The 53057-nt window shown below is 68.4% G+C and carries 58 protein-coding genes, 1 tRNA gene and 2 pseudogenes (1 of these 61 running past the window's edge); 33 read left to right on the top strand and 28 right to left on the bottom strand.

Features of this window, described 5'->3' with window-relative positions:
• Window positions 1-988, bottom strand: partial view of a TraB/GumN family protein gene (locus tag AQY21_RS14715; RefSeq protein ID WP_058098377.1) — the 5' portion only. It extends 56 nt beyond the left edge of the window; only the first 988 of its 1044 coding nucleotides appear in the window; it begins with the start codon at window positions 986-988; its stop codon lies off the left edge, out of view.
• Window positions 989-1049: 61 nt separating this feature from the next.
• Window positions 1050-2351, bottom strand: a complete 1302-nt coding sequence (locus AQY21_RS14710) for a glycosyltransferase family 4 protein (protein ID WP_058098376.1) — start codon at window positions 2349-2351, stop codon at window positions 1050-1052.
• 197 nt (window positions 2352-2548) lie between these two features.
• On the opposite strand from AQY21_RS14710, the gene groES reads away from it, so the two are divergent.
• Both groES and groL read left to right on the top strand, forming a co-directional pair.
• Complete coding sequence (gene groES / locus AQY21_RS14705) at window positions 2549-2836, top strand: co-chaperone GroES (RefSeq protein WP_019353022.1); 288 nt, start codon at window positions 2549-2551, stop codon at window positions 2834-2836.
• Window positions 2837-2874: 38 nt separating this feature from the next.
• On the top strand, window positions 2875-4512 hold the full coding sequence (gene groL, locus AQY21_RS14700) for a chaperonin GroEL (protein ID WP_058098375.1): 1638 nt from the start codon (window positions 2875-2877) through the stop codon (window positions 4510-4512).
• A gap of 573 nt (window positions 4513-5085) precedes the next feature.
• Here groL and AQY21_RS29050 read toward each other — a convergent pair.
• The 5 genes from AQY21_RS29050 to AQY21_RS14680 all read right to left on the bottom strand — a co-directional run bounded on the left by AQY21_RS29050 (window position 5086) and on the right by AQY21_RS14680 (window position 8958).
• Window positions 5086-5235: a hypothetical protein gene (locus AQY21_RS29050; protein WP_161906024.1), complete on the bottom strand. Its 150-nt coding sequence runs from the start codon at window positions 5233-5235 to the stop codon at window positions 5086-5088.
• A 159-nt stretch (window positions 5236-5394) separates the two neighbouring features.
• Window positions 5395-5604: a hypothetical protein gene (locus AQY21_RS14695; RefSeq protein WP_058098374.1), complete on the bottom strand. Its 210-nt coding sequence runs from the start codon at window positions 5602-5604 to the stop codon at window positions 5395-5397.
• Window positions 5605-5661: 57 nt separating this feature from the next.
• Window positions 5662-5868, bottom strand: a complete 207-nt coding sequence (locus AQY21_RS14690) for a cold-shock protein (RefSeq protein WP_058098373.1) — start codon at window positions 5866-5868, stop codon at window positions 5662-5664.
• 190 nt (window positions 5869-6058) lie between these two features.
• The gene (locus AQY21_RS14685; protein WP_058098372.1) at window positions 6059-7870 is read right to left on the bottom strand and encodes an ABC-F family ATP-binding cassette domain-containing protein; all 1812 of its coding nucleotides are present in this window, start codon (window positions 7868-7870) and stop codon (window positions 6059-6061) included.
• 125 nt (window positions 7871-7995) lie between these two features.
• The gene (locus tag AQY21_RS14680; protein ID WP_058098371.1) at window positions 7996-8958 is read right to left on the bottom strand and encodes a serine hydrolase; all 963 of its coding nucleotides are present in this window, start codon (window positions 8956-8958) and stop codon (window positions 7996-7998) included.
• Between the two features lie 108 nt (window positions 8959-9066).
• Between AQY21_RS14680 and AQY21_RS14675 the strand changes: the two genes are divergently transcribed.
• The 4 genes from AQY21_RS14675 to recR are packed head-to-tail and all read left to right on the top strand — an operon-like array spanning window position 9067 to window position 12149.
• Window positions 9067-9363, top strand: coding sequence for a DUF2218 domain-containing protein (locus AQY21_RS14675; protein WP_058098370.1), 297 nt, complete (start codon window positions 9067-9069; stop codon window positions 9361-9363).
• A 59-nt stretch (window positions 9364-9422) separates the two neighbouring features.
• Window positions 9423-11195 (top strand): DNA polymerase III subunit gamma/tau, encoded by a 1773-nt coding sequence (locus tag AQY21_RS14670; protein ID WP_058098369.1) that lies wholly within the window; start codon window positions 9423-9425, stop codon window positions 11193-11195.
• A gap of 3 nt (window positions 11196-11198) precedes the next feature.
• Entirely contained in the window at window positions 11199-11543 is a 345-nt protein-coding gene (locus AQY21_RS14665; protein ID WP_058098368.1) for a YbaB/EbfC family nucleoid-associated protein, read from the top strand.
• Window positions 11544-11546: 3 nt separating this feature from the next.
• Window positions 11547-12149 (top strand): recombination mediator RecR, encoded by a 603-nt coding sequence (recR, locus tag AQY21_RS14660; protein WP_058098367.1) that lies wholly within the window; start codon window positions 11547-11549, stop codon window positions 12147-12149.
• A gap of 94 nt (window positions 12150-12243) precedes the next feature.
• On the opposite strand, the gene AQY21_RS14655 is transcribed toward recR, so the two are convergent.
• On the bottom strand, window positions 12244-12690 hold the full coding sequence (locus AQY21_RS14655; RefSeq protein WP_058098366.1) for an Hsp20 family protein: 447 nt from the start codon (window positions 12688-12690) through the stop codon (window positions 12244-12246).
• A gap of 242 nt (window positions 12691-12932) precedes the next feature.
• Window positions 12933-13175, bottom strand: coding sequence for a YdcH family protein (locus AQY21_RS14650; RefSeq protein WP_058098365.1), 243 nt, complete (start codon window positions 13173-13175; stop codon window positions 12933-12935).
• A 98-nt stretch (window positions 13176-13273) separates the two neighbouring features.
• Here AQY21_RS14650 and AQY21_RS14645 point away from each other — a divergent pair, with 98 nt between their 5' ends.
• Window positions 13274-14026 (top strand): DUF599 domain-containing protein, encoded by a 753-nt coding sequence (locus AQY21_RS14645; protein WP_369807781.1) that lies wholly within the window; start codon window positions 13274-13276, stop codon window positions 14024-14026.
• On the opposite strand, the gene AQY21_RS14640 is transcribed toward AQY21_RS14645, so the two are convergent.
• The 7 genes from AQY21_RS14640 to AQY21_RS14610 all read right to left on the bottom strand — a co-directional run bounded on the left by AQY21_RS14640 (window position 13937) and on the right by AQY21_RS14610 (window position 21815).
• A complete protein-coding gene (locus tag AQY21_RS14640; protein WP_058098363.1) occupies window positions 13937-15133 on the bottom strand; it encodes an MFS transporter in 1197 nt (398 codons plus the stop codon). The two genes, AQY21_RS14645 and AQY21_RS14640, sit on opposite strands and share 90 nt — an antisense overlap.
• A gap of 281 nt (window positions 15134-15414) precedes the next feature.
• Window positions 15415-16200 (bottom strand): crotonase/enoyl-CoA hydratase family protein, encoded by a 786-nt coding sequence (locus AQY21_RS14635; protein WP_058098362.1) that lies wholly within the window; start codon window positions 16198-16200, stop codon window positions 15415-15417.
• Window positions 16197-17051: a hydroxymethylglutaryl-CoA lyase gene (locus AQY21_RS14630; protein ID WP_058098361.1), complete on the bottom strand. Its 855-nt coding sequence runs from the start codon at window positions 17049-17051 to the stop codon at window positions 16197-16199. Before AQY21_RS14630 ends, AQY21_RS14635 begins: the two co-directional genes overlap by 4 nt.
• A complete protein-coding gene (locus AQY21_RS14625; RefSeq protein ID WP_058098360.1) occupies window positions 17038-17691 on the bottom strand; it encodes a glutathione S-transferase family protein in 654 nt (217 codons plus the stop codon). The genes AQY21_RS14630 and AQY21_RS14625 overlap by 14 nt, the downstream gene beginning before the upstream one ends.
• Window positions 17688-19616, bottom strand: a complete 1929-nt coding sequence (locus AQY21_RS14620; RefSeq protein ID WP_058098359.1) for a biotin carboxylase N-terminal domain-containing protein — start codon at window positions 19614-19616, stop codon at window positions 17688-17690. Before AQY21_RS14620 ends, AQY21_RS14625 begins: the two co-directional genes overlap by 4 nt.
• 79 nt (window positions 19617-19695) lie before the next feature.
• The gene (locus AQY21_RS14615; RefSeq protein ID WP_058098358.1) at window positions 19696-20205 is read right to left on the bottom strand and encodes an O-acetyl-ADP-ribose deacetylase; all 510 of its coding nucleotides are present in this window, start codon (window positions 20203-20205) and stop codon (window positions 19696-19698) included.
• 5 nt (window positions 20206-20210) lie between these two features.
• A complete protein-coding gene (locus tag AQY21_RS14610; RefSeq protein WP_058098357.1) occupies window positions 20211-21815 on the bottom strand; it encodes a carboxyl transferase domain-containing protein in 1605 nt (534 codons plus the stop codon).
• A gap of 143 nt (window positions 21816-21958) precedes the next feature.
• Between AQY21_RS14610 and AQY21_RS14605 the strand changes: the two genes are divergently transcribed.
• Window positions 21959-22570: an OmpW family protein gene (locus AQY21_RS14605; protein WP_152988238.1), complete on the top strand. Its 612-nt coding sequence runs from the start codon at window positions 21959-21961 to the stop codon at window positions 22568-22570.
• A gap of 62 nt (window positions 22571-22632) precedes the next feature.
• On the opposite strand, the gene AQY21_RS14600 is transcribed toward AQY21_RS14605, so the two are convergent.
• Together AQY21_RS14600 and AQY21_RS14595 are read right to left on the bottom strand one after the other, a co-directional pair.
• Window positions 22633-23082, bottom strand: a complete 450-nt coding sequence (locus AQY21_RS14600) for a lysozyme inhibitor LprI family protein (protein WP_058098355.1) — start codon at window positions 23080-23082, stop codon at window positions 22633-22635.
• The gene (locus AQY21_RS14595; protein WP_058098354.1) at window positions 23082-24242 is read right to left on the bottom strand and encodes an isovaleryl-CoA dehydrogenase; all 1161 of its coding nucleotides are present in this window, start codon (window positions 24240-24242) and stop codon (window positions 23082-23084) included. The genes AQY21_RS14600 and AQY21_RS14595 overlap by 1 nt, the downstream gene beginning before the upstream one ends.
• A 183-nt stretch (window positions 24243-24425) precedes the next feature.
• Between AQY21_RS14595 and AQY21_RS14590 the strand changes: the two genes are divergently transcribed.
• Together AQY21_RS14590 and cbiB are read left to right on the top strand one after the other, a co-directional pair.
• The gene (locus AQY21_RS14590) at window positions 24426-24980 is read left to right on the top strand and encodes a histidine phosphatase family protein (RefSeq protein ID WP_058098353.1); all 555 of its coding nucleotides are present in this window, start codon (window positions 24426-24428) and stop codon (window positions 24978-24980) included.
• Window positions 24977-25912, top strand: coding sequence for an adenosylcobinamide-phosphate synthase CbiB (gene cbiB / locus AQY21_RS14585; RefSeq protein ID WP_058098352.1), 936 nt, complete (start codon window positions 24977-24979; stop codon window positions 25910-25912). The genes AQY21_RS14590 and cbiB overlap by 4 nt, the downstream gene beginning before the upstream one ends.
• On the opposite strand, the gene hemC is transcribed toward cbiB, so the two are convergent.
• Complete coding sequence (gene hemC, locus AQY21_RS14580) at window positions 25909-26850, bottom strand: hydroxymethylbilane synthase (protein ID WP_203416513.1); 942 nt, start codon at window positions 26848-26850, stop codon at window positions 25909-25911. The two genes, cbiB and hemC, sit on opposite strands and share 4 nt — an antisense overlap.
• Window positions 26851-26926: 76 nt before the next feature.
• Here hemC and hemE point away from each other — a divergent pair, with 76 nt between their 5' ends.
• The gene (hemE, locus tag AQY21_RS14575; protein WP_058098351.1) at window positions 26927-27955 is read left to right on the top strand and encodes a uroporphyrinogen decarboxylase; all 1029 of its coding nucleotides are present in this window, start codon (window positions 26927-26929) and stop codon (window positions 27953-27955) included.
• A gap of 10 nt (window positions 27956-27965) precedes the next feature.
• The gene (locus AQY21_RS14570; RefSeq protein WP_058098350.1) at window positions 27966-28844 is read left to right on the top strand and encodes an EamA family transporter; all 879 of its coding nucleotides are present in this window, start codon (window positions 27966-27968) and stop codon (window positions 28842-28844) included.
• Here AQY21_RS14570 and AQY21_RS14565 read toward each other — a convergent pair.
• The gene (locus AQY21_RS14565) at window positions 28831-29421 is read right to left on the bottom strand and encodes a LysE family translocator (protein ID WP_058098349.1); all 591 of its coding nucleotides are present in this window, start codon (window positions 29419-29421) and stop codon (window positions 28831-28833) included. The two genes, AQY21_RS14570 and AQY21_RS14565, sit on opposite strands and share 14 nt — an antisense overlap.
• A gap of 67 nt (window positions 29422-29488) precedes the next feature.
• On the opposite strand from AQY21_RS14565, the gene AQY21_RS14560 reads away from it, so the two are divergent.
• On the top strand, window positions 29489-29965 hold the full coding sequence (locus AQY21_RS14560; protein WP_058098348.1) for an Lrp/AsnC family transcriptional regulator: 477 nt from the start codon (window positions 29489-29491) through the stop codon (window positions 29963-29965).
• 141 nt (window positions 29966-30106) lie between these two features.
• The gene (locus AQY21_RS14555) at window positions 30107-31642 is read left to right on the top strand and encodes an ATP-dependent RecD-like DNA helicase (protein ID WP_058098347.1); all 1536 of its coding nucleotides are present in this window, start codon (window positions 30107-30109) and stop codon (window positions 31640-31642) included.
• Window positions 31643-31653: 11 nt separating this feature from the next.
• On the opposite strand, the gene AQY21_RS14550 is transcribed toward AQY21_RS14555, so the two are convergent.
• Complete coding sequence (locus tag AQY21_RS14550) at window positions 31654-32475, bottom strand: EcsC family protein (protein WP_058098346.1); 822 nt, start codon at window positions 32473-32475, stop codon at window positions 31654-31656.
• Window positions 32476-32611: 136 nt separating this feature from the next.
• Between AQY21_RS14550 and AQY21_RS14545 the strand changes: the two genes are divergently transcribed.
• The gene (locus tag AQY21_RS14545; RefSeq protein WP_058098345.1) at window positions 32612-33193 is read left to right on the top strand and encodes an Ivy family c-type lysozyme inhibitor; all 582 of its coding nucleotides are present in this window, start codon (window positions 32612-32614) and stop codon (window positions 33191-33193) included.
• Here the strand turns inward: AQY21_RS14545 and AQY21_RS14540 are convergent.
• The gene (locus tag AQY21_RS14540) at window positions 33181-33741 is read right to left on the bottom strand and encodes a GNAT family N-acetyltransferase (RefSeq protein WP_058098344.1); all 561 of its coding nucleotides are present in this window, start codon (window positions 33739-33741) and stop codon (window positions 33181-33183) included. The genes AQY21_RS14545 and AQY21_RS14540 overlap by 13 nt on opposite strands.
• A gap of 212 nt (window positions 33742-33953) precedes the next feature.
• Here AQY21_RS14540 and AQY21_RS14535 point away from each other — a divergent pair, with 212 nt between their 5' ends.
• The 6 genes from AQY21_RS14535 to AQY21_RS14510 all read left to right on the top strand — a co-directional run bounded on the left by AQY21_RS14535 (window position 33954) and on the right by AQY21_RS14510 (window position 37886).
• A complete protein-coding gene (locus AQY21_RS14535; protein ID WP_058098343.1) occupies window positions 33954-34550 on the top strand; it encodes a flavin reductase family protein in 597 nt (198 codons plus the stop codon).
• Window positions 34550-35113 carry an adenine phosphoribosyltransferase gene (locus tag AQY21_RS14530; protein ID WP_058098342.1) on the top strand — a complete coding sequence of 188 codons (564 nt, stop codon included), beginning with the start codon at window positions 34550-34552 and terminating at the stop codon, window positions 35111-35113. The genes AQY21_RS14535 and AQY21_RS14530 overlap by 1 nt, the downstream gene beginning before the upstream one ends.
• Window positions 35114-35152: 39 nt before the next feature.
• Window positions 35153-36103, top strand: coding sequence for a 4-hydroxy-3-methylbut-2-enyl diphosphate reductase (ispH, locus tag AQY21_RS14525; RefSeq protein WP_058098341.1), 951 nt, complete (start codon window positions 35153-35155; stop codon window positions 36101-36103).
• Between the two features lie 84 nt (window positions 36104-36187).
• Complete coding sequence (locus AQY21_RS14520) at window positions 36188-36793, top strand: glutathione S-transferase family protein (protein ID WP_058098340.1); 606 nt, start codon at window positions 36188-36190, stop codon at window positions 36791-36793.
• Window positions 36790-37257 carry a ribonuclease HI gene (gene rnhA, locus AQY21_RS14515; RefSeq protein WP_058098339.1) on the top strand — a complete coding sequence of 156 codons (468 nt, stop codon included), beginning with the start codon at window positions 36790-36792 and terminating at the stop codon, window positions 37255-37257. The genes AQY21_RS14520 and rnhA overlap by 4 nt, the downstream gene beginning before the upstream one ends.
• Window positions 37254-37886: a trimeric intracellular cation channel family protein gene (locus tag AQY21_RS14510; protein ID WP_082658118.1), complete on the top strand. Its 633-nt coding sequence runs from the start codon at window positions 37254-37256 to the stop codon at window positions 37884-37886. Before rnhA ends, AQY21_RS14510 begins: the two co-directional genes overlap by 4 nt.
• Here the strand turns inward: AQY21_RS14510 and AQY21_RS14505 are convergent.
• From AQY21_RS14505 to AQY21_RS14495, 3 genes are read right to left on the bottom strand one after another with little or no spacing between them, the layout of a single operon-like run.
• Window positions 37883-38206, bottom strand: coding sequence for a VOC family protein (locus tag AQY21_RS14505; protein ID WP_058098338.1), 324 nt, complete (start codon window positions 38204-38206; stop codon window positions 37883-37885). The two genes, AQY21_RS14510 and AQY21_RS14505, sit on opposite strands and share 4 nt — an antisense overlap.
• A gap of 48 nt (window positions 38207-38254) precedes the next feature.
• On the bottom strand, window positions 38255-38656 hold the full coding sequence (locus tag AQY21_RS14500; RefSeq protein ID WP_058098337.1) for a group III truncated hemoglobin: 402 nt from the start codon (window positions 38654-38656) through the stop codon (window positions 38255-38257).
• 40 nt (window positions 38657-38696) lie between these two features.
• On the bottom strand, window positions 38697-39869 hold the full coding sequence (locus AQY21_RS14495; protein ID WP_058098336.1) for an NAD(P)/FAD-dependent oxidoreductase: 1173 nt from the start codon (window positions 39867-39869) through the stop codon (window positions 38697-38699).
• 182 nt (window positions 39870-40051) lie between these two features.
• On the opposite strand from AQY21_RS14495, the gene ileS reads away from it, so the two are divergent.
• Window positions 40052-42988 (top strand): isoleucine--tRNA ligase, encoded by a 2937-nt coding sequence (gene ileS, locus AQY21_RS14490; protein ID WP_058098335.1) that lies wholly within the window; start codon window positions 40052-40054, stop codon window positions 42986-42988.
• Between the two features lie 64 nt (window positions 42989-43052).
• Here the strand turns inward: ileS and AQY21_RS14485 are convergent, their stop codons facing one another.
• Window positions 43053-44228 (bottom strand): hypothetical protein, encoded by a 1176-nt coding sequence (locus tag AQY21_RS14485; RefSeq protein WP_082658120.1) that lies wholly within the window; start codon window positions 44226-44228, stop codon window positions 43053-43055.
• A gap of 859 nt (window positions 44229-45087) precedes the next feature.
• On the opposite strand from AQY21_RS14485, the gene AQY21_RS14480 reads away from it, so the two are divergent.
• The 5 genes from AQY21_RS14480 (at window position 45088) to AQY21_RS14460 (ending at window position 49358) form a co-directional block, all read left to right on the top strand.
• Window positions 45088-45936, top strand: coding sequence for a glycosyltransferase (locus tag AQY21_RS14480; protein WP_058098334.1), 849 nt, complete (start codon window positions 45088-45090; stop codon window positions 45934-45936).
• A gap of 96 nt (window positions 45937-46032) precedes the next feature.
• Window positions 46033-46233, top strand: coding sequence for a CsbD family protein (locus tag AQY21_RS14475; RefSeq protein WP_058098333.1), 201 nt, complete (start codon window positions 46033-46035; stop codon window positions 46231-46233).
• 212 nt (window positions 46234-46445) lie between these two features.
• Window positions 46446-48863, top strand: a complete 2418-nt coding sequence (gene lon / locus AQY21_RS14470) for an endopeptidase La (RefSeq protein WP_058098332.1) — start codon at window positions 46446-46448, stop codon at window positions 48861-48863.
• A gap of 70 nt (window positions 48864-48933) precedes the next feature.
• The gene (locus AQY21_RS14465; protein WP_058098331.1) at window positions 48934-49227 is read left to right on the top strand and encodes an HU family DNA-binding protein; all 294 of its coding nucleotides are present in this window, start codon (window positions 48934-48936) and stop codon (window positions 49225-49227) included.
• A gap of 56 nt (window positions 49228-49283) precedes the next feature.
• Window positions 49284-49358 (top strand) — tRNA-Val (locus AQY21_RS14460).
• Between the two features lie 181 nt (window positions 49359-49539).
• On the opposite strand, the pseudogene AQY21_RS14455 reads toward AQY21_RS14460, so the two are convergent.
• Window positions 49540-50107 (bottom strand): annotated as a pseudogene (locus AQY21_RS14455) (DNA adenine methylase); the annotation flags it as partial.
• A gap of 48 nt (window positions 50108-50155) precedes the next feature.
• On the opposite strand from AQY21_RS14455, the pseudogene AQY21_RS29820 reads away from it, so the two are divergent.
• From AQY21_RS29820 to chrA, 6 genes and pseudogenes are all read left to right on the top strand, one after another.
• Window positions 50156-50317 (top strand): annotated as a pseudogene (locus AQY21_RS29820) (phage tail protein); the annotation flags it as partial.
• A 22-nt stretch (window positions 50318-50339) separates the two neighbouring features.
• Window positions 50340-50552: a tail protein X gene (locus tag AQY21_RS14450; RefSeq protein ID WP_058098401.1), complete on the top strand. Its 213-nt coding sequence runs from the start codon at window positions 50340-50342 to the stop codon at window positions 50550-50552.
• Window positions 50549-50932, top strand: coding sequence for a hypothetical protein (locus AQY21_RS29815; RefSeq protein ID WP_238986793.1), 384 nt, complete (start codon window positions 50549-50551; stop codon window positions 50930-50932). Before AQY21_RS14450 ends, AQY21_RS29815 begins: the two co-directional genes overlap by 4 nt.
• Entirely contained in the window at window positions 50890-51261 is a 372-nt protein-coding gene (locus AQY21_RS29810; protein WP_238986792.1) for a hypothetical protein, read from the top strand. The genes AQY21_RS29815 and AQY21_RS29810 overlap by 43 nt, the downstream gene beginning before the upstream one ends.
• Entirely contained in the window at window positions 51201-51434 is a 234-nt protein-coding gene (locus AQY21_RS29805) for a hypothetical protein (RefSeq protein ID WP_238986789.1), read from the top strand. Before AQY21_RS29810 ends, AQY21_RS29805 begins: the two co-directional genes overlap by 61 nt.
• Before the next feature lie 60 nt (window positions 51435-51494).
• On the top strand, window positions 51495-52712 hold the full coding sequence (gene chrA / locus AQY21_RS14440; protein ID WP_058098329.1) for a chromate efflux transporter: 1218 nt from the start codon (window positions 51495-51497) through the stop codon (window positions 52710-52712).
• 159 nt (window positions 52713-52871) lie between these two features.
• On the opposite strand, the gene AQY21_RS14435 is transcribed toward chrA, so the two are convergent.
• Window positions 52872-53057: TAXI family TRAP transporter solute-binding subunit (locus AQY21_RS14435; protein ID WP_238986788.1), on the bottom strand; the 186-nt coding region annotated here is incomplete at its 5' end.

Here is a 53057-nt window from a genome sequence, read left to right as displayed (position 1 = left end):
TTTCCAGCAGCCGCAGCACGCCATGCTCGCCCGGCAGGTGCAGCGCGCCAAAGCCGATCACCACGCCCTTGCCCTGCCCGGCCGCCTCGGCCGCCGCCTGCTCAATGGGTTCGATCCAGCTTTCGTTCCGCCGGTCCATCAGCTTTTCCTGCGCCAGCCGCATCTGCTCATCGACCTCGGCCCGGGTCAGGCCGGAATTGTCATAGGCGTCGAAGCGGCCGAACTCCCAGATCAGCCAGCTGTCGCCCGAGAAATAGGCGTCCGCCAGCGTCACCGCGTAATCGTCGGCATATTCGGCGGCGGGCATGGCGGCGCGGATCATGTCCTCCTCCTCCTTGGAGGTCATGCCCGCAAACAGGGTGAACACGGTATCCCAGGGCTCCAGCGCGCGGACCGGCACCTCTGCGGCTTCGGCGCGTTCCACCAGCAGGTGATCGAGCCCGCCGGGATCGCCCTTTTCCTCGATCACCCGCATCATGCAGGGCGAGACCCCCAGCATGACCGCCACATACCAGGGCCGCAGCCGGCTGGCGATCACCGCCGGCAGGCCGCGTGCCTCGAGCGCGGCCGAAAGCGACCTCCACTCGACGTCGCTGAAGCGCTCGGGCAGGGTCGGTCCCTCGGGATCGACCAGCAGCGACGGGTCCGAGGCCATGGCTTCGGCCAGCTTCGCCTCCTCCTCGGGGCCGGCCTCGACCATCAGCAGGGCGGCCTCGTCGATCTCGGGGCCGAAATGCTCCATGGTCAGATCGTGGCGCGGATCCGCGAAATGATAGGTGCCCAGCAGAGTGACCCGCTGCTCGCCCTTCTCGGCCTGCCAGAACAGGCCATGGCGATAGGGCACGCCCTCGGCCGCCGCGTGCAGTTCGGTCAGCCGCTCGGGCGGCATGCGCTCGAACAGGTTCTGCCCCACGCAATCCTGTGCCGCGGCCGGCAAGGCCAGGGTCACGGCGGCAAAAAGGGCGGTCAGGATCGGCGTAAGGCGCATGGGGGCGGTTCCTGCATCAGCGTGGCGTGCAGCATGGCACGGGTGCGGGCAACGCGCCAGCCTAGCGCGGCAGCGGCAATTCCTGCGGCAAAGGCGCCCCGGCGATCGCCGCGCGCCAGATGCGCTCGACCTGCGCGGCCTTGGCGGCCCAGGTGAAATCGCGCATGGCGCGGGCCTGCGCCGCCGCCGCCATGGCGGGCAACACCGCCGGATCGGCGGCGATGGCCTCCAGCCGGGCACGCAGCCCCGCCACCAGCGCGGCGCGGCGGCCCATCGGAATGCGGAAGCCGGTCGCCTCATCGACCAACTCCCCCGGCCCGGCGTAATCAGCAACCACCGGCACCACGCCGAGCGCCATCGCCTCCAGCACCACGCCGCCACCGAACTCCCGCACCGAGGGAAAGACCAGCAGTTGGGCCTGCCCGGCAATGCCCTGCACCTGCTCATGCGGCAGCCAGCCGTGGAAGCGCACCGCCCGGGCCACGCCTTCGCGCGCGACCTGGTCGCGCAGCGCCTCGGCCTGCGGGCCGTCGCCGACGATGTCCAGCACCATCTGCCCGGCGCGCAGCAGCGGCAGCGCCGCCTCGATCGCCATGTCGGCGCCCTTGTAGGGCACCAGCCGGCCGATAAAGCAGCCGCGCAGCGGCAATGTGCCCGGCTGCGGCGCGGTCAGGCTGAAGCGGGACGGCTCGATGGCATTCTCGGGCAGCCAGATGGTCTTGGCCCGGTAGCGCGCCGGGATCTCGCCCAGCGTATGCAGCGAGCCGCAGATGATGGCCGAGGCGTGGCGCAGCATCGCGCCGCGGCCCGGCAGCGCCTTGTAGGCGCCGCGGACATAGGACAGCCATTCCCGTTCCCGCCGCCGCTCGCTGTCGAAACCCCTGGGCCAGGGCACGCCGCCATTCAGCGGGCCCAAGACGAAGGGCACCCCGGCGCGAGCGCAAAGCGGCGCGATCCGGCTGTTCGCCGTGGGCGTCAGCGGCGTCACCCGATGCACGACATCGTATTCGCCGGCGCGGATCGCCGGGCCGAAGGCACGCCAGACCAGCCGCTCGAAATAGCCGTAGCCCAGGGTCGAAACCGCCGTCTTCATGGTCCAGCCGACGCCCTTGCCCATGCTGAGCCGCTCGGCCAGCCGCCACATCGGCGCGGCCAGCCTTTCGCTGTCTATGGCGGTAAAGTCGCGCCCCTCGACCAGCCCGGCGCGCAGGATGGCCTCGCGATTGCGGATCTGGGTGACGATATGCACATCGGCCACCTCGCGCAGCGCCTGGGCGAGCGACCAGCCGACCAGCGGCACCGAAACCCATTCCGGGTTCGCCGCCTCGGCGATGACCAGGGCCTTCAGACGCCGTTCCACCATCAGTTCCCGCCCCTGCTACGCTCCTTTCGGCCTAGCCGCGGCGCAGAAAGCCCGTCAAGCAGATTTCATGGCCAATTTCCCGAATGCAGACCGTTGACAGGTCGCACGCACGCGCCTAGATGGGCGTCATTGGCACTCACCCGAACCGAGTGCCAACAGCTGCAACACTGCAACCTGAAACACCGGAGTGTTCTACAATGGCTTTCAAACCGCTGCATGACCGCGTTCTGGTCCGTCGCGTCCAGTCGGACGAAAAGACCAAGGGCGGCCTGATCATCCCCGACAGCGCCAAGGAAAAACCCGCCGAAGGCGAGATCATCGCCGTTGGCGAAGGTGCGCGCAAGGATTCGGGCGAGCTGATCGCGCCCGCGGTCAAGGCCGGCGACCGCGTGCTTTTCGGCAAGTGGTCGGGCACCGAGGTCACGGTGGACGGCGAAGAACTGCTGATCATGAAGGAAAGCGACATCCTGGGCATTATCGCCTGATCGTTACTTCCCCATAACCCATTCAAGGAGCAGAGAAAATGGCTGCGAAAGAAGTCAAGTTCAACAGCGACGCCCGCGACCGGATGCTGAAGGGCGTCAACATCCTTGCCGATGCCGTCAAGGTGACGCTGGGCCCGAAAGGCCGCAACGTGGTGATCGACAAATCCTTCGGCGCGCCGCGCATCACCAAGGACGGCGTCTCGGTCGCCAAGGAAATCGAGCTGGCCGACAAGTTCGAGAACATGGGCGCCCAGATGGTCCGCGAAGTCGCTTCGCGCACCAATGACGAGGCCGGCGACGGCACCACCACCGCGACGGTCCTGGCCCAGGCGATCGTGAAAGAGGGCATGAAGGCGGTCGCCGCCGGCATGAACCCGATGGATCTGAAGCGCGGCATCGACCTCGCGACCGCCAAGGTCGTGGAAGCGATCAAATCCGCCGCCCGCCCGGTCAATGACAGCTCGGAAGTTGCCCAGGTCGGCACCATCTCGGCCAATGGCGAGACTTTCATCGGCCAGCAGATCGCCGAAGCCATGCAGCGCGTCGGCAACGAGGGTGTCATCACCGTCGAAGAAAACAAGGGCATGGAGACCGAGGTCGAAGTCGTCGAAGGCATGCAGTTCGACCGCGGCTACCTCTCGCCCTATTTCGTGACCAATGCCGACAAGATGATCGCGGAACTGGAAGACGCCTACATCCTGCTGCACGAGAAGAAACTGTCGTCGCTGCAACCGATGGTCCCGCTGCTGGAATCGGTGATCCAGTCGCAGAAGCCGTTGCTGATCGTGGCCGAGGACGTCGAAGGCGAGGCCCTGGCCACGCTAGTCGTCAACAAGCTGCGCGGCGGGCTGAAGATCGCCGCCGTGAAAGCTCCGGGCTTCGGCGACCGCCGCAAGGCCATGCTCCAGGACATCGCCATCCTGACCGGCGGCCAGGTGATCTCGGAAGACCTGGGCATGAAGCTCGAGAACGTCACCATCGACATGCTCGGCCGCGCCAAGAAGATCTCGATCAACAAGGACAACACCACCATCGTCGACGGCGCCGGTGAGAAGGCCGAGATCGAGGCCCGCGTGTCGCAGATCCGCCAGCAGATCGAGGAAACCACCTCGGACTACGACCGCGAGAAGCTGCAAGAGCGTGTTGCCAAGCTGGCCGGCGGCGTCGCCGTCATCCGCGTCGGCGGCATGACCGAGATCGAGGTCAAGGAGCGCAAGGACCGCGTCGATGACGCGCTGAACGCGACCCGCGCCGCGGTTCAGGAAGGCATTGTCGTCGGCGGCGGCGTGGCTCTGGTGCAGGGCGCCAAGGCTCTCGAAGGCCTGACCGGCGCGAACTCGGACCAGGAAGCCGGCATCGCGATCATCCGTCGCGCGCTGGAAGCCCCGATGCGCCAGATCGCCGAGAACGCCGGCGTCGACGGCGCCGTGGTGGCCGGCAAGGTGCGCGAGTCGAACGACAAGGCCTTCGGCTTCAACGCCCAGACCGAGGAATATGGCGACATGTTCAAGTTCGGCGTCATCGACCCGGCGAAAGTCGTGCGCACTGCGCTGGAAGACGCCGCTTCGGTTGCTGGCCTGCTGATCACCACCGAAGCCATGATCGCCGAGAAGCCCGAGCCGAAAGCTCCGGCCGGCGGCATGCCCGACATGGGCGGCATGGGCGGCATGATGTAATCAGCCCCGCCTTTGGCGAGAAACGAGGGCCGTCCCGCTTGGGACGGCCTTTTCATTAGGCTTTCCGCCCAGCCGCGCATGATGAGGGGGACAGATCGCCCGCAGCGCTGCTGCCTTGTCGGACTTGCCGATGGCACGGCCGCTATCGGCGCCTGGCAGCAAAAAGGCGGGAACCACCTGCGCGACATCCCGATTCGCCTCCCCGCCCGGAGCGGTGGCGCTGCCGCGCCGCACGAGCGGGTTGTGCGAAGCGGTAAGACGATCTGGCAATCCGTCCCAGCCGCCCGAAGCCTCCTGCCCCTAACGCGACGACAGGAGAGGGAGGCCAATGGGATATCCGCGAGCGAGCTGGGAGCGGAGGTTTATGGCAGCATAGGCACCGCGAAGAAAATCCGGGCGCGCTGCTGGAGAGAAAACCGACAATGGTTATCCTTGAGCCACGCCTACCGCCACAACGGCGAGGTGCGGTTTCAAACGGTTGCGCTCATAGCGAGAAATCGGACGGGACAGGCGGTCTCGCCGGTCAGAGCGTTTCCGCCCCATCCACGACGCCGGTCCAGGCTCCGGCAGCCCTCAGGAGGCGGCCGCCTGCTTCTGATCGCGGTCGGCAATCGCCGCGGCGCTGCTCTGCTTGGTCATGAACATGATCGCCAGCCGACGCTTGTCCTGCTGTCGTTGCGTGATCCTTCTGCGGTTCGCGCGCCTGTTCGGGGTTCTGGCCATTCGTATGCCTTTCTTTTTTGGTTATTGGGCAGTCTCGTCCGGCGTCCGGCCGGATGACCGGACGGAATGCCGACGGAACGAGCCGTGATCGGGTTGTCTGAAAAATGGGCAGGTCCGCGCGGCCCGAAAGCCGGCGCGAGGCCCGTGGCGTCTATGCGCCTATTTCTTGCGCCCTTTGGCCGGGGACTTGCCCTTGCCGGTTTCGGACGCTTCCTTGGCCAGCCGTGCCGCGCGCAGCGTGGCGGTTAGTTCCTGACGGCGCTCGGTCTGCTCGCTGACGATCAGCTTGGCCTCCTGCGTCGTCCGGTCCATCGCGGTCAGCGGTGCGGGCGCGCGGAAAAGTTCCTTCAGCCTGTCCTTGGGTGCCATGCGGCCCTCCGGGAAGGGGGAAGGTCCGACCAGGATCGGTCGGACCTGCTGTCGAAATCAGGCCAGCGCCAGGTCGCGCGCCGATTGGCGGCCATCGCGGCCGGTTTCGATTTCGAAGCTCACGGCCTGGCCGTCAGCGAGGTGGTTGATGTTCGCCCGTTCCAGCGCCGAGATGTGCACGAACACATCCTTGCCGCCATTCGCGGGGGCGATGAAACCGAAACCTTTGGTGGCGTTGAACCATTTCACGGTGCCAGTGGCCATCGTGATATCTCCTTCGTGGTTTGTCGCCCGCGACATTGCGGCGACCCGGCTTAGTCAGATCGAAACACAGTCTGAAGCCGGAAAGGAGACAGGATGCGAAGAAATAACGTAGCCCGCGTAACATGGGCGACATTGGCTTCGATTACAAGGGGCGAGCCGATCTTTCCGGACGCGGCGGGCCGAGAAGCGCTCAGCCCTGGTCCTTTTCCGCCAGTTCCAGCCATTCCTCCTCGGCGGCGGCCAAGGCCTGCTGGCGCTCGGCCAGCCCTTCGCTCGCCTTGGCGAATTTGGCCGGGGCGGTCTGGAACAGGTCGGGCTGGGCGAGGAACTCGGTCAGCTTGCCGATCTCGGCCTCCAGCCGCTCGATGACCGCCGGCAGCGCCTCCAGCCGCTTCTTCTCGGTGAAGCTCAGCCCCGCGCGTTCCGCCGCGGGCTTCGGCGCGGGCCTGGCCGCAGCCACCGCCGGCTTCGGCGCCTCGGGCGCGGCGGCGGTTTCCGGGCGCTGCGCGCGATAATCCGACCAGCCGCCGGGATAGATCACGGCGCGGCCGTCGCCCTCCATCGCCACGGTGGTCGTGGCGACGCGGTCGATGAAGTCGCGGTCGTGGCTGACCAGCAGCACCGTGCCGTCATAATCGCCCAGGATGTCTTGCAGCAGGTCCAGCGTCTCGACGTCCAGATCGTTGGTCGGCTCGTCCAGCACCAGCAGGTTCGAGGGTTTCGCCATGATCCGCGCCAGCAGCAGCCGCGCCTTTTCGCCGCCCGAAAGGCTGCCGACCGGCGCCCGCGCCTGCGCCTCGTCGAACAGGAAGTCCTTGAGATAGGCCACGACATGGCGCGGATTGCCGCGCACCATCACCTGGTCCGACCGGCCCGAGACCCGCATGGACGGATCGCCCGCCAGCGCGTCCCACAGCGTCACCGTTTCGTCGATGGCCGAGCGCGCCTGGTCGAAGACCGCGATCTCCAGATTGGTGCCGTGCTTGACCGTGCCGGTATCGGGCGCGATCTCGCCGGTCAGCATCTTGATCAGCGTGGTCTTGCCGACGCCGTTCGGGCCGACGAAGGCCACCCGGTCGCCGCGCAGCACCCGCAGGTCGAAGGGCTTCAGGATCGCCCGCTCGCCGAAGGACTTGGAAATCCCCTTGGCGTCGATCACCCGCTTGCCGGATTGCGGCCCCGCGTCCAGTTCCATGGCCGCGGTGCCCTGGCGGCGGATCTGGCCGGCGCGCTCCTCGCGCAGCGCCGCCAGGGCGCGGACCCGGCCCTGGTTGCGCTTGCGCCGGGCGCTGATGCCCTCGACCGCCCAGCGGGCCTCGGCCTTGATCTTGCGGTCGAGCTTGTGGCGCGCCTCGTCCTCGGCCGCCCAGACGGTTTCGCGCCAATCCTCGAAATGTTCGAAGCCCCGGTCCTGGCGGCGCACCTCGCCGCGGTCGATCCACAGCGTCGCCCGGGTCAGCGCCCGCAGGAAGGCCCGGTCGTGCGAGATCAGCACGAAACCCGCCCTGGTTGCCGCAAGCTGCTCCTCGAGCCAGCCGATCGCCTCGATGTCGAGATGGTTGGTCGGCTCGTCCAGCAGCATGAGTTCCGGCGCCTCGGCCAGCAACCGGGCCAGCGCCGCCCGCCGCCGCTCGCCGCCCGAGGCGGTGGCGACCGGGCGGTCGGGGTCGAATTTCAGCCCCTCGGCCGCCATCTCGACGCGGTAGCCCTCGGCATCGCCCAGGCCGGCGCGCGCGAAATCGCCCAGGGTGGCGAAAGCCGACAGGTCCGGGTCCTGCTCCATATAGCCGACGCGGGTGCCGGCGGGGGTGATGACCTGGCCGGCATCGGGCTCGACCAGCCCGGCCATGACCTTCATCAGCGTCGACTTGCCCGAGCCGTTGCGGCCGACCAGCGCCAGCCGGTCGCCTTGCTGGACGGTCAGGTCCAGCCCGTCAAAGACGGGATTGCCGCCGAAGGTCAGGGAAATATCGGTGAGTTGCAGAAGCGGAGCGCGTGCCATGAGGGGCAGATATGCCGGGCCAGCCGCCGGGTCAACGGGGGACGGATGTGGGCAGAAAGGGGGCTCTGCCCCCGGCCCTGCGGGCCTCCCCCGGGGTATTTTGAAACAGAGAAGCCGTGCAGGAATCACAGCGCCGCCACCAGCCGGCCGGCCAGCGCGTGCAGGTCGCGGCGATAGCCCGAGCGCGCCGAGGGCTGGTCGGGATCCGAGGTCATGGCGATGGCGGCCGGCACGGTCCCCGGAAAGACATAGATCATCTGCCCGCCATAGCCCCAGCCGTAACGCACCGGCCGGCCGGCGATGCGGCTGATGAACCAGCCATAGCCATATTCCTCGCCGTTGAAGATCGAGCGGGTGCGCGGCTGCCAGCTTTCCGCGATCCAGCCCGGCGGGATCACCCCCTGCCCGCCCGCGGCATAGGCGGCGCCGAAGGAGAGCAGGCTGCGGGTGCTCATCGCCATCTGGTTGCCGCCCAGATGGACGCCCTGCGGGTCGCGGTCCCAGGCGGTGATGGAAAAGCCGGGAATCTCCAGCCAGTCGCGCGCCAGCGCCAGGGTCGAGCGCCCGGAGGCCCGCGCCAGCATGGCCGAGACCAGATGCGTCGAGGCGGTGGAATAGAGCATCCCCTGCCCGGGATCGGCGACGAAGGGCGCGGCCAGCGCCGCGCGCACCCAGTTGCGGCTGCTGACCCAGGCCCCGTAATTCGGCCCCGACTGCCGTTCCAGCCCCGCCTGCATCGACAGAAGATGACCCAGCGTCAGCCGGGCGAGGCGCGGATCGGGATCGGCGGGCAGGTCGGCGCGCAGCAGTTCGGCCACCCTCTGGTCGGTGCCGGAAAACAGCCCGCGCGCGATGGCGATGCCGGCCAGCGCCGAGATGATGGATTTCGAGGCCGACTTGATGTTGGTCGGCCTGTCCGGGGTGAAGCCGCCGAAGCCGCGCGCCGCCACCTCCTCGCCGTCGCGCCAGACGGCGATGGCACGCAGCTGCGGCAGGTCCACCGCCTCCAGCACCGCGGCGGGCGCGCCGCGCACCAGGCGCGGCATCGCCAAAAACGGCAGGGCAAGCAGGATTGAACGTCGCTTCATCCGGGTTATATGGGGGACACCGGGTCCGGGCCGAGCAGGCTCACCCATTCGTGACCCCTTTCATGTCCGCCAGCCGCCGCCAGCCGGACCCGCAAGACAGGAAAGCCCATGTCCCAGACCGTCATCCTCTCGACCTGCCGCGTGGCGACCGCGCATGGCAGCCGCTACCTGCAACAGCTTTGCAAGCATTGGGCGCACAAGTTCGAGGTCGAGTTCGACGCCAGCCACGGCCGCATCGCCATGCCCGAGGACCGCACCGTGACGCTGACGGCCACGCCCGAGGCGCTGGAAATCCGGCTGGAGGCGCCCGAGGAAACCACCACGCATATGCGCCACATCGTGGACAGCCACATCGCCCGCTTCGCCTTCCGCGAGGAGCTGGCCTTCGACTGGCAACCGGCCTGAGGGCGGTTGCCGCCCCTTGGCCGGGCCGCTAATCTGCGCCGGTCACGAAAGGCCGGTGCATGAGCGAAGAACAGACCTATCAAGTGCTGGCGCGGAAATACCGCCCCGAGACCTTCGCCGACCTGGTCGGCCAGGACGCGATGGTCCGCACGCTGAAGAACGCCTTCGCGGCGGATCGCATCGCGCAAGCCTTCGTGATGACCGGCATCCGCGGCACCGGCAAGACCACCACCGCCCGCATCATCGCCAAGGGCCTGAACTGCACCGGTCCCGACGGCCAGGGCGGCCCCACGACCGAGCCCTGCGGGGTCTGCGAGCATTGCGTGGCGATCTCAGAGGGCCGCCATGTCGACGTGCTCGAGATGGACGCCGCATCTCGAACCGGCGTCAATGATATCCGAGAAATCATTGAATCGGTTCACTATCGCGCGGCTTCGGCGCGCTACAAGATCTATATCATCGACGAAGTCCACATGCTGTCCACCAGCGCCTTCAACGCGCTCCTGAAGACGCTGGAGGAACCGCCGCCGCATGTGAAGTTCATCTTCGCCACCACCGAGATCCGCAAGGTGCCGGTGACGGTCCTGTCGCGCTGCCAGCGCTTCGACCTGCGCCGTATCGAGCCCGAGGTAATGATCGCGCTGCTGCGCAAGATCGCCGACCGGGAAGGGGCGCAGATCACCGAGGACGCGCTAGCACTGATCACCCGCGCCGCCGAGGGGTCGGCCCGCGACGCGACCTCACTTCTGGATCAGGCCATCAGCCATGGCGCGGGCGAGACGACGGCGGCGCAGGTCCGCGCCATGCTGGGCCTCGCCGACCGCGGTCGGGTTCTGGACCTGTTCGACATGATCCTGCGCGGCGCCGCGGCCGAGGCGCTGGCCGAGTTGCAGGCGCAATATGCCGACGGCGCCGACCCGATGGCGGTGCTGCGTGACCTGGCCGAGATCACGCATTGGGTCTCGATCGTGAAGATCACCCCCGAGGCGCTGGAGGACCCGACCATCGGCCCGGACGAGCGTGCCCGCGGCCAGCAGATCGCGGAAAAGGTGCCGATGCGGGCGCTGACCCGGCTCTGGCAGATGCTGCTCAAGGCGCTCGAGGAGGTGGGCCAGGCCCCGAACGCGATGATGGCCGCCGAGATGGCGATCATCCGCCTGACCCATGTCGCCGACCTGCCCGACCCCGAGGCGCTGATCCGCAAGGTGCAGGCCAGCGCGGCGGCGGGCGAATTCAGCCGCGCCGCCGCCGCCCCTGCCGCGCGCAGCGAGGCGCCCCGCGCGGCCGCCCCCCGCGCGCCCGTCGCCGTCAGGCAGGACGGCAGCGCCGCGGCGCTTGCGGTCTCGCCCGATGCGCTGGCCGGTTTCCCGGATTTCGAATCGGTGATCGAGCTGATCCGGCGCATGCGCGACATGAAGCTCTTGCTCGATGTCGAGGATCACCTGCGCCTCGTACGCTATTCCCCCGGCCGGATCGAGTTCCAGCCAACCGAACAGGCGCCGCGCGACTTTGCGCAGCGGCTGGCGGAACGGCTGCGCGGCTGGACCGGCGGCCACCGCTGGGCGGTGACCGTGACCTCGGAACCCGGCCGGCCGACGATCAGCGAACAGCGCGCGGCGCGCGAGGCCGAGGCCCGCGCCCGTGCCATGCAGAACCCGACCGTGCAGGCGATCTTCGCCGCCTTCCCCGGCGCGAAAATCACCCGGATCCGGCCCATTTCGACCCCGGTTGCGGTTGAAAAGCCGATGGGCGAGGATACATCCCCGCATGAGCTGACCGAAGGCCCGGTGGCCGAGGTCGAGGAATGGGACCCTTTCGAGGACGAGGATTAAGCGATGTTCAAGGGCCTTGGCGACATGGGCGATCTGTCGAAGATGATGGAAGCCGCCCAGCAGATGCAGACCAAGATGGCCGAGATGCAGGAAGGGTTGAACCGCCTGACCGTCACCGGCGAGGCCGGGGCCGGGCTGGTCAAGGCCACCGCGACGGCCAAGGGCGAGCTGACGGCGCTCGACATCGACCCCTCGATCTTCAAGGCCGAGGACAAGGAGGTGGTCGAGGACCTGATCCTGGCCGCGATCAAGGACGCGCAGCGCCGGGCGCAGGACAAGGCGGCCGAGGAAATGGCCCGCCTGACCCGCGAGCTCGGCCTGCCGGCCGACATGAAGATGCCTTTCTGAGCGATGCCGCCCGCCTCCGGCGACGAGATCGAGACGCTGATCGCCACCATGGCGCGGCTGCCGGGGCTCGGGCCGCGCTCGGCGCGGCGCATCGTGCTGCATCTGATTCGCCGCCGCGCCGGGCAGATGGCGCAGCTGGCGGCGCTGATGGCCAGCGTGGCGGAAAACGCCCGCGAATGCCTGGCCTGCGGCAACATCACCCAGTCCGACATCTGCCCGATCTGCGAGGACCCGGCCCGCGCCACCGGCGAGATCTGCGTGGTGACCGAGGTGGCCGACCTCTGGGCACTGGAACGCGGCCGCGCCTTCCACGGCCGCTACCACGTGCTCGGCGGCAGCCTCTCGGCGCTGGACGAGATCGGCCCCGAGGACCTGCGCATCCCGCAGTTGATCCAGCGCATCGCCGAGGAAAACATCACCGAAGTCATCCTCGCCCTCTCGGCCACGGTCGAAGGCCAGACCACGGCGCATTACATCGCCGAGGCGCTGGTCCCCACTGGCGTCGCCGTCACCGGCCTGGCGCAAGGCGTGCCGATCGGCGGTGAGCTTGACTATCTCGACGACGGTACCATCACCGCGGCGCTGCGCGCGCGCCGCAAGTTCTGAAAAGCCAAAGGGCGCGACCCTGCGGCCACGCCCTGCTTTCTCCGTTTTCCAAATACTCCGGGGTCCGCGGCAGCGCCCCGGTCCGGCCGTGCCGTCAGGCGTCCAGCTTCTCGACCGCCTTGGCGGGTTTCGCGATCTCGATGCGGCGCGGCTTCAGCGCCTCGGGGATCTCGCGCACCAGGTCGATGTTCAGCATGCCGTCCTCGTGGCTGGCGCCCTCGACGCGGACATGATCGGCCAGGGTAAAGCGGCGCTCGAAAGCGCGGGTGGCGATGCCGCGATGCAGATAGGTCCGGCCCTCGTCCTCGGCGGCCTTGCGGCCCGAGACGATGACGGCGCCGTCCTTGACCTCGACGGTCAGATTGTCGGCGGAAAAGCCGGCAACGGCAATCGAGATCCGGTAGGCATTCTCGCCGGTCTTCTCGATGTTATAGGGCGGATAGCTGGCGATATCGGCCGACAGGGCACGGTCCATGACATCCGCCATGCGGTCGAATCCGACCGAGGCACGATAAAGCGGGGTAAGGTCGAAATTGCGCATGTTTCGCATCCTTCTTCAAGCGATACAAAGGCTTGCCCCCCGAACCGGGCGGGCAGTCCGTCGGCGCCACAAGGGCCCTCCGACAGCGTTTGAGGTAGGAATGCGCCTCGGGTCTTTCAAGCCCCGCGATCACGCGCCGGCAGCCCCGCAGGACCGACAAGACAAAGGCGCGCGGACCTGCCGCGCGCCCTTCCTTCATCGCCCCACAGCCGCTGCCGGACGGTCCGCGGACAGGCCTGGCATCAGGCGCTTGCGCCGGCCAGCATGCGGGCGATCTCGTCCTTCAGCGCCGCGCGCTTCTTGCGCAAGGCGGTCTCGGCCTCCTCCGACATCGGCGTGTGGCGGCTTTCGGCCCCCGCGACCTGATCGTTCACCGCGTCATATTCCTCGAGCAGCCGGGCAAAATGCGCGTCCGAGACCTTCAACTCGTGGATGCGCGCGGCGTCGTTCGGGAATTCCTCGTGGATGGCGTGGGGTGCTGCCATTTCATCTACTCCGGTACAAAGATAACCAGAGTGCTGGATAGACGTCGCGACGCAGACTGGCAACATCAAGACCGGAAGGATGGAACCGCACCATGGACATGAACACGGCCCCGCCGCTCTTCGGCCCGCTGTCGCCGGCGGACCTCGCCGCCCTGCTCTGGCTGTTCCTTGCCTGGTTCTGCATCGGCTGGATCACCGAAAACCCGCCGAAAGCCCGGCCTTCGGTCACGGTGCTGATGAAGGCCTATCGCCGCGAATGGATGCGACAATTCATCACACGCAACCCGCGCATCTTCGACAGCGCCATCCTGACCACCCTGCGCGAAGGCACGGCCTTCTTCGCCTCGGCATGCCTGATCGCGGTGGGCGGCGGGCTGGCGCTGATCGGCAATACCGACCAGCTTGCCGGCGTGGCGCGCCAGTTCGACCTGGGCCATGTCCCGACGCTGAAATGGGAAATCAAGATCGTCGTGGTGCTGTTCTTCGTGGCCAACGCGCTTTTGCGCTTCGTCTGGTCGCACCGGCTGTTCGGCTATTGCGCGATCATCATGGCCTCGGTCCCGAACGAGCCCGAGGACCCGCGCGCCCTGCCGCTGGCCATGCAGGCGGCCGACATCAACATCACCGCGGCGAAAAGCTTCAACTCGGGGCTGCGCTGCGTCTATTTCGCGCTGGGGGCGCTTGGCTGGCTGGCGGGGCCATGGGGACTGCTTCTGGCCACCAGCTATGTGCTGTTCATCTCGTGGCGGCGCGAATTCGCCTCACGCTCGCGCCGGGCGCTCCTGCAGCTGGTGCCCGGCGAGACGGGCCTGCTGCCAGGCCAGGCCCAGGGCCAGGATCCCCGCCCCTGACAGCGCCACCGCCACCAGGCCCGAGGAGTGCCAGCCCCAGCCCGCAGCCAGCGCCAGCCCCGCCAGCCAGGGCCCCAGCGCATTGGCGGCGTTGAAGGCGGCGTGGTTCATCGCGGCCGCCATGCTCTGCGCTTCGCCAGCGACATCCATCAGCCGGGTCTGCAAGGGCACGACCATGCCGGAACCCAGACCCAGCAGGAAGGACGAGGCCAGCATCATCCCCCAGTTGCCCACCGCCCAGGCCGCGAAAGCCTGGGTCGCGGCCATGAACAGCATCAGCCGCAAGGCCGCGCCCCAGGTGCCATGGCGGATGGTCAGCCGCGCGGCCAGGATGCTGCCCAGCGTGCCGCCGATGCCAAAGGCCGAAAGCGTGGCCGGAATCGCCCAACCCGGCGGCTGCGTCGTCGCCAGCATCGCGGCCGAAAGATAGGAATAGACTGCGAAAAGCCCGCCGAAGCCGATGGCGCCCACCAGCAGAGTCAGCATGACCGCGGGATTGCGCAGCGCCTTCAGCTCGGCCAGCGGTCGGGCATCCTTCGGCGCCCCGACCCGAGGGGCCAGCCGCAGGATCAGCATGCCGGCGAGCAGCGCCAGCACGCCGGGCAGCGCAAAGCCCCAGCGCCAGCCGAGCCCCTGTCCCAGCATCCCTGCCAGCGGCACCCCGGCGATATTGGCGACGGTCAGGCCCAGCATCACCTGCGTCACGCCCTTGGCGCGCTGCTCGCGGGGCAGGGCATCGGCGGCGAACAGCATGGCCACGCCCAGGAAGCCGCCATGCGGCAGCCCGGCCAGGAAGCGCGTGCCGACCAGCGTACCATAGCCCGGCAACAGTGCCGCCAGCAGGTTCATCACGCCATAGACCGCGATCAGTGCCGCCAGATAGCGCCGCCGCGGCAGCCGCGCGCCCAGGATCGAGGTGATCGGCGCCCCCACCACCACGCCAAGCGCATAGGCGGAAACCACATGGCCCGCCTGCGGTTCGGTGACGCCCAGATCGCTGGCATACCACGGCAACAGCCCCATGGCGGCGAATTCCGAGGTGCCGATGGCGAAGGCGCCAAGGCCCAGGGCAAGGATGGCAAGCTTGAGATTGGGCTGCGGCGGCATGGCGGCACCTTCGAGGCTGGCGGATGTGGGAAAGCAGGCCCGCTAGCGTTAACAGATGCGACCATATGCCGCCAAGCCACACGCCGCGAAGCCCAGACATGCAAAGGACGCAAGGCTGGCACGGCGCGCTTCGGCATGGCTTCTTCGTTGCCCAAATACCCAAGACGCTCCGCCGCCGCCAGGCGCAGCGTCGATCCCTGCCGAACATGCGGGCAGCCCGGTCCCGGGCGCCAGGTCGGCAAGGGGTATTTGGGCAACGAAGAAGATGCCGGGCCGGCGCCTCAACCGGACTGCCAGCGCGGCTGGCGCTTGTCGAAGAAGGCGGCGATGCCCTCGGGCGCCTCGTCGCCTTCCCAGACATCGACGAGGGCCTGGATGCTGGCCTCGATCTCGGCCTCGCCGATGGGCGGCCCGAGGCGCCGGGCCAGGCGCTTGGCCGCCGCCACCGCGCCGGGGGCGCAGGAGAGATAGGGCACGACCTCGGCCTCGACGGCGGCGTCCAGCGTCCCGGCATCGGCAAGTCCAGCCAGCAGGTTCAGACGCAGCGCCTCCTCGGCGCTGAACGGCCTGGCGGACATGAAGACGCGCCGCGCCTTGTCCTCGCCCATGCGGGCCAGCACATAGGGGCCGATGGTGGCGGGGATCAGGCCCAGCCGCGTCTCGGTCAGGCCGAAGCGCGCCTCGGGCACGGCGATGGCCACGTCGCAGACCGAGATCATGCCGATGCCGCCGCCGAAGGCATTGCCCTGCACCCGGCCGATCAGCGGCTTCGGCAGCGTGTTCAGCGCGTTCAGCATCATGGCGAGTTCGCGCGCGCCTTCTCGGCGGGTCTCGGCATCGGCGCGCATCTGCTCCTGCATCCAACCCAGATCGCCGCCGGCGCAGAAGCTGCGCCCCTCGGCGGCCAGCACCACGACGCGCACGGCCGGATCGGCGCCGAGCGCCTGCGCGGCTTCGGTCAGTTCGCGGATCATCTGCGCCGACAGCGCATTGTGCTTGTCGGGACGCGCCAGCCACAGATGCGCCACGCCGCGGGCGTCGGTGTCGATGCGGATCGTCTCCATCATGCTTTTCCTCTCATCGCGCGCGCCATGGCGGCGGCCTCATCGACCACCGCCATGTCGAGCCCGGTGTCATGGCCTTGCGCCGCCAGATGCGCGACGACCTTTTCGGTGGCGACATTGCCGGCGGCGCCCGGCGCATAGGGACAGCCGCCCAGGCCCCCGACCGCGGCGTCGAAGACCCGCAAGCCCCGCGCCAGGCTTGCGTCAATATTCTCCAGCGCCCGGCCGGCCGTGTCGTGGTAATGGCCGGCCAGCTGCCCGGGCGGCAGTTCGTCGAGAACGGCGGCCAGCATGGCGTCGATGGTTTCCGGCCGGCCTTGGCCGATGGTGTCGCCCAGGCTGACCTCGTAGCAGCCCATGTCGCGCAAGGCAGCCGCCACCCGTGCGACGTTCGCAGGCTGCACCGGCCCGTCGAAGGGGCAATCCGTCACCACCGAGACATAGCCGCGCAGCGGGATGCCATCCGTCCGCGCCGCCTCGGCCACCACGGCGAAGCGTTCCAGGCTTTCGGCGATGCTGGCGTTGAGGTTGGCCTTGGAGAAGCCTTCCGAGGCGGCGGCGAAGATCGCCACCTCGTCGGCGCGCGCGGCCTTCGCAGCCTCGTAGCCTTTCAGGTTCGGGGTCAGCACCGCATAGCGGATGCCGGGCCGCCGGGCGATTCCGGCCATGACCTCGGCGGCGTCCGCCATCTGCGGCACCCATTTCGGCGGCACGAAGCTGGTGACCTCGATGCGCCGGAAACCGGCCTGCGACAGCAGATCGACCAGCGCGATCTTTTCCGCCGCCGGGATCTGGCGCTTTTCGTTCTGCAAGCCGTCGCGCGGACCGACCTCGAAGATCTCAACCTGGGACATCGGGCACCTCATAGAAATCGCGGGCATAGATCGCGTCGCCCCCGGCCCGGGCGGCGGCGCGGCGATAGGCGGGCCGCGCCGCCATGCGGTCGCGATAGGCCGCCAGCGCCGGATGATCGGCGGCGGGCAGGAAGCGGAACAGCGCCTCGATATTGAAGCCCAGCATGCAATCGGCGGCGGAAAACCCGGAGAGCAGCGTCTCGCGGCCTGCCAGGTGATCGTCCAGCGCCCGGGCGGTGACGGCCAACCGTTTCGTGTCCAGCCGCATCAGCGGGATCGAGCGCGCGCTTTCGGGCCGCAGGAAGATATGGTGGATGTTCAGGGCCTGCAGGATATTCGCCTGCGTCTCGGCGAAATGCACCCATTCCAGGAAATCGCCGCGCTCGGGCTCGCCGGGTTTCGGGGCCAGCCTGTCCTCGCGCTCGGTCAGGTATTGCAGGATGGCGCCGGATTCGAAGATAGCGCGGCCGTCCACCTCCAGCGCCGGGATGCGGCCGGCCGGCGAAAGCGCGCGGAATTCGGGACTGCGCAGGCCGCCATCGGTCAGCGACCAGAGCCGCAATTCGCAATCGAGCCCCAGTTCTTCGATCAGCCAGAGCACGCGCATCGAGCGCGAGCCGGGGACGTGATGCAGGATCATGCGTCTTCTTCCTCCTCCAGCCGGATCAGGGCGGCGCCGGCCTCGACCTGATCGCCGGCGGCCGCCAGCACCTCGGCCACCTTGCCGTCGCGGGCGGCGGTCAGCGTATGCTCCATCTTCATCGCCTCGAGGATCGCCAGAGGCTCGCCCGCCGCCACCTCCTGCCCCGGTTCGACGAAGATCGCCTTAACGAGGCCGGGCATGGGCGAAAGCGTCATGCCGCCGCCCGCCTCCTCGCCGCCGCGGGCCAGCGGGTCGAGGGGGGCGAGCGTCAGCGAGCGGCCGCCGAAGACGCTGGTTCCCGCCGCATGGTTGACGATGCGCGAGCGGCGCGGGCTGCCATCGACCCACCAGCGCCCCCCTTCATAGCCGATCTCATGCGTGCTGCCCTCCAGCGTCACGCGCGCGGAGCCGGGGCCGAGCACCTCCAGCACCGCCTCGCCGCCCTCCCAGGCAATGGTGCGGCGCAGGGGCTGCCAAAGGGTGATGCCGCCGCGGATCCGGGGATCGTCGAGCCCGGCGAGGCCGAGGACTGCCAGCGCCTTCGCCCGGGGATCGGGCGCGGCGGCTGCGACCAGCGCCTGAAGGTCACGGGCGATCAGGCCGGTATCGACCTCGCCCCTGCCGAAACCCTCGTGCCGGGTCAGCGCGATGAGGAAATCGACATTGGTGACCGAGCCCGCCACCTCGGTATCGACCAGCGCCGCTTCCAGCGCCCGCAGCGCGATGGCGCGCGTCGCGCCATGGGTGACGATCTTGGCGATCATCGGATCATACCAGGGCGAGATGGTGTCGCCGGGCCGGACACCGGTCTCGATCCGGGCATGGTCGGGAAAGCGCAGATGCGCAAGGGTTCCGGTGGCGGGCAGGAAGCCCGCGGGCACGTCCTCGGCATAGAGCCGGGCCTCGAAGGCATGGCCGGTGATCGCCAGATCCTCCTGCCTTGCCGGCAGCGGCTCTCCGCTGGCGACGCGCAGCTGCCATTCCACCAGATCGACGCCGGTGATCGCCTCGGTCACCGGATGTTCGACCTGGAGGCGGGTGTTCATCTCCATGAACCAGAAGCCGTCGGGGCGCAGGCCATGGCTGGCATCGACGATAAACTCGACAGTGCCTGCGCCGGCATAGTGGATGGCCTCGGCGGCGCGCACGGCGGCGGCGCCCATGGCGGCGCGCATCTCGGACGTCATGCCGGGGGCCGGGGCTTCCTCGATCACTTTCTGGTGGCGGCGTTGCAGCGAGCAGTCGCGCTCGAACAGGTGGACGGCGCGGGTGCCGTCGCCGAAGACCTGCACCTCGATATGGCGGGGCTTGGGCACGTATTTCTCGATCAGCACCGCCGGGTTGCCGAAGGCGGTGGCGGCCTCGCCCTGCGCGGATTGCAACGCGGCGGGGAAGTCCTGCGCCTGCTCGACCAGGCGCATGCCCTTGCCGCCGCCGCCGGCCACCGCCTTGATCAGCACCGGATAGCCGATCTTGTCAGCCTCTGCCGCGAGATGGGCGGCGTCCTGGTTCTCGCCGTGATAGCCGGGCACCACCGGGACACCGGCCTCGGCCATCAGCGCCTTGGCCGCGTCCTTGAGGCCCATCTTGCGGATGGCGTCGGCCGAGGGGCCGATGAAGGTCAGGCCGGTTGCAGTCACCGCATCGACGAAATCCGGGTTCTCGCTGAGAAAGCCGTAGCCGGGATGGATGGCCTGGGCGCCGGTGTCGAGCGCGGCCCGGATGATGGCATCGCCGCGCAGATAGCTGTCGCGCGGCGCCGGGCCGCCGATATGGACGGCCTCGTCGGCCAGGGCGATATGGCGCGCGGCGCGGTCGGCATCGGAATAGACCGCGACGGTCCGCACGCCCAGCTTGCGGGCGGTGTCGATGACCCGGCAGGCGATCTCGCCGCGGTTGGCGATCAGGATCTTCTGGAACATGGGCGGCTCCTCGTGGCGCGGGCGGCGCCGGGGGTTTCACACCCCCGGACCCCCGTGGAGTATTTGGAAAACGGAGAAATCATCGGCGGACCCCGTCCACCGCCTGGCGGAGCGTGGCGTGGCTGGCAGCGTCGAAGCCGACCAGGGTCACTTCGAGGCCGGCACCATGGCCGAGGATGGTGGCGACGGCGATGCGGGCGGCGCGGTCGGCCGGGAAGCCGTAGATGCCGGTCGAGATCGCGGGGAAGGCGATGCGGGCGATGTCATGAGCCCGTGCGAGGAGCAGGCTGTGGCGATAGGCGCTGGCGAGCAGGTCGTCCTCTCCCGCCCCGCCGCCCTGCCAGACCGGGCCGACGGCGTGGATCACGTAGCGGGCCGGCAAGTCGTAGCCGCTGGTGATCCGGGCCTCGCCGGTGGGGCAGCCGCCGATGCTGCGGCATTCCTCCAGGAGCCGCGGGCCGGCGGCGCGGTGGATGGCGCCATCGACGCCGCCGCCGCCCAGCAGCGTGCGGTTGGCGGCGTTGACGATGGCATCCATGGCGAGCCGGGTGATGTCGCCTTGCAGGGTCGAGATGCGGGGCCTGTCCATGGCCGTCACATCCGGAAGATGCCGAAGCGGGTCGGCTCGATCGGGGCGTTGAGGCTGGCGCGCAGGCTGAGCGCCAGCACGTCGCGGGTCTTGCGCGGATCGACGATGCCGTCGTCCCAGAGCCGGGCCGAGGCGTAGAGCGGGTGCGACTGGCGCTCGAACATCTCGATGGTCGGGCGCTTGAACTCGGCCTCTTCCTCGGGCGTCCATGTGCCGCCCTGGCGCTCGATGCCGTCGCGGCGCACGGTGGCGAGCACGCCCGCCGCCTGTTCGCCGCCCATGACCGAGATGCGCGAATTGGGCCAGGTCCACAGGAAGCGCGGCCCGTAGGCGCGACCGGCCATGCCGTAATTGCCGGCGCCGAAGCTGCCGCCGACCAGCATGGTGATCTTGGGCACATTGGTCGTCGCCACCGCCGTCACCATCTTGGCGCCGTGGCGCGCGATGCCCTCGTTCTCGTATTTGCGCCCGACCATGAAGCCGGTGACGTTTTGCAGGAAGATGAGCGGGATGCCCCGCATCGAGCAGAGCTCGATGAAATGCGCGCCCTTCTGCGCGGCTTCCGAGAAGATCACCCCGTTATTGGCAATGATGCCGATGGGGCAGCCCTCGAGATGCGCGAAACCCGTCACCAGCGTCTCGCCGAAGCGGGCCTTGAACTCGTCGAAGCGCGAGCCGTCCACGACGCGCGCGATCACCTCGCGGATGTCGTAGGGGATCTTGAGGTCGGCGGGGACGACACCCAGGATCTCCTCGGGGTCATGGGCAGGCGGCTCGGGGGATTGCCATTGCACTGTCGGGGGGAGGCTGCGGTTGAGGTTCCCGATGGCGCGGCGGGCGAGGCCGAGGGCATGGGCGTCGTCCTCGGCCAGGTAGTCGGCCACGCCGGAAAGGCGGGTATGGACATCGCCGCCGCCCAGGTCCTCGGCCGAGACCACCTCGCCGGTGGCGGCCCGGACCAGGGGCGGGCCGGCCAGGAAGATCGTGCCCTGGTTGCGAACGATGATGGTGACGTCGGACATGGCCGGGACATAGGCGCCGCCCGCCGTGCAGGAGCCCATGACCACGGCGATCTGCGCGATGCCCTTGGCCGACATGCGCGCCTGGTTGTAGAAGATGCGGCCGAAATGGTCGCGGTCGGGAAACACCTCGTCCTGGTTGGGCAGGTTCGCGCCGCCGGAATCGACCAGATAGATGCAGGGCAGCCGGCATTCCTCGGCGATCTCCTGCGCGCGCAGGTGCTTCTTCACCGTCATCGGGTAATAGGTGCCGCCCTTGACCGTGGCGTCGTTGGCCACGACCATCACCTCTTGCCCATGCACCCGGCCGATGCCGGCGATCACCCCGGCGCAGGGTGCGGCGCCGTCATACATGCCATGCGCCGCCGTGGCGCCGATCTCCAGGAAGGGCGAGCCGGGATCGAGCAGGTTCGCCACCCGCTCGCGCGGCGGCATCTTGCCGCGCGCGACATGGCGCTCGACGGCCTTGGGGCCGCCGCCCGCTGCCGCGGCCAGCGCCGCCTCGCGCACCGTCTCCAGCATGGCAAGATGCGCCGCACGATTGGCGCGGAAGGTTTCCGAGGAAGGCAGGACCGAGGTGCCAAGCTTCATCGCATCATCCTTTCGGTCGAAGGGCCGGAAGGCCGCGCCAATTTGTCGCAGGCCGGCCAAAAGCGGAAATATTGATCCAGATCAACGTCGAAGCCCATGGCGAGGCGCGATGAGCGGGCATGCGACAAGAAGAGAGGATCGCCATGAGACACAAGCTTGCCATCGCCGCGGCACTGGCCGCGCTTGCCTCCCCCGTGCTTGCGCAATCGCAGGGCGAATGGACGCTTGGCTTGGGGATCGCCAACGTGCACCCCAAGTCGGACAACGGGACCTTGGCGGCAGGCACGGTGCCGACCAGCATCGGCGACAGCACCCGCCCCAGCATCACCTTCGAATATTTCATCCGCGACAATATCGGCATCGAGGTGCTGGGCGCGCTGCCCTTCAAGCATTCCATCAAGTCGAACGGGACCGAGATCGGCACGGTCAAGCAGCTGCCGCCGGTCATCTCGCTGCAATATCACTTCGACGCGACGCCGCAGCTGAAACCCTTCGTCGGCTTGGGCGTGAACTTCACCGGCTTCTGGGACGGCGAGGCCAAGGGGCCGCTGGCCGGCAGCGAATTGCGGGTCAAGAACAGCTGGGGGCTGGCCGCCCATGTCGGCGCCGATTACTGGATAAACGAGCGTTCCGCCATTCGCGCCGACCTGCGCTGGATCGATATCGGTGCCGATGTCGAGCTGAACGGTGCCAAGATCGGCACAGTCGACGTCGACCCGGTCGTGGCCGGCATCAGCTATGTGATGAAGTTCTAGGCCTCCACCACGGCCTCGAGGGGGGCGCCGCCAACGGGGGCGTCCCTTTCCCGACGCGCCGCTCATCGCGGTTCCGCCCATGACATGAGCAGCGCCACCTGCCGGGCCGTCTCGTCGCGGATGCAGCGGTCACGGGCCGGATCGCCGCCCGTTTCCCCGGACCGGTCGCAAAGCGCATCGCGGAAGCCGATCCAGCTGCGCTCCATCCGGCGCAGCGGCTCCTGCGGATCGCTTTCCTCCAGCGCCGCCTCATAGACGGCGGTCAGCTTCGCCTCCCATGCCTGATGCGAGGCGTCGAGGCAGTTGGCCATCGGGAAGTCCGGATCGTCGCCGGTGTATTTCTGCCGGGCGTAATCCAGGCAGGCATCCATCCCCGCTCCGGAGCAATCGGCGCGGGCGCCCTGCGTTTCGGCCTTGGCCAGGCATTGGTCGATCGCCGCCGGATCGAAGCCCGAGGCATCGCCGGCCCACACCGGCGCACCCATCAGCAGCAGGAGCGCCAGCGCACGCATCAGGCCAGGTCCATCAACTGGCGGCCGATCAGCATGCGGCGGATCTCGCTGGTGCCGGCGCCGATCTCCATCAGCTTGGCGTCGCGGAACAACCGGCTGACCACCGAGTCGTTCAGGAAGCCCGCGCCGCCCAGGGCCTGCACGGCCTGATGCGCCTGCACCATGGCCTGCTCGCTGGCGTAAAGCACCGCCCCGGCCGCGTCCTGCCGCGTGACCTTGCCGGCATCGCAGGCCTTTGCCACCTCGTAGACATAGGCCCGCGCCGTGTTCAGCGCCACATACATGTCGGCGATCTTGCCCTGCATCAGCTGGAACGAGCCGATGGGCTGGCCGAACTGCTTGCGTTCCTTGACATAGGGCATGACCTCGTCGAGGCAGGCCGCCATGATGCCGGTGCCGATGCCCGACAGGACCAGCCGCTCGTAATCGAGGCCGGACATCAGCACCCGCACGCCCTTGCCCTCGGCGCCCAGCACGTTCTCGAAGGGCACCTCGCAATCCTGAAAGATCAGCTCGCCGGTGTTCGAGCCGCGCATGCCCAGCTTGTCGAAATGCGGGCTGGTCGAGAAACCTTTCATCCCGCGCTCGACGATGAAGGCGGTGATGCCCTTGCTGCCCGCCTCGGGGTCGGTCTTGGCATAGACCACCAGCGTATGGGCGTCCGGCGCGTTGGTGATCCAGTATTTGTTGCCGTTCAGCACATAGCGGTCGTTGCGCTTTTCGGCGCGCAGCTTCATGCCGACCACATCGCTGCCCGCGCCCTCTTCGGACATGGCCAGCGCGCCCACTGCCTTGCCGCTGCACAGGTCGGGCAGGTATTTCGCCCGCTGCTCGTCGCTGCCGTTCAGCTTGATCTGGTTCACGCACAGGTTGGAATGCGCGCCATAGGACAGGCTGACCGAGGCCGAGGCGCGGGCGATCTCCTCGGTGGCGATCACATGCGCCAGATAGCCCATGCCGCTGCCGCCGAACTCCTCGGGCACGGTGATGCCCAGAAGGCCCAGATCGCCCATCTCGCGCCACAGCTCGTTCGGAAAGGCGTTGCTGCGATCCACCTCGGCCGCGATGGGCTTCACCCGCTCCTGCGCCCAGCGATGGACGGTGTCGCGCAGGGCGTTCACGTCCTCGCCCAGGTCGAACTGCATTCCCGCGGTGAACATCGGCCATCTCCTCCATTTATTGAACGAGCGTTCATTTAAATGTCTTATGCCGCCGAGGCGGGGCCCGCGTCAAGCCTTCTGTGCGGCATCTCCTCTTGCGGTCGATCCTGCGCCGGCCGGGGCTTCGTTGACAAGCCTGTCCCCTCGCGCCATCCATGCCGTGCCAAGCCGCAAGGATGCCCGATGAACCCCGCTCCCGATGCCGCCGCGCGGCTGCTGATCCTGCGCCACGCGCCGCTTGCCTGCGCAGGGCTGGCGGGGCGGCGCGACGTGGCGGCGGATTGCAGCGACCCGGCGGCGCTCGACTGGGCGCGGACGGCGCTGCGGGGCGCCGGGACGCATTGGTCCAGCCCCGCCCTGCGCTGCCGCCAGACCTGCGCGGCGCTGGGGCTGGCCCCGGAATGGCACCCCGATCTGTGGGAACAGGATTTCGGCGCCTGGGAGCAGCCCGGCGCCCTGATCCCCGACCTCGGCCCGCTGCCGCCCGAGGAACTGGCACGCCAGCGCCCGCCGGGGGGCGAAAGCTTCCTCGACATGGCCGCGCGGGTGCAGCCGCTGCTGGACCGGGCGCGCGGCACGGTTGCCATCGTCGCCCATGCCGGCACGGTGCGCGCCGCGCTGGCCCTGACGGTCGGGCCGGCGGCGCTGTCCTTTTCGGTGGCGCCGCTGTCGCTGACCATCCTGTCGCGCAGCCCCGCCGGCTGGGCCGTCGAGGCCGTCAACCGGGTCGCGCCATGATCCTGTCGCAGGAAACGCTGGTGATCGCGCTGACCGCCCTGCTGGTCGATACGCTGATCGGCTGGCCCGATGCGCTTTATCGCCGCATCTCGCATCCGGTGGTCTGGATCGGCCGGCTGATCGCGGCGCTGGACCGGCGCTGGAACCGGGACGCATACCGCATCGCCCGCGGCGCGCTGGCGGTGGCGGTAGCGGTCGCCGCAGCGGTGATACCGGCGCTGCTGCTGACCCGGGCGCTGGCGCCGCTGCCCCTCGGCCCCGTCCTGCTGGGCGTGCTGGCCTGGCCGCTGGTCGCCACCCGCTCGCTGCACGATCACGTCGCCGCGGTGGCCCGGCCCCTGGCCGCAGGCGATGTTCCGGCGGCCAAGGCGGCGGTGGCGATGATCGTCGGCCGCGATCTGGACGACCGGCCCGAACCCATCGCCCGCGCCGCGCTGGAAAGCCTGGCCGAGAACACGTCCGACGGCGTGGTCGCGCCCCTGTTCTGGGCGGCGGTGGCCGGGCTGCCGGGAATCGCGGCCTACAAGGCCATCAACACGCTCGATTCGATGATCGGCCATATGAGCCCGCGCCATGCGCTGTTCGGGCGGGTGGCGGCGCGGCTGGACGATCTGGTGAACCTGCCGGCTTCCCGCCTGACCGGGCTCTTGTTCGTGGCGGCAGCGGGGTCGCGGCGGGCCTGGCGGGTGATGCGCCGCGATGCGCACCGCCACCGCTCGCCCAATGCCGGCTGGCCCGAAGCTGCGATGGCCGGCGCGCTGGACGTGCGCCTGTCCGGCCCGCGCCACTATCACGGCGTGGAAAGCCCCGAGCCCTGGCTGAACCAGGGCGCCCGCGATCCCCAGCCGCAGCACCTGCTGCGCGGGCTGGCGCTGTATCGCCGGGCGATGGTGCTGACGGGACTGGCTCTGGCGCTGGGACTGGCGCTTTAGGACCAGTCGAAGAAATCGGCGGGCGCCCGGCCGCGCAATTCCTCGGCCAAGTCGGTGCCCATGGCCGCGCCGTCCGAGGCCGGGCCGATGCGCTCACCCGCGATCACCTCGCTGCCGTCGGGCCGCAGGATCTCGCCGCGCAGCCGCAGCCGGTTGCCGTCCAGTTCCGCCAACCCGGCGATGGGCGTCTGGCAGGAGCCGTCGAGCCGCGCCAGAAAGGCCCGCTCAGCCGTCACCCGCAGCGCGCTGTCCCGGTCCGAGATCGCGGCCAGAAGCGTTGCGATCCGCACATCTTCGCTGCGCCGCTCGACCCCGATGCAGCCCTGCGCCACGGCGGGCAGCATCTCATCGGGTGCGACCGCACCGCGCGCCACATGCAGCATGCCCAGTCGCGTCAGCCCCGCCATGGCCAGGAAAGTCGCCACGGCAACACCGTCCTCGAGCTTTTTCAGCCGTGTCTGGACGTTTCCTCGAAACTCCACCAGCTTCAGATCCGGCCGCCGCGCCGCCAGCTGCGCCCGCCGCCGCAGGCTCGAGGAACCGACGACAGCTCCTTGGGGCAGCTCGGAAATCGCAGCGAACTGGGAACTCACGAAGGCGTCGCGCACATCCTCGCGCGGCAGGTAGCAGTCGATGACCAAACCGTCGGGTTGCAGGGTCGGCATGTCCTTCATGGAATGGACGGCGATGTCGATCTCGCCCGCCAGCAGCGCATCCTCGATCTCGCGGGTGAACAGGCCCTTGCCGCCGATCTCCTTCAGCGGCCGGTCCAGCACGCGGTCGCCGGTGGTCTTGATCACCACGATCTGGAAGGCGTCGGCGGCAAGGCCATGCGCGGCCATCAGCCGGTCGCGGGTTTCATGCGCCTGCGCCAGCGCCAAGGCCGAGCCTCGGGTGCCGATGCGGATGGGGTTCTGGGGGTCGGGCATCTGGGTCATGGCACAGGGCTTAGCGCCCCCCCTCGGCCTTGACAACGGGGACGCGCGCGCCATGAAGGGGCGAGAGGTGAGATTTATGTCCGAAAAAACCATCCTGCGCGCGCTGAAGGGCGAGCGTTTGCCCGTCCCGCCCGTCTGGATGATGCGCCAGGCCGGCCGCTACCTGCCGGAATACCGCGCCACCCGCGCCCAGGCCGGCGACTTTTTGTCGCTATGCTACACGCCGGAGCTGGCGGCCGAGGTCACGCTGCAACCGATCCGCCGCTATGGTTTCGACGCGGCGATTCTCTTTGCCGACATCCTGCTGCTGCCGCAGGCGCTGGGGCTCGACCTGTGGTTCGTGACCGGCGAGGGGCCGCGGCTTTCCACCGTCACCACCGCCGCCGGGGTCGCGGCGCTGAAGCCGACCGGGGCGATCCACGAGACGCTGGCGCCGGTCTATGAAACCGTCCGCATCCTGGCGCGCGAACTGCCCCGCGAGACCACGCTGATCGGCTTTGCCGGCGCGCCCTGGACCGTCGCGACCTATATGGTCGCCGGTCGCGGCACCCCCGACCAGGCCCCGGCCCACGGCTTCAAGGCCGAGGACCGCGCCGCCTTCGCCGCGCTGATCGACCGCATCACCGAGGCGACCATCGACTACCTCTCGGCCCAGATCGAGGCCGGGGCCGAGGTGGTGAAGCTGTTCGACAGCTGGGCCGGCTCGCTCAAGGGCCGGGACTTCGACGATTTCGCGGTCGAGCCCGCGCACCGGATCATCGCCGCGCTGAAATCGCGCCATCCCGGCATCCCGGTGATCGCCTTCCCGCGCGAGGCCGGGCCGCGCTATGCCGGCTTCGCCCGCGCCACCGGCGCCGATTGCGTGGCGCTGGACAATTCGGTCAGCGCCGACTGGGCGGCGGCCGAGGTGCAGAAGGACGGCTGCGTGCAGGGCAATCTCGACCCGCGCCTGCTGGTCAGCGGCGGCGAGGAACTCGTCTCCGAAACGCGCCGGATCGTGCAGGCCTTCTCGCAGGGCCCGCATATCTTCAACCTCGGCCATGGCATCACCCCCGAGGCCGACCCCGAGAACGTCACGCGGATGCTGGCCGCGATCCGCGGCTGACGGGCAAGCCTTGGGCTGGATCCTCGCCACGCTGATCGCCGCCGCGGCCCAGACCGGGCGCAATGCGGCGCAGCGGCGGCTGACCGCCGAGCTGGGCACCATGGGCGCGACCGCCGTGCGCTTCCTCTTCGGCCTGCCCTTCGCGGCGCTGGTGCTGGCGGGGATGGCGGCGCTGGTGCCGGTGCCCCTGCCCGACGCGGCGGTGCTGGGCTGGGCAGTGCTGGGGGCCACCTCGCAGATCGCGGCCACCGCGCTGATGCTGGTGACGATGGAAAGCCGCGGCTTCGGCGTCACCACCGCGCTGATCAAGACCGAGCCGGTGACGCTGGCGCTGATCGGCACCCTGATCCTGGCCGAGCCGCTGAGCCCCGCCCGCATGGCGGCGATCGTCACGGCGACGCTGGGCGTGGTGCTGATGTCGGGCGCCGACTGGCGGCGCGGCGGCTGGCGCGCCGCCGGGCTCGGCATCGCGGCGGGGGCGCTCTTCGGCCTCTCGGCCATCGGCTTTCGCGGCGCGATCCTGGCCCTGCCCTTCGGCGCCGAACCGGTGCGGGCCGCGACGGTGCTGGTCCTGGCCCTCGCGATGCAAAGCGCGATCATGCTGATCTGGCTCGGCACGCTCGACCGCCCGGCGCTGGCCGGCATCGCCCGGCACTGGCGCGGTTCGCTGGGCGCCGGAGCCCTGGGGGCGCTGGCATCGCTGTTCTGGTTCCTGGGCTTCGCGCTGACGGCGGCGGCCAATGTCCGCACGCTGGCGCTGGTCGAGGTGGTGATGGCACAGCTGGTCTCGGGCCGGATCTTCCGCGAGGGCGCCAGCCCGCGCCAGCTTGCCGGCATGGCGCTGATCGTCGCCGGCGTCGCCGCGCTGATCGCGGTCAGTGCCCGGTGACGACCGGCAGCATCGAGCCGACCAGCAGCAGCGCCATCGCCCGGTTGAACAGCCGCAGCCGCGCAGGCTGGGACAGGACACCGCGCAGCCCCTGCCCCATCGCCGCCCAAAGCGCGACCGAGGGCAGGTTCACCAGGGTAAAGACCAGCGCCACCACCAGCGTGCCGCCCACCCCGGCCGAATAGGCCGAAAGCGCCCCCAGCGCCATCATCCAGGCCTTGGGATTCACCCACTGAAAGGCGCAGGCGGCCAGAAAGCTCATCGGCCGCGCCGCCGCGCCCGCGGTTCCGGGCGCCGAAGCATGGGCGATCTTCCAGGCGAGCCACAGCACATAGGCCATGCTGACCCATTTCAGCACCTCGGCCAGACGCGGCGCCCCGGCGATCAGCCGGTCCACGCCCAGCCCCAACAGCGCCACCATGGCGCCGAAGCCCAGCGCCACGCCCAGAAGATGCGGAATGCTGCGGCGAATGCCGAAATTCGCGCCCGAGGCCATCAGCATCAGGTTGTTGGGCCCCGGCGTAACCGAGGTGACGAAGGCGAAGGCGACAAGCGCCACAAGGATCTGGTGCGACATTGCGGATTTCCCAAAAGATCCAGCAATGATATTGTGATTCTGATGCAATTTCCGACCTGATTTGCGAATGAAGGCCGTACAGGAACAATCTGAACTCGAGATTGATCTCATCTCCGCGCGGATCTTGCAGATTCTCGCGCGAAACGGCCGCATTCCGAATCAGCAGCTCGCCGCCGAGGTCGGGCTCTCGCCTTCGGCCTGCCTGCGCCGGGTGCAGGAGCTGGAGCGGCGCGGCGCCATCCAGGGCTATCGCGCGATCATCGCCCCCGCCGCCCGCGCGGCGGGCTTCACCGCCTATGTCACGGTGGGCCTTTCCCGCCATTCGAACGAGGCGCAGCAGGCCTTCGAGCGCGCCTGCCTCGCGGCGCCGCAGGTCCGGGAATGCCACAACATCACCGGCTCGGTCGAATATCTGCTGCGCGTCGAGGTGCGCGATCTGGACGCCTATCGCCGCTTTCATACCGAGGTCCTGGGCGCCTTTCCGCAGATCGCCACCATCACCACCCATGTCGTGATGGGCTCGCCCAAGGATGAGCGGGCCTGAACGCTTCAGCCTCGCATGGGTATTTGGGCAACAGAGAAGATCAGGCCGGGATGGGTCTTCTTCGTTGTCCAAATACCCAAATCGCGGCAGCGCCACCGGATCGGCCTTTCCGCCCCTCGCGCGGCGGGCTAACAAGGGCGCATGACCCTGCCTGCCCTTTCCCCCGATCAGGCCGAAGCCTGGGACGCGCTTGCCGCCGCGCTGGAAGACTCCGGCATCGACCTGGTCTCGGAGGAGATCGCGCCGCCGAAACCCGGCAGGGGCCGGGTCATGGCGGTGATCGGAAAGGCCGGCTCGGGCAAGACCCTGCTGCTCGCCGAACTGACCAAGGCGCTGAAGGCGGCAGGAGTCGATATCGTCTCGGGCGATTACGAGGGCAAGAAACGCAAGGACCGCCGCACCGTGGCCATCCTTGCCCCGACCAACAAGGCGGCCTTCGTGCTGCGCATGCGCGGAGTGCCGGCGACGACGATCCACCGCATCCTCTATACCCCGGTCTATGACCCGGAATACGAGCGCATCGCCGATTGGCTGACCGGCGCGGGCGAGCGGCCCTCGGTCGAGGGGCTGATGGAGGGGCTGACCGAGGCTGCGCTGGACCGCGCGAAGGCCTTTTACGACCAGCACGCCTCGATCCCCGGCGCCCTTGCGGCCGCGGGTCTGCGCGGCTCGGACTTCATCCGCGGGTGGAAGCGGCGCGAGGACGGGCTGGACATCGGGCTGATCGACGAGGCCTCGATGCTGGACGAGCGCCAGTTCGAGGACCTGCGCGAGATCTTCCCGATCCTGATCCTGTTCGGCGACCCGGCGCAATTGGCCCCGGTCGGGCAGTCGGGCGAAATGGTCTTCGACCGGCTCGCGGCTTCGCAGCGGCTGATGCTGGACCGCATCCACCGGCAGGAGGGCGACAGCCCGATCCTCGACCTTGCCCATGCGCTGGCCGATCCGGCGCTGGAATTCGACACCTTCGAGCGCATGATCCGCGAGGCCGCCGCCCGCGATCCCCGGGTGATCTGGGCCGAGCGGGTCGAGAGCGACCTGATGGCGCAAAGCCCGGTTCTGGTCTGGCGCAACATCACCCGCATCAAGCTGATCCAGGCCTTCCGTTCCGCCTATGGCGCTCCGGGCGACGCGCTGCTGCCGGGCGAGCCCTTGATCTGCGACGGGCTGGAACTGCCCTTGAAGCACCGCAAGAAGCGCATCGACCTGGAGGCGCGCGGGCTGATCAAGGGCGCGCAGGTGATCTATCTGGGACCGGGGCGCAAGCCCGGCTTCTCGCGCCTGCATGTCGTAGGCGCCGAGGAGCCGCGGCTTTCCGCCGCCAGCATTGTCAAGATCGAGATGCCGGATGTCGAGGAGCCCTTCATCCCCTTTGCCGCCCGCATGGGCGCGGCCTTCCTGCATGGCGCGGCGGTGACGATCCACAAGGCGCAGGGCTCGCAATGGCCCGATGTGCAGGTCTTTGCCCCCGACATCGCCGCCGCCGCATGGTCGGGCCGCTCGGAAGCCGGCATCGCACTGTGGAAGCGGCTGGCCTATGTCGCCATCACCCGTGCGCAGGAGCGGCTGCATTGGGTGGTGAAATCGCGCCTGGCCCGGCCCTCGGCCCCGTTGCGGACCGATCACCTGGAGGCCCCGGCCAGCGTGCTGGAACTGGCCGCCGAACCCGGGGAATAGCCGAAGGGCGGCTAGCCGCGCCGCGACAGCTTGCGCGCGGCGGTATTGGGGCGCAGCTGGATCATGCGCAGCTCCAAGGCCTCGGCCAGCGCCTCGCGCGGGATGCCGGTTTCCTGCGACAGCCGCAGCAGGCCGAAATGCACTCGCGCCAGTTCCTGATAATAGCGGGTGAAACTGTAATTGATCGAAGCCCCGGCAATGGCACCCAGGACCGGCACGGCCTGCGCCGCCAGCTTCTGCGCCAGCGAGGCGGAAAGCCGCGGCGCCACCCGCGCGATCAGCGCCTGCACGGTCTGGCCGGTGATGGTCATGCGCGCGGCCAGCAGGCCCAGATCGGTGCCGTCGTCATCGGCAAGCGGCCCGGCCGAGGCAAAGACATGCAGCGCCTCGCGCCGCGCCTCGTCCGAGACCGGGTCGAAGCCGTGCTCGGCGGCGATGTCCATGATCGCGCGCAAAAGCAGCGTGACCGTCACCGGCAGTTCCAGCATGGCGCCGCCGATCCCCGCGAGCCCGCCCACCGCGCCCGAGGTGGTCGACAGCATCCGGTTGAACAGGTCGCCGCGATCCCGCAGCATCCCGCGCGAGCGCGAGGCGGCGTCGAAGGCGCGGTTCAGCGCCGCCAGGGTGATCCGGTCCATGCGCCCGCGCACCGGGGCCGGCAGGCGTTCGATCAGCCCCTCGGCCTTACCGCCGACGGCGGTCAGCAGCTCCATCGCCACGCCGCCCGCCTGAAGATAGCGCCGCGCCAGCCGGTCGATCGCGGCATGCACGGTCGGGTCGTCGATCGGAGGCAGCACGGCCTGGCGGACGGGGATTTGGCTTTGTTCGGTCATCCTGCGGCTTCTCTGGGTTGTCTGGCTTGCACCAGAACTGGGCATCGGCAAGGGAACCCGCAAGGCGTCACCGGGGTTCCGACGGAAGAATGCAAACCTGCCGCATAGCGGCGGGACAAGGACAAGGAAGACTGGAATGAGCATCCGCCGCATGATCCCGGCCCTGACATTGACTGCTGCCCTGGCCCTGGGGCAAGCCGGATTGGCGCAAGAGGCCGACCCGGCGACCCAACCGGCGCAGGAACCCGCCCAGGCCACCGCACAGGAATCGACGCAGGACGGAACGCCCGGGGCGGCCCAGGCTGCGGCCTCCGATGCCGTGCCGGAAGCCAGGCTGACCTTGGCCGATCTGGGCAAGGACCAGGGCCTGACCGCCGCCGTCGAGAAGATGGCCGAGGGGCACCAGATGCCCGAATGGCTGCGCGAGGGCGCGGTCATCTCGCCCACCCAGAAGGTGGCCTTCGGCGGCCGGGAATATCTCGCCATGATGGCGTGCCAGCAGCATGACTGCGCGGAAAACCAGTTCGCGGTGCTTTATGCCCCCGACAGCGGCCTGGCCCATGGGGTACTTTCGGTCCGCGACGGCGAGGGGGCGGAACTGCTGACCTGGCTCGGCATGGCGGGCGGGCCCGAGACCATCGACGGCCGCACCATCCTTTACGCCGCGTTGACCGGCAGCCTGGCCAACCACCCGCAGGATTTCACCTATGCCGAGTGATCCGGCGGCTCGACCTCGGTGCAGCCCTCGCGGCGCATCTCGCGCAGGCCGGCGGCGGCTCCGCCGGTCTCGCGCTCGACCGGGCCGGTGATCCCGGCCCAGGCACCGGGCACCAGTTCCAGCCCCAGCACGCGGTCGGGGTTGGTGGGGGGCGGCATCTCAACATCCTCGAGCTTCCAGAAGCCAAAACGTTGATAATAGGGCATGTCGCCCACCAGCATCACCCGCTGCCAGCCCATCTCGGCCGCCCGTGTCAGGCTTTCGCGCATCAAGAGCGCGCCCAACCCCTCGCCCTGCGTGATCGGATGCACCGCCACCGGCCCCAGCAGCAGCACCGGCCGCCCGCCCACGCGCACCGGCCAATAGCGGATCGCGCCCATCAGCGCGCCGAAATCGTTGCGCAGCATCAGGCAAAGCGGCCCGACCGGGGCAACGCCGTCGCGCAGCCGGTAGGAGGACAGCGCCGTCCGCCCCGGAGCGAAGCACAGGTCCAGCAGCGCCTCGACCTCGGGCGTGTCGGCGGGGGTCTCGGGGCAAAGTTCGTACATCCTGCCTCCGCTGCTGGGATCGGGATTCGGGGCTCGGGCCTGACGCGGCGCAGGGACCGCGTAACATGCAGGCGCGGCCGCGAAAACCGCCTGCGGGATCACAAGATGCAAAATCCGCGGGGCAGGGCCAGCGAGAACGGCGAGGCTTGACGTGCCGCGCGCATGGGGTCACTTCTGGGGCCCGCATCACCCAGGGAACAGCGAGGCCAGCCATGTTCTACCGACCCCAGGACGGCCACGGTCTGCCGCACAACCCTTTGAACGCCATCGTGGCGCCGCGGCCTATCGGCTGGATCTCGACCCGCGGCCGGCAGGGCGACAACCTGGCGCCCTATTCCTTCTTCAACCTGACCGCCTATGTGCCGCCGCAGGTCATGTTCGCCTCGACCGCGGCCAAGCCGGACCGGAACGGCACCAAGGACAGCGTGGCGCAGATCGCCGAATCGCGGGTGTTCTGCGTCAACATCGCCGACGGCCCGCTGAAGGATCAGGTCAACGCGAGTTCGGCCGCCTTCCCCGCCGGGGTGAACGAATTCGAGGCGGCCGGCATCGAGCCCGCCGAATGCCAGACCATCGACTGCCCGCGCGTGGCCGGTGCCGCCGCGGCGCTGGAATGCCGCGCCACGCGCATCCTGCGGCTGGCGGGCGAGGCGAATTACATGGTGCTGGGCGTCGTCACCGGCATCCACCTGCGGGAGGATTGCCTGAAGGACGGCCGCTTCGACCTGCACGGCACCGGCTGGCTGTCGCGCATGGGCTACAAGGACTACACCATCACCACCGAGACCTTCGAGATGGAGCGCCCCTGATGAAGAACCGGCCGGAAAAGCGCCGCCGCGACAGCCGCACGGTGCGCGACTATATCCGCACCATCGTCGATTTCCCGCATGAGGGCATCCTGTTTCGCGACGTGACCACGCTGTTCGCCGATGCGCGCGGCTTTCGCATGGCGGTGGACCAGCTGCTGGCCGCCTATGCCGGCGAGGATATCGACAAGGTCGTCGGGCTGGAGGCGCGCGGCTTCATCCTGGGCGGCGCGGTGGCGCATCAGCTTTCGGTGGGCTTCGTGCCGATCCGCAAGAAGGGCAAGCTGCCCGGCGCCGTCATCAGCCAGGCCTATGCGCTGGAATATGGCGAGGCGGTGATGGAGGTCCATGACGACGCCCTGCGTCCCGGCGAGCGGGTGCTGATCGTCGACGACCTGCTGGCCACCGGCGGCACCGCGGCGGCCGGCATCTCGCTTTGCGAGCGGCTGGGGGCCGAGATCGTGGGCTGCGCCTTCGTGATCGAGCTGCCCGAGCTGGGCGGGCGGGCGCTGCTGGAGGGGCTGGGCCACGAGGTCCACGCCCTGACCAGTTTCGAGGGCGCCTGATCCCTTGCGGCAGGCCCCTGCCGGGGTTAGGTGAGGCCCATGGACAAGAAACCGCCCCTGACCCTTTACCTGGCCGCGCCGCGCGGCTTTTGCGCCGGCGTGGACCGCGCCATCAAGATCGTCGAGATGGCGTTGCAGAAATGGGGTGCGCCGGTCTATGTCCGCCACGAGATCGTGCACAACAAGTTCGTCGTGGACTCCTTGCGCGACAAGGGCGCGGTCTTCGTCGAGGAGCTGGACGAATGCCCCGACGACCGGCCGGTGATCTTCTCGGCGCATGGCGTGCCCAAGGCCGTGCCGGCCGAGGCGCGGCGGCGCGAGATGGTCTTTGTCGACGCCACCTGCCCGCTGGTCAGCAAGGTCCATGTCGAGGCCGAGCGCCATCACGCCGAGGGCTTGCAGATGGTGATGATCGGCCATGCCGGCCATCCCGAGGTGCTGGGCACCATGGGGCAATTGCCCGAGGGCGAGGTGCTGCTGGTCGAGACCGTCGAGGACGTGGCCGGGATCGAACCGCGCGACCCCGCGCGGCTGGCCTTCATCACCCAGACCACGCTGTCGGTCGATGATACCGCCGCCATCGTCGCCGCCTTGCAGGCGCGGTTTCCGGGCATCAGAGGCCCGGCCAAGGAGGACATCTGCTATGCGACGACCAACCGGCAGGCCTCGGTCAAGGCCATCGCCGGGCGGATCGACGCGCTTCTGGTGATCGGGGCGCCGAACAGTTCCAACTCGCGCCGGCTGGTCGAGGTGGGCAGCGCCGCCGGCTGCGCCTATTCGCAGCTGGTGATGCGGGCCGACCAGATCGACTGGCGGGCCATCGAGGGGACGCGGGCGGTGGGCGTGACCGCCGGCGCCTCGGCCCCCGAGGTGCTGGTCGACGAGGTGGTCGCGGCCTTTCGGGCGCGCTACGACCTGACCGTCGAGATGGTCGAGACGGCGCGCGAGAATGTCGAGTTCAAGGTGCCGCGGGTCTTGCGCGAAGCCTGAGCCGGGGCGCACGGCTGCGGGGGGCGCTGCCCCCGGCCCTGCGGGCCTCCCCCGGAGTATTTTTGAAACGGAGAAAGGGTCGGGATGAAGCTCTGGTCGATGCCGTCCTCGGGCAACAGTTACAAGGTGCGGCTGCTGCTGGCGCTCCTGGGCCGCGATTGCGAGGTCGTGGATGTCGAATACCTGACCGAGGCGCTGGAGGCGGCCAAGGCGGCGGGGCGGCTGCCCTTCGGCAAGGCGCCGGTGCTGGAACTGGATGACGGGCGGCTGCTGCCGGAATCGAACGCGATCCTGTGCTGGCTGGGCGAGGGCACGCTCTTCGTGCCGGAGGACGCCTTCGGGCGCGCCGCCATGCTGGGCTGGATGTTCTGGGAGCAGAACCAGCATGAGGGCGTGATCGCCGTGCGCGCGGCCTTGCAGGTCTATCCGCATCGCCGCGCGCAGGCGACGCCCGAGCGCATGGCGGAGCTGCTGGAGCGCGGCCATGCGCTGTTGCAGGTGATGGAGGACCGGCTGGCCGGGCATGACTGGCTGGCAGGCGATGCCGTCAGCCTCGCCGATCTCTGCCTTTACGGCTACACCCATACAGCGGGCAGCCGGGGCGGCTTCGACATGGCGCGTTTCCCGGGCATCGGGCGCTGGCTCGATCGCATCGCCGCCCTGCCCGGCTACGAGGGGATCGAGGCATGAATGCGCTGTTCGCCTGGACCGACGGCGCTTGCAGCGGCAATCCCGGCCCCGGCGGCTGGGGCGTCCTGATGCGCGCCATGGAGGGCGACACCGTGCTGAAGGAGCGCGAGCTGTCGGGGGGCGAGGCCGAGACCACCAACAACCGCATGGAGCTGATGGCCGCGATCTCGGCCCTGGAGGCTCTGACACGGCCCAGCGAGATCACCGTGACCACCGACAGCGCCTATGTGAAGAACGGCGTCACGCAATGGATCCATGGCTGGAAGAAGAACGGCTGGCGCACCGCAGACCGCAAGCCGGTGAAGAACGCCGACCTGTGGCAGCGGCTGGACACGGCGCAGGCCCGGCACAAGGTGCGCTGGGAATGGATCAAGGGCCATGCCGGCCATCCCGAGAACGAGCGCGCCGATGAGCTGGCGCGGGCGGGCATGGCGCCCTTCAAGCCGGCGAAGGTCTCGGGGTGAGCCTCGACGCGCTGATTCCGCTGCTGGACTATGCCAGCGTGCTGGTCTTTGCCCTGACCGGGGCGCTGGTCGCCAGTCGCGGGCAGCTGGACGTGGTCGGCTTCATCTTTTTCGCTACGCTGACCGGGATCGGCGGCGGCACCTTGCGCGACCTGGTGCTGGGCCGGGCGCCGGTGTTCTGGGTCGGTCGGCCCGAGCTGCTGCTGCTGACCGCCGGCGCGGCGATCGTGGTGTTCTTTACCGCGCATCGGCTGGAAAGCCGCTATCGCGCCATCCTGTGGCTGGATGCCTTTGCCCTGGCGGTCGCGGTGCCGGCGGGCGTGGGCGTGGCGCTGGAGGCCGGGGTGAGCCCGGTGGTCACGGTATTGATGGGGGTGATGACCGGCACTTTCGGCGGGCTGATGCGCGACGTGGTCGGGAATGAGGTGCCGCTGGTGCTGAAGCAGGGGGAGCTTTACGTCACCGCCGCCTTTGGCGGGGCAGTGACGGCGCTGCTGTTGCTGACGCTTGGCACCGGACGCGGCTGGGCGCTGATCGGCTGCGCGGCCATGGTGCTGCTGCTGCGCGCCGGGGGCATGAGCTTCGGCTGGCGGCTGCCGGTCTACAAGGCGCGGCCGCCGCGGCGCTAGCGTTCGGACCAGACGGCCATTTCGGTGCCGCCCGGCTCGCGGAACTGGAAACGGCGGCCGCCGGGAAAGCCGAAGATCGGCCTCGTGATCGTTGCCCCGGCCTCGGTCACCCGGGCCAGGGCCGCCTCTAGATCATCGGCCTTCAGGATCACCAGCGGCGGGGCCAGCGGGCCGGCGGCGATGCCGCCCGCAAGGCCGGCATCGGCCATCTCCTGATAGTCGGGGCCGTAGTCGTTGAAGCTCCAGCCGAAGGCGCGGGCGAAGAAAGCCTTCGTGGCCGGCAGGTCGGGCGAGGAAAATTCGAGATAGTCGATCTTCATCGGGAAGCCCCTCTGGATGTTCCCGTTTTGTTTACACCCCTGCGCGGCTCAGCGCAAGACCGGCGGGCCGGGGCGGCGCTCGCGCAGGTCCTCGACCCCCATGCGCAGCCCGGCCCCGATGCGATGCGCGAGCGCCGACCAGGCCCTGGCGGTCTCGGGCGGCAGCGTGCGGCGCAGGGTCTCGTCGAAGAGCATGAGCCAGGGGGCGAAATGCTCGGCCCTCACATCGCCGGCGCGCATGTGGACCTGCATCGGGTTGCCGTCATAGCCGCGCTCGTAAAGAATGGCGTTGCGCCAGAAGCGGGCGATCTTGGCCTCGTGCTCGGGCCAGTCGGCAACATGGGCGGCGAAGACCGGGCCCAGCACCTCGTGCCGGCGGATCGCCGCGTAGAAGGTGGCGACGACGCGGTCGATCTGTTCGGGGGTGACGTCGAAACGGGGCGGGATCATGCGGCGGATATGGACCCCTGCGGCCGGTCCTGCAAGCCCGTCACGGATCGCGCATCCCGGAAAGCGGCGGGATCATGGTGCCTGCGACAAGATGCGTCAGCCCGCCCCGCAGCGGCGGCAGGGTCGAGAGCGGCGCGAGCACCAGGTCGCGCAGCCAGGGCAGGCTGCGGCTGCCCGACTGATACATCGGAGTGAAGGCGGCGCTCATCGCCTGGTAGATGCGCACATGCCAGCGGCGCATGGCGGCGTAATCCGGCAAGGCATCCTCGAGCGGGCGGCGCAGGGCATGGGCCAGCGCCAGGGCATCGAGCAGCGCCATGTTCGCCCCCTGCCCCAGCTGCGGGCTGGCGCGATGCGCGGCATCGCCGATATGGACCAGGCCCGGCGCAAAGGGACGGCGCAGCGTGCCGTGTCCGTAGTGCGCCTGGGTCATCTGGGCATTGGTGTGAATTGGCTCCAGGAACGGCGTCATCTGCGGCCAGAGCGCGGCGACCTGGGCGCGCCAATCCGCGACCGGGGTCTGCGGCCAGCGGTCGAGCTCGGCCAGCGGCATGGACCAGAACACCGCAGCACGCGGCACCGGGTCGCCGGGCAGGCAGCCGATGGGCAGCACGCCCGCCATGCGGCCGGCGCCGCGGTAACGCTGCCGCAGCTGGTCGCGGGGGAAATCCGTCCCGGGCCAGGGCACCGTGCCCCAGATCGCGCCATAGCCCAGCGGCCGCGCCTTGAGCGGCGACAGGCGCGAGCCGGCGCCGCTGGCATCGACCACCAGGTCGAAGGGTCCGAAATCGCGCCCGTCGGCCAGCATGAGCCGCCGTCCCGCCCCGTCCGGCGGCGCCGCGGCGATCTCGGCCCCGGTCACCACCGGCAGGCCGAGCGCGGCGACCCGGTCCCAGAGCAGTTGGAACAGCGTGGCCCGGTGGATGCCGCGACCCGGCGCCGCCGCCGGATAGGAGACGTCCAGCACCTTGCGGCCCCGCGCCTCGTGCCCGAGCATCCGGGCGATGGGGCTGGAGAGGCGGCGGGTGTCCTCGCCCGCGCCGATCCGGTCCAGCACGGCCAGCCCAACCGGCTGGATCACCAGGCCCGAGCCCAGCGGGCGCGGCGCGGCAAAACGCTCGAACAGGGTGACGGCGTGGCCCTCGCGGGCCAGCAGCGCGGCAGCGGCGAGGCCGCCGATCCCGGCGCCGGCGATGGCGATCCTGTAGCTCATGGCCGCTTGCTGCCCGAGGCGGGCCGCGGGTGCAAGCCGCGCTTGCAGGGGTCGGGGCGGTTTCCTATAACCCGCGCATGTTCAGCAGGGCCGGGATCTTTCGAATTACTCGCCCGGCGGCGTAGGAGCCCCTCGCCGCCGGGTCACGCATGCCTGCCCAGCCACCGAAGGATTCCCGCCAGATGAGCGACACGACCACCGAGACCCAAGCCGCGCCCGATTACCGCGACACCGTCTTCCTGCCCCAGACCGATTTCCCGATGCGCGCCGGCCTGCCGCAGCGCGAGCCGGAATGGCTGGCCCGCTGGGAGCGCATCGGCATCTACGACCGGCTGCGCGAGCGCGCCGCGGGCCGCGCGCCCTTCATCCTGCATGACGGCCCGCCCTATGCGAACGGCAACCTGCATATCGGCCACGCGCTGAACAAGACCATCAAGGACATCGTGGTGCGCAGCCACCAGATGATGGGCCGCGACGCCCGCTATGTGCCGGGCTGGGACTGCCACGGCCTGCCGATCGAATGGAAGATCGAGGAGAAATACCGCAAGGCCGGGCAGGACAAGGACGCGGTCGACATGGTCGAGTTCCGCCAGGAATGCCGCCGCTTTGCCGAGGAATGGGTCGACATCCAGCGCGAGGAGTTCAAGCGGCTGGGCGTCACCGGCAAATGGGACGCCCCCTACCTGACCATGGACTATCACGCCGAGGCGGTGATCGCGGCCGAGTTCATGAAGCTCTTGATGAACGGCGCGCTCTACCAGGGCTCGAAGCCGGTGATGTGGTCGCCGGTCGAGAAGACCGCGCTGGCCGAGGCCGAGGTCGAATATCACGACCATACCAGCCATACCATCTGGGTGCGCTTTGCCGTCACCGGGTCGGCGGGTATTTGGGCAACGGAGAAACCCGCAAGCGTGGTGATCTGGACCACCACCCCCTGGACCATCCCGCAGAACCGCGCGGTGGCCTATAATCCGGACGTGGCCTATGGGCTTTATCGCGTGGGCGCGGTGGCCGAGAACGCCACCGCGAAAACCGGCGAGCTGCTGGTGCTGGCCGATGCGCTGGCCGAGAGCGTGCGGCAGGCGGCGAGGATCGAGGACTGGCAGCGCGTCCAGGACGTGGCGGCGGCCGACCTGGAGGGGCTGGTGCTGTCGCATCCGCTGCGCGGCGTGGAGGGCGGCGCGGGCGAATGGGACTATGACGTGCCCATGCTGCCCGGCGAACATGTGACCGAAGACGCGGGCACCGGCTTCGTGCATACCGCGCCCAGCCATGGCGACGACGACTATCAGCTTGGGCTGAAGCACAAGCTGCCGATGACCTATAATGTCGAGCCGGACGGCTGCTATCGCGCCGACCTGCCGCTGTTCGGGGGCCAGGCGATCATCGGGCCGGACGGCAAGGAAGGCCCGGCCAATGTCAGCGTCATCAAGCAGCTGGCCTGGGCGGGCGCGCTGCTGGCCAAGGGCAAGATCAAGCATTCCTATCCGCATAGCTGGCGCTCCAAGGCGCCGCTGATCTATCGCAACACGCCGCAATGGTTCGCCGCCATCGACCACGCGCTGACCGACGGTATGGGCGAATATGGCGACACCATCCGCGCCCGGGCACTGACCAGCATCGACAGGCTGGTGAAATGGTGGCCGCAATCGGGGCGCAACCGCATCCATTCCATGGTCGAGAACCGGCCCGACTGGGTGCTGTCGCGCCAGCGCGCCTGGGGCGTGCCGCTGACCTGCTTCGTGAAGAAGGGCGCCAAGCCCGCCGATCCGGACTTCCTGCTGCGCGACCAGCGGGTGAATGACCGCATCATCGCCGCCTTCGAGAAGGACGGTGCCGATGTCTGGTATCGTGCCGGCTTCAAGGACGAGGTGCTGGCCGGCATCGTCGCCGCCGAGGATTACGAGCAGGTCATGGATGTGCTGGACGTCTGGTTCGATTCCGGCTCGACCCATGCCTTCGTGCTGCGCGACCGCGCCGACGGGGCGCCGGACGGCATCGCCGATGTCTATCTGGAGGGCACCGACCAGCATCGCGGCTGGTTCCAGTCCTCGCTCTTGCAGGCCTGCGCGACCAAGGGCCGGGCGCCCTATCGCAATGTGGTGACGCATGGCTTCACGCTGGACGAGAAGGGCATGAAGATGTCCAAATCGCTCGGCAACACCATCGTGCCGGCCGAGGTCATCAAGCAATACGGTGCCGACATCCTGCGGCTCTGGGTGGCGCAGACCGATTACACCGCCGACCAGCGCATCGGGCCCGAGATCCTCAAGGGCACCGCCGACAGCTATCGCCGGCTGCGCAACACGCTGCGCTTCATCCTGGGCAACCTTGCCGGTTTCACCGAGGCCGAACGCATCGACCCGGCCGAGATGCCGGAGCTGGAGCTGGAGCAATGGGTGCTGCATCGCCTTGCGCAGATCGACCGGCAGTTGCGCAAGGGCTATGACAGCTTCGACTTCCAGGGCGTGTTCCAGACCGTGTTCCAGTTCGCCACGGTGGATCTCTCGGCCTTCTATTTCGACATTCGCAAGGACGCGCTTTACTGCGACGCACCCGATGCGCTGCGGCGGCGGGCGGTGCGGACCGTGCTGGACCTGCTGTTCCACCGGCTGGTCACCTGGCTGGCACCGATCCTGCCCTTCACCATGGAGGATGTCTGGCTGAGCCGCTTCCCCTCCGAGGAGGGCTCGGTGCATTTGCAGGACTTCCCGGCCACCCCGACCGACTGGCTGAACGAACCGCTGGCGCGGAAATGGGAAACCATCCGCCGGGTCCGCCGCGTGGTCACCGCCGCGCTGGAGATCAAGCGCAGCGACAAGGTGATCGGCGCCAGCCTGGAAGCCGCCCCGGTGGTGCATGTCGAAGAGGCCGATGAGCTCAAGGCGCTGAAATCGGTGGATTTCGCCGACATCTGCATCACGTCGGACCTGAGCCTGACCGCCGACCCGGCCCCGGGCGAGGCGTTCCGGCTGTCGGAAGTGCCGGGCATCGGCGTGGTTTTTGAGCCGGCCGAGGGCGAGAAATGCCAGCGCTGCTGGAAGATCCTGCCCGATGTCGGCAGGCACAAGCATCCCGGCACCTGCGCCCGTTGCGACGCGGTACTGAGCGAGCGGTAACCCGCCCGCGGCCGGCCCGCAGCGCGGCGCATCTCCGCGCCGCGCGGCTGCGGGGCATCCGCCGCTAGCGGAGCCAGAGACCGGCCTTCTTCAGCATCTGCCGCGTCCGTCCTTCGCTCAGGGGCGCGCGGCGGTCGAACATGGGGCGGATGCTGCTGCGCCCCACCCCATCCAGCACGATCTTCCTGGCCGGCTCCCAGGTCTCGGCCAGGGGCGCGAGGCGCGGATCGCGCAGCAGCGCCTCGACCGTCTCGACGGCGGCATCGCCCTCACGGGCATAGAGCAGCGACAGGTCTCGGTAATGGCAGGTCACCTCGCCGTCGAGGTCGGCCAGATCCGGAGCCGGGCGCCCGCCGCCGAGCGCATGGATCACCAGCGGAAGCGCCACCTGGTCCAGCAGTACCTCGAGCTTCTGGCAGGCCAGCGCCTCGCCCGGATCGTCGCGGATCGCCAGCGCCCAGTCGAGGAAACACCGGCCGAATTCCTGCGGATCGGCGCCGAAAAACCAGCCGGCATTGAAATAGAGGTAACGTTCCCAATGCTCGTCGGGCTGGCTGCGGTCGAGCGAGCTTTCGTAGTCCAGCCCGAAACGATCATAGAGCGATTTCCAGATCGCGCCATAGCCGGGACCGTAGAGCGGCGGCTCGGGCCAGGTTCCGGTCCGGCGCATCGAGGCAGAGGGGCGCGAGAAGTCGAAGGGCAGCCGGTCCAGCGGTCCCGTCACCAGCGTGTCGCTGTCGAAGAAGATGAACGGCTCACCGGGCGGCAGGACCGCCAGGGCCTCGATCTTGTTGCCATAGGGATAGCGCGCGCCGAAATGCCGGGCGGTAAAGGGCAGGATCTCGGCGCCGAAACCGGCAAGCGCCTGGCGGACGGGCTCGGGCATCAGGGTTTGCGCGCCGGCCCAGGCGCCCTCGGGCCGCGGCTCCGCGACGATCAGCCGGCCGCGCCAGTCGGGCGCATGGCGGCGCAGGCTGGCGGCGAACAGCACGGCTTCCATGCCCAGCCGCATGCCCTGCCCGATCAGCAGGATGTTGAAGAGGGCCGCCTGCACCGGGTCGGGCCGGCCGGCCAAACCCCCGGCGGCCGCGTCGGCCCGGCGCGCCGCACGCTCGGCCTGGCGCGCCTTGCGCCGCGCTTCGCGCTCGGCACGGTTGGCCGCCTGACGCGCGGCCCGTTCGGTCGCACGAGCGGCGGGGCGCAAATCCGTCGGGTCCCGATCCTGGCCCTTCTCCGTCATGGCATTTCCCGTCATGCGAATCTTTACCGCGACAGGTCTTAGCAACAAGACGCCGCTCCATTCCAGAGAGGAATTCAGATTCCCATACTCAACCCGAATGCGATATGGGGCACCGATTAAAGGCCATAAACACGCATAAATTGCACGGGCAGATAAAAATGCGCCATGAACCTCACCAAAAAGGCAGGTTCCCGCTCACCGGCTTTCATTGCAGGGTGGCTTCAGCCGTTGAACGATTTCCACTTTTACAGGTACGGCGAGACCGGGTGAGACGTGGGCACCGTCCTCACCCGGTCGCTACTTTTCCGAATTTGACATCCTGCCAAAGCCCTGTCGATCATTTCTATGAATCCATGGCGCTTTTCCGCCGATACCCTTGGGGAAAGTTGCCTGAACCGCCTGATTTGCAGCCAAACCATCAGGAATATCCGGCGCAATCGCATGACGTGTATTCCTTGATATGAATCACGCCTGGGGTGAGCGGATCGATATTCCACGGCACGGCGAGCCTTAAGGCATCTGGCGACACCTTGCTGCGTCACGGCTCTTGCCTTCTTCGACCTTATCGGTCCTGCCAGCGAATGCAGCGCCGACCGGAGCCAGCCCACGCATTGCGTCATATATATCCGCAGACAATGCCGACTTCGGGGATTTCGGCCGGTTGCCAGACGCAAGGACGACCGGCTAAGTTTCCGGTCCGGTCAGTGGCGTTTCTGGACGCGGATCCCGGAATGCTGCGCTGGCGGCGGGCTTCGCGCAACGGGGCGCCGCGCCGCCTTTCCTGCCAATTGCATTTCACGCCCCGATCGGGGATGACGCCTCCGGACGGCCGGGGCAGCGGCCGGGTTTTGGGGGTGACATGGTCTTGCCGATCGTCGGCATCTGCCGTTTTTCCTTTCTCGGCCGGGGGGATTGGAGTGCCTATGCGCGAACCCAGCGCGGCTCCGCCGCAGAGGCCGAGGCCATGCGCCGCAGCCGCGCCCTGCTTTACGACGAAGCGCGGCTGCGCTTTCGCTTCCGCAGTTTCGAAAGGCTCACGCTGGCCTCGCTGCGGGCGCAGACCGAGCCAGATTTCCACTTCATCGTGCTGAGTTCGACGGCCATGCCGAAGTCCTGGCAGGACCGGCTGCATGCGCTGTGCGCGACGTTGCCGCAAGCGCGGCTGGTGTTCTCCGAGGCCGAGGATGTCGGCAGCGCGCTGGCACCACTTCTGGCCGAGTTCTCATCATCGGGCGAGCCGCCGCTCCAGTTCCGGCTCGACGATGACGATTGCCTTTGCGTCGATTACATCGCCCGGCTTGCAGGCGCCGCGCACACCATGCGCAGCCACGGTGCCTTCGCCTTTTCCCTGCCCCGGGCATTGCTGGCCACGCATTACGCCGGCGCGGGGCCGAAGTATTACGAGTTCGTCCGCCCGTTTCACGCCGCCGGCGCCGCCGCGCGCCTGTCACGACCCGAACGCAGCATCTTTGCCTTCGGCCATTACGCGTTGATGCGCCGCTTTCCCGCGATGCTGGATCACGGACCCATCGGTTCCCTGCAACTGAAATTTCAGGGCCACGACTCGCGCCTGGTCACGCCTGTCCCAGGCAGCGGCCTGACCGCCCTGGCCGAAGCGGATTTCCGCGCATCCCTTGCCCGGCATTTTCCCTTTCTGGATCAAACCGCTCTGGCCGAGTTGGCGGGGCTTCGGGCCGTCGCGGGCTGATCCGCGTCGGGATTTCCGCGGCGATCCGGGAACCCTCGACCCGGAACGGATGTTCAATTTCCACATGCAAATGCAATCCGACCGAAAGGAGTGCCGATGAACTGGGATATCATCGAAGGCAAGTGGAACCAGCTCAAGGGCAGCGTCAAGGAAAAATGGGGCGACCTCACCGATGACGAACTGACCGAAGTCGCAGGCAAGAAGGACAAGCTTGCCGGCAAGCTGCAAGAGAAATACGGCTGGACCAAGGAAAAAGCCGACGAGCAGATCAACAGTTTCTTCAAGGACAAGGGCTGAACGCGTCCACCACCCAGGTCTGACGACAGCCAAAGGCCCCCGGCACCCGTCCGGGGGCCTTTCCACGCCGGAATACCGGCGCCGGACATGAACAAAATGCGAACCAATCGCCCATTGAACCTCCTGCGCCGGCTTCCTATCTTGTCAGCCAGCAGGGGGCGCAGACTGCCTGCCTTAGGGGTTGCGCCTCTTGGCGAGAAAGGACTGATTCCATGAACGAATTCGCCCAAACCACCCATCCGGTCCTGCCCTTGCGGGATATCGTGGTGTTCCCGCACATGATCGTGCCGTTGTTCGTCGGACGCGAGAAATCGGTGCGGGCGCTCGAGGCCGTGATGGAGCAGGACCGCCCGATCCTTCTCGCAGCCCAGAAGGATGCCGCGGTCGATGAGCCCGCTGCCGAGGGGATCTTCCGCACCGGCGTGCTGGCCAATGTGCTGCAACTCCTGAAACTGCCCGACGGGACCGTCAAGGTTCTCGTCGAGGGGCGCGAGCGCGTGCGCATCACCGATTTCGTGCCGAACGACGACTATTTTGAAGCCCGCTGCGAGATGCTGGCCGAGGAACCGGGCGAATCGGATACGCTGACCGCCCTGACCCGCGCCGTGGCCGAAGAGTTCGAGCGTTACGTCAAGGTGCGCAAGAACATCCCCGAGGAAGTCGTCTCGGCCGTGGCCGAGGCGCGCGATCCAGCGCGTCTGGCCGATCTGGTCAGCGGCCATCTGGGCATCGCGCTGGACAAGAAGCAGGAACTGCTCGAGACGCTGGTGATCGCCGAGCGCCTGGAAAAGGTCTATGGCCTGATGCAGGGCGAGATGTCGGTCCTCCAGGTCGAGAAGAAGATCAAGTCCCGCGTCAAGACCCAGATGGAGAAGACCCAGCGCGAATACTACCTGAATGAGCAGATGAAGGCCATTCAGAAGGAGCTGGGCGACGGCGAGGATGGCTCGAACGAGATCACCGAGCTGGAAGAAAAGATCAAGCAGACCAAGTTCAGCAAGGAGGCCCGCGAAAAGGCCGAGGCCGAGCTGAAGAAGCTGAAGTCGATGTCGCCGATGTCGGCTGAGGCCACGGTCAGCCGCAACTATCTCGACTGGCTGCTGTCCCTGCCCTGGGGCGTGAAGTCGCGCATCCGCAAGGATCTCGGCAAGGCCGAGGAGGTGCTGGACGCCGATCACTACGGCCTGGAAAAGGTCAAGGAGCGGATCGTCGAATACCTGGCGGTGCAGAACCGCTCGACCAAGCTGAAGGGGCCGATCCTCTGCCTCGTCGGCCCTCCGGGCGTCGGCAAGACCTCGCTGGGCCGGTCGGTGGCACGCGCCACGGGGCGCGAGTTCATCCGCATCTCGCTGGGCGGGGTGCGTGACGAATCCGAGATCCGCGGCCACCGCCGCACCTATATCGGCTCGATGCCCGGCAAGATCATCCAGGCGCTGAAGAAGGCCAAGACCACCAACCCGCTGATCCTGCTCGACGAGATCGACAAGATGGGCCAGGACTTCCGCGGCGACCCGGCCTCGGCCATGCTGGAGGTGCTGGATCCCGAACAGAACGCGACCTTCGTGGACCACTATCTGGAAGTGGAATACGACCTGTCGAACGTGATGTTCGTGACCACGGCCAACAGCTACAACATGCCGGGCCCCCTGCTCGACCGGATGGAGATCATCCCGCTGGCCGGCTATACCGAGGACGAAAAGCGCGAGATCGCGCGCCAGCACCTGCTGCCCAAGCAGATCAAGGCGAACGGGCTGCGCAAGGGCGAGTTCTCGGTGACCGACGAGGCGCTGACCCATGTGATCCGCTACTATACCCGCGAGGCGGGCGTGCGGTCCCTGGAGCGCGAGATCGCCAAGCTGGCCCGCAAGGCCGTGACCGAGATCCTCAAGGGCAAGGTCAAGTCGGTCGAGGTCACGCCCGAGAAGGCCGAGGAATACCTGGGCGTGCGCCGCCATCGCTATGGCTTGGCCGAAAAGGACGACCAGGTCGGCGTGGTGACGGGCCTGGCCTGGACGCAGGTCGGTGGCGATCTGTTGCAGATCGAGGCGCTGAAGCTGCCTGGCAAGGGCCGCATGAAGACGACCGGGAAACTGGGCGACGTGATGAAGGAATCGATCGACGCCGCATCCTCCTTCGTCCGCTCGATCAGCCCGGAAATCGGGATAAAGCCGCCGAAATTCGAGACGGTGGACATCCACGTCCACGTTCCCGAAGGCGCGACGCCCAAGGACGGGCCCTCGGCGGGTATCGCCATGGTGACCTCGATCGTTTCGGTGCTGACGCAGATCCCGGTCCGCAAGGATGTTGCCATGACCGGCGAGGTGACCCTGCGGGGCAATGTGCTGGCCATCGGCGGGCTCAAGGAAAAGCTGCTGGCGGCGCTGCGCGGCGGCATCAAGACGGTGCTGATCCCGGCCGATAACGAGAAGGACCTGGCCGAGATCCCGGCCAATGTGAAGGAAGGGCTGAAGATCATCCCCGTCAGCCACGTGCGCGAGGTGCTGCAACATGCGCTGGTGCGGCTGCCCGAGCCCATCGAATGGGACGAGGCCGCCGAGGAAGCGGCAGAGGCCACCCGCCTCGCCGCGACCCGTGACCAGGGAAGCGGCGGCGCGGCGGTCGCCCACTGACACCCGAACCGCGCGGGCCTTCCCGCGCGGTTTTTTCTTGACCGAGGCTCCAGCGGAAAGGAGTTCGCTCATGGCAAGATCGGAGGAAAAACCGGAAAGGGAGAGCATGGCCGAGCCGGAGCCGGCGAAGGTGCTGCAAAAGCGGCAGCTCCTGGCGCAGGTGGCACGCCGGACCGGCCTGCGCAACAGCGAGGTCAAGGCGGTCGTCGAAGCCACCCTTGCCGAACTGGACGAGGCCATCGCCGCGGGCATGACGCTGGCTTTGCCGCCGCTCGGCCGCGCCCGCATCAGCCGGCGCAACGACCGTTCGGGTGGCGAGGTCATCACCCTGCGCCTGCGCCGCCGCATCGCTGGCGAGGTGTGATTTTTCGTCGGAAACCTCTTGCAGCCTGCTGCGGCTGCGGCTATCTAGCGCGCATCGGGCGATTAGCTCAGCGGTAGAGCGCTTCGTTCACATCGAAGATGTCAGCGGTTCAAATCCGTTATCGCCCACCATTATTTTCAACGACTTAGGCCTGCGCATATGAAGCGCGCCTAGGTCGATTGAATTTCTCCCTGCGGATATTGGCGCGAAGATCTACAGGATCTGGATATGGTGCGCGTCGTTTGACACGACGATCTGCGGGACGCCGGAGGAACTCGGATAGGTCCAGTAAAACATGCCCATGAGAGGTCAGCCCCAATAGGGTGGGCCGAGATGGAACAGGGTCTCGGCGCTGTCATAGCGGGGGATGAAGTCCCCCAGCTAGGCACTCGATCACAACGCCGATGAGGCGGCTGTGCAGATCCCCCAGCATCGGCTCCAACGTGGTCAGGTTGAACCGGCCCGGCCGTTTCTTTGCCACGCCGAAGTTGCGCCCAGGGACCTTGCCGCCAAATGCGAACCTTTGCAGGTAGAGGAACCTGGCGGCCCTCTCCAGGTCGGTCAGCGTCTCCCGGTCCACGCGCACCAAGCGCTCGAACTCGGCCCTGGTGGTCAGTTGGAATCGCAGCGTGTCCAGGCACTGCGGATAGTGGCGCAGCAAAATCAGGAACAGGTTGACGATGTCCTTGGCGCGGTCGTTAATCACCTCGACCCTGGGCCGAGTCGAGCGGCGTAGGAAGACGCCGTCCATGCCCACGAAAGGCTCGACATAGGTGACGCAGAGCGTGGCGTCGATGATGGTGCAGGTGCGCTTGGCGAGGTTGCGCTTGCCGCCCAGCCAGGGGGCGACAGGCGCGGCCAAGGTGATGTTGGTGAGCACGGCGGCTCCTATAGTTCACAACAGCCCGCAAGAACTTAAAGGGAACAAATGCCGCTGATGCGCCTGGTCGCCGATCAGGGTCGGCCGCTGATCCTGGTCGATAGTCTCGGCTGGGTCTGGGAGCGTTGGGTGATTTCCTCGGTCGAGGAGCGCAAGAGCCTGTTCATGGCCGACGGCGCGCCCCGCAAGATCGAGTTCACCATGTCACTCTTGGCCTATGAGGGCGATGGGCATGTTCACGATCTATCGCACCTTCTACGGCGACATGCTGGATGCGATCTGCAATACTCGGCTGGGATCCGAGCGCCACGTGCCCGAAGGGCTGGAGGTGGGCCCCGGCCTGGCCGTGTTCGGCCCGGTCTATCCGGCCGGGGTGGTAATCACGCTGCCCGAGATTTCCGAACCGGTCGCGGCCGGACTGATCCGGCTTTGGGAGCAGACATGAAGCCCGCGTTCCGAATCGTCGTCGATGGCACCGACCGCAGCGCGGTGATCGGCGACCGGCTGATCAGCCTGCTGGTGACGGACGAGGACGGCAACAAGGCCGACCGGGTCGAGATCGAGCTCGACAACCGCGACAGCCGCATCGCCTTTCCCGAGATCGAGGCGCGGCTGGAGGTCTCGCTGGGCTTTGCCGGCAGCCCGCTGGCGCCGATGGGGTTTATGCCGTCGATGGGGTCTCGGGGCGCGGCCCGGTGCGGACGCTGTCGATCACCGTTACCGCGGTCGACCTCAAGGACGATATCCGCGTGCCGCGCGCCCGTTTCAGGATCGACCGCAGCTTGCCGCAGATCGTCTCGACCGTCGCCGGCGAGGCCGGGCTGAAACCGGTGGTCGGAGACAGCCCGCACGGTATCGGCTGGCCCTTCCTCGCCCAGACCGCCGAAAGCAACCTGCATTTCCTGACCCGGCTCGCGGCCGAGCTCGATGCGACCTGCAAGCCGGCCGGAGGCGCACTGGTGGTTCAGCGCCGGGGCGAGGGCAAGACCGCCGCCGGCGACGCGCTGACCCCGCCCAGGATCACGCCGCAGCGCCTGACGGATTGGAGCTGGTCCTATCGGGGCCGCACCGTCTATCGCTCGGCCGAGGCGGAATGGACCGAGACCGGCACCGGCGTCACGCACAAGGTCAAGCGGGCTCGGGCACGCCGCTGAAGAAGATCCGCCATCCCTTCGCCACCGAGGCCGAGGCGACCCGCGCCGCCGAAGCGGCCCTGCAAGGCGCAGAACGCGCGGCCATGGAGATCACCTGCGCGTTGACCGGCTTCGAGCCGGGATTGCTGGGCGGCGACACAGTCCAGTTGGCAGGGCTGGAGCCGGGGACATGATCGCGTATGCTGTGGGGGAGGCCGCGGGACAACGGCCGCTGGTATCGACGACGAGGCGGAATGGACGGCAGCACGGACACCACCGCGACGAAGCAAGCCCGGGGCACGCCCGGAGAGGTCTTTGCCGCCTTTCTCAAGCTGGGCCTGACCTCCTTTGGCGGTCCGATCGCGCATCTGGGCTTTTTCCGCGATGAGCTGGTGGTGCGGCGGAAATGGCTGTCCGACCATGCCTATGCCGATCTGGTTGCGCTCTGCCAGTTCCTGCCCGGACCGGCCTCCAGCCAGGTGGGCTTCGCCCTCGGGCTGATGCGGGCCGGCTGGCTCGGCGCCCTGGCGGCCTTTGCCGCCTTCACCCTGCCTTCCGCCATCGTCATGGTCATCTTTGCCCTGACGGCGGCCTCGGTATCCGGGGTGGTGGGCGGCGGCGCGCTGCATGGGCTCAAGATCGTTGCCGTCGCCGTGGTGGCGCAGGCCGTCTGGGGCATGGCCAGGACGCTCTGTCCGGACCGAGAAAGAGCCGCCATCGCCGTCGGGGCCGTCGCCATGCTGGCCTTCATGCCCGGCAGCCCCGGCATGCTGGGCGCCATCGGCTTCGGCGCCCTGGCCGGGCTGATCCTGTGCCGGAGAACGGTGATGCCCCCGGGCGGCCATGTCTCGGTGCCGGTCGGTTACGGCCAGGCCGCGATCAGCCTCGCAGCCTTCGCGGCGCTGCTGATCCTGCTGCCGCTGGCCGCCGGCTCATCGGGCGCCTGGGCCGTCTTCGACGGCTTCTATCGGGCCGGGGCGCTGGTTTTCGGCGGCGGCCATGTCGTGCTGCCGCTGCTGCAAGCCGAGATGGTCGAGACCGGCCGCGTCGCGGCGGACGCTTTCCTGGTCGGTTATGGCGCGGCGCAGGCGGTGCCGGGGCCGTTGTTCACCTTTGCCGCCTATCTGGGCGCGGCGCAGGGCCCAGAGCCGAGCGGCCTTGCCGGGGCCGCCATTGCCCTGGTCGCCGTGTTCCTGCCCGGCTTCCTGATCCTGATCGCGGCCCTGCCCTTCTGGGACCGATTTCGGACCATGGCGGCGGTGCAATCGCTCATGCAGGGCGCCAATGCCGCCGTGGTCGGCATCCTGGGCGCCGCGCTTTATGCGCCGGTCTTCACCAGCGCGGTCGGCAACATGCGGGACTTCCTTCTGGCACTGGCCTGTTTCGTGGCGCTCACCGCCTGGAAAGCACCGCCCTGGGTGGTCGTGCTGCTGGCCGCGGCCGGGGGCATCGCGCTCGCGCTGACCGGATGAGCCGCGCGCATCACGGCCTGGTGATCCTGTCCCCTCCAGCGCGTGACGTGCATCACCGGTAAGCGGGCGCGGTTTCTCGGTCATTCAGTGTTTCCGCCGTTCGGCTCAGGGCCAAGGCCGCGAACTCCGGCCACGTCCTTTCGTCAGCCTGGAGGGCGCTCATTCGAGCTTGCCGGCCTCCTTGTAGAAACGCTCGGCGCCCGGATGGAACGGAATGCCCGCACCTTGCGTCGCATTGTCCAAGGTGATCAGCTTGCCCTTGGCATGGCCGGCGGCGAACAGCTTTTGCGTGTTCTCGTTGTAAAGCGCCTGGGTGATGCCGTGGATCAGCTCCTCGGGGTGATC

Origin of the sequence: Paracoccus sp. MKU1, from assembly GCF_001447385.1 — a bacterium.
Taxonomy (GTDB): domain Bacteria; phylum Pseudomonadota; class Alphaproteobacteria; order Rhodobacterales; family Rhodobacteraceae; genus Paracoccus.
The sequence above is the reverse complement of the archived record's forward strand: the minus strand, read 5'-3'. Positions and strand labels throughout refer to the sequence as shown.

What these genes read in the sequence shown, in the direction of transcription:
- AQY21_RS14710 (WP_058098376.1), bottom strand. Translation starts at nt 2,351, where the DNA reads ATGGTGGAACGGCGTCTGAAGGCCCTGGTCATCGCCGAGGCGGCGAAC.
- groES (WP_019353022.1), top strand. Translation starts at nt 2,549, where the DNA reads ATGGCTTTCAAACCGCTGCATGACCGCGTTCTGGTCCGTCGCGTCCAG.
- groL (WP_058098375.1), top strand. Translation starts at nt 2,875, where the DNA reads ATGGCTGCGAAAGAAGTCAAGTTCAACAGCGACGCCCGCGACCGGATG.
- AQY21_RS29050 (WP_161906024.1), bottom strand. Translation starts at nt 5,235, where the DNA reads ATGGCCAGAACCCCGAACAGGCGCGCGAACCGCAGAAGGATCACGCAA.
- AQY21_RS14695 (WP_058098374.1), bottom strand. Translation starts at nt 5,604, where the DNA reads ATGGCACCCAAGGACAGGCTGAAGGAACTTTTCCGCGCGCCCGCACCG.
- AQY21_RS14690 (WP_058098373.1), bottom strand. Translation starts at nt 5,868, where the DNA reads ATGGCCACTGGCACCGTGAAATGGTTCAACGCCACCAAAGGTTTCGGT.
- AQY21_RS14685 (WP_058098372.1), bottom strand. Translation starts at nt 7,870, where the DNA reads ATGGCACGCGCTCCGCTTCTGCAACTCACCGATATTTCCCTGACCTTC.
- AQY21_RS14680 (WP_058098371.1), bottom strand. Translation starts at nt 8,958, where the DNA reads ATGAAGCGACGTTCAATCCTGCTTGCCCTGCCGTTTTTGGCGATGCCG.
- AQY21_RS14675 (WP_058098370.1), top strand. Translation starts at nt 9,067, where the DNA reads ATGTCCCAGACCGTCATCCTCTCGACCTGCCGCGTGGCGACCGCGCAT.
- AQY21_RS14670 (WP_058098369.1), top strand. Translation starts at nt 9,423, where the DNA reads ATGAGCGAAGAACAGACCTATCAAGTGCTGGCGCGGAAATACCGCCCC.
- AQY21_RS14665 (WP_058098368.1), top strand. Translation starts at nt 11,199, where the DNA reads ATGTTCAAGGGCCTTGGCGACATGGGCGATCTGTCGAAGATGATGGAA.
- recR (WP_058098367.1), top strand. Translation starts at nt 11,547, where the DNA reads ATGCCGCCCGCCTCCGGCGACGAGATCGAGACGCTGATCGCCACCATG.
- AQY21_RS14655 (WP_058098366.1), bottom strand. Translation starts at nt 12,690, where the DNA reads ATGCGCAATTTCGACCTTACCCCGCTTTATCGTGCCTCGGTCGGATTC.
- AQY21_RS14650 (WP_058098365.1), bottom strand. Translation starts at nt 13,175, where the DNA reads ATGGCAGCACCCCACGCCATCCACGAGGAATTCCCGAACGACGCCGCG.
- AQY21_RS14645 (WP_369807781.1), top strand. Translation starts at nt 13,274, where the DNA reads ATGAACACGGCCCCGCCGCTCTTCGGCCCGCTGTCGCCGGCGGACCTC.
- AQY21_RS14640 (WP_058098363.1), bottom strand. Translation starts at nt 15,133, where the DNA reads ATGCCGCCGCAGCCCAATCTCAAGCTTGCCATCCTTGCCCTGGGCCTT.
- AQY21_RS14635 (WP_058098362.1), bottom strand. Translation starts at nt 16,200, where the DNA reads ATGATGGAGACGATCCGCATCGACACCGACGCCCGCGGCGTGGCGCAT.
- AQY21_RS14630 (WP_058098361.1), bottom strand. Translation starts at nt 17,051, where the DNA reads ATGTCCCAGGTTGAGATCTTCGAGGTCGGTCCGCGCGACGGCTTGCAG.
- AQY21_RS14625 (WP_058098360.1), bottom strand. Translation starts at nt 17,691, where the DNA reads ATGATCCTGCATCACGTCCCCGGCTCGCGCTCGATGCGCGTGCTCTGG.
- AQY21_RS14620 (WP_058098359.1), bottom strand. Translation starts at nt 19,616, where the DNA reads ATGTTCCAGAAGATCCTGATCGCCAACCGCGGCGAGATCGCCTGCCGG.
- AQY21_RS14615 (WP_058098358.1), bottom strand. Translation starts at nt 20,205, where the DNA reads ATGGACAGGCCCCGCATCTCGACCCTGCAAGGCGACATCACCCGGCTC.
- AQY21_RS14610 (WP_058098357.1), bottom strand. Translation starts at nt 21,815, where the DNA reads ATGAAGCTTGGCACCTCGGTCCTGCCTTCCTCGGAAACCTTCCGCGCC.
- AQY21_RS14605 (WP_152988238.1), top strand. Translation starts at nt 21,959, where the DNA reads ATGAGACACAAGCTTGCCATCGCCGCGGCACTGGCCGCGCTTGCCTCC.
- AQY21_RS14600 (WP_058098355.1), bottom strand. Translation starts at nt 23,082, where the DNA reads ATGCGTGCGCTGGCGCTCCTGCTGCTGATGGGTGCGCCGGTGTGGGCC.
- AQY21_RS14595 (WP_058098354.1), bottom strand. Translation starts at nt 24,242, where the DNA reads ATGTTCACCGCGGGAATGCAGTTCGACCTGGGCGAGGACGTGAACGCC.
- AQY21_RS14590 (WP_058098353.1), top strand. Translation starts at nt 24,426, where the DNA reads ATGAACCCCGCTCCCGATGCCGCCGCGCGGCTGCTGATCCTGCGCCAC.
- cbiB (WP_058098352.1), top strand. Translation starts at nt 24,977, where the DNA reads ATGATCCTGTCGCAGGAAACGCTGGTGATCGCGCTGACCGCCCTGCTG.
- hemC (WP_203416513.1), bottom strand. Translation starts at nt 26,850, where the DNA reads ATGACCCAGATGCCCGACCCCCAGAACCCCATCCGCATCGGCACCCGA.
- hemE (WP_058098351.1), top strand. Translation starts at nt 26,927, where the DNA reads ATGTCCGAAAAAACCATCCTGCGCGCGCTGAAGGGCGAGCGTTTGCCC.
- AQY21_RS14565 (WP_058098349.1), bottom strand. Translation starts at nt 29,421, where the DNA reads ATGTCGCACCAGATCCTTGTGGCGCTTGTCGCCTTCGCCTTCGTCACC.
- AQY21_RS14560 (WP_058098348.1), top strand. Translation starts at nt 29,489, where the DNA reads ATGAAGGCCGTACAGGAACAATCTGAACTCGAGATTGATCTCATCTCC.
- AQY21_RS14555 (WP_058098347.1), top strand. Translation starts at nt 30,107, where the DNA reads ATGACCCTGCCTGCCCTTTCCCCCGATCAGGCCGAAGCCTGGGACGCG.
- AQY21_RS14550 (WP_058098346.1), bottom strand. Translation starts at nt 32,475, where the DNA reads ATGACCGAACAAAGCCAAATCCCCGTCCGCCAGGCCGTGCTGCCTCCG.
- AQY21_RS14545 (WP_058098345.1), top strand. Translation starts at nt 32,612, where the DNA reads ATGAGCATCCGCCGCATGATCCCGGCCCTGACATTGACTGCTGCCCTG.
- AQY21_RS14540 (WP_058098344.1), bottom strand. Translation starts at nt 33,741, where the DNA reads ATGTACGAACTTTGCCCCGAGACCCCCGCCGACACGCCCGAGGTCGAG.
- AQY21_RS14535 (WP_058098343.1), top strand. Translation starts at nt 33,954, where the DNA reads ATGTTCTACCGACCCCAGGACGGCCACGGTCTGCCGCACAACCCTTTG.
- AQY21_RS14530 (WP_058098342.1), top strand. Translation starts at nt 34,550, where the DNA reads ATGAAGAACCGGCCGGAAAAGCGCCGCCGCGACAGCCGCACGGTGCGC.
- ispH (WP_058098341.1), top strand. Translation starts at nt 35,153, where the DNA reads ATGGACAAGAAACCGCCCCTGACCCTTTACCTGGCCGCGCCGCGCGGC.
- AQY21_RS14520 (WP_058098340.1), top strand. Translation starts at nt 36,188, where the DNA reads ATGAAGCTCTGGTCGATGCCGTCCTCGGGCAACAGTTACAAGGTGCGG.
- rnhA (WP_058098339.1), top strand. Translation starts at nt 36,790, where the DNA reads ATGAATGCGCTGTTCGCCTGGACCGACGGCGCTTGCAGCGGCAATCCC.
- AQY21_RS14505 (WP_058098338.1), bottom strand. Translation starts at nt 38,206, where the DNA reads ATGAAGATCGACTATCTCGAATTTTCCTCGCCCGACCTGCCGGCCACG.
- AQY21_RS14500 (WP_058098337.1), bottom strand. Translation starts at nt 38,656, where the DNA reads ATGATCCCGCCCCGTTTCGACGTCACCCCCGAACAGATCGACCGCGTC.
- AQY21_RS14495 (WP_058098336.1), bottom strand. Translation starts at nt 39,869, where the DNA reads ATGAGCTACAGGATCGCCATCGCCGGCGCCGGGATCGGCGGCCTCGCC.
- ileS (WP_058098335.1), top strand. Translation starts at nt 40,052, where the DNA reads ATGAGCGACACGACCACCGAGACCCAAGCCGCGCCCGATTACCGCGAC.
- AQY21_RS14485 (WP_082658120.1), bottom strand. Translation starts at nt 44,228, where the DNA reads ATGACGGAGAAGGGCCAGGATCGGGACCCGACGGATTTGCGCCCCGCC.
- AQY21_RS14480 (WP_058098334.1), top strand. Translation starts at nt 45,088, where the DNA reads ATGGTCTTGCCGATCGTCGGCATCTGCCGTTTTTCCTTTCTCGGCCGG.
- AQY21_RS14475 (WP_058098333.1), top strand. Translation starts at nt 46,033, where the DNA reads ATGAACTGGGATATCATCGAAGGCAAGTGGAACCAGCTCAAGGGCAGC.
- lon (WP_058098332.1), top strand. Translation starts at nt 46,446, where the DNA reads ATGAACGAATTCGCCCAAACCACCCATCCGGTCCTGCCCTTGCGGGAT.
- AQY21_RS14465 (WP_058098331.1), top strand. Translation starts at nt 48,934, where the DNA reads ATGGCAAGATCGGAGGAAAAACCGGAAAGGGAGAGCATGGCCGAGCCG.
- AQY21_RS14450 (WP_058098401.1), top strand. Translation starts at nt 50,340, where the DNA reads ATGTTCACGATCTATCGCACCTTCTACGGCGACATGCTGGATGCGATC.
- AQY21_RS29815 (WP_238986793.1), top strand. Translation starts at nt 50,549, where the DNA reads ATGAAGCCCGCGTTCCGAATCGTCGTCGATGGCACCGACCGCAGCGCG.
- AQY21_RS29805 (WP_238986789.1), top strand. Translation starts at nt 51,201, where the DNA reads ATGGACCGAGACCGGCACCGGCGTCACGCACAAGGTCAAGCGGGCTCG.
- chrA (WP_058098329.1), top strand. Translation starts at nt 51,495, where the DNA reads ATGGACGGCAGCACGGACACCACCGCGACGAAGCAAGCCCGGGGCACG.